The organism is Kitasatospora sp. NEAU-CNBT7 (assembly GCF_057220535.1).
In genome coordinates this window covers 168,103-215,790 of the sequence record NZ_JBXQQB010000010.1, presented here as the reverse complement: position 1 = coordinate 215,790, position 47,688 = coordinate 168,103, and the positions used below count along the sequence as shown (strand labels likewise).

Here is a 47,688-nt window from a genome sequence, read left to right as displayed (position 1 = left end):
TGTTCGCGGAGTGAACAGAGGGGGCGGCTGGCGGTGGGGCGCCCCTGGCGGCCCCCCCCCCGCCGCACGCCGCACCCGCCCGGGCGGCGGCCGCTCAGGCCTTGCGCACCGGTACACGAGGGCTGGCGTTGGCGTAGGCGTCCCTCTCCTGAGCGTTCCATGCCGAGGCTCCGACCGGCAGGGAGCGTCATCGGCATGTGCGGTATTCCATGACGTTCCGCCCAGGTCGTGGGAGCCCGTGCCACAAGCATGGGCCGTCGATCAGACGTCAGGTTGACGACCTGGTTCGTCGGAGGCGGACATGGTGCGGGCCATATTTCCGCCCTGCCAGGTGTCGGAGTCGGCTGAAACACTTCGGGCGTGATCAACAAGACAGCCGCCAGTCACCACTCCGCCGACGAGCACCTGCCGCCCGCAGCCCAGGCCGAACTCACCGGCGTGGCATGGAGCGTGCTGCCGCACTTCTGCGCCGGCCTGCACAACGTGCCCGACACACCGGACATCCTCCGCGGACTGGTCGCCACCGATCGCACCCGCCGGGTACGGGCGGTCCGGGACCTGTACCGGCTGCTCCTCAACCAGGAGCGCCTGTTCCCGGCGACCGCCCCGGCGGCCCGCGTCATCGCCGCCCTCCTCAGCGATCCGCGCACTCTCGCCGAGGACCGCTGGGAACGGAGATCGGGTCGTCGGCCGCTGCGTGCGGAACTGCTGAACTGGCTGGCCTCGTTCGCCGACCTCACCCGCTTGGACGTCCAGGACGGTGTCGCCACACCCCAGGACCTGGCCGCCGCCCGGGCGGTGCGGCCGGTGCTCCACGACCGGGTTGCGGTCTTCTGCGAGGACGACGATTCGCAGGTGCGGGAGGCCGCCGTCGCGGCCGCTGTCCTTCTGCTCGCGGACCCCGCCCTCGCCGCGTCCGTCCCGCAGTACAGGCCTGCCGTTCGCGGCGTCCTGGCATCGAGTGCGGACTCGTACTACCGGTGGATCGCCCGGGAGCGGCTGGAGGCCTGGGGCGAGGACACCACGGACCTTGCCGCCGATGAGGTGGAACGCCGCGCGGCCGTTGGCCGGGCGCGCCTGCTGGCGGAGAACCCGTTCAATGAGAACTCGGTTCAGGCGGCCCGATGGCTGGCCGCGCAGCCGGAGGACACGGCAGCACTGGAGCCGCCCGGCCGTTGGCACCCGGCCTGGAAGGCGCCCGAGCGGGCGGCGCCGCCCGGCCCGGCACCCGAACCGCCCATGGCTGTCCGGGGCACCAGACCGAACCGCCGCCGGAGTCCATGGCCGATCGGCACGATGGAGAACCACGACGAGTGGACGTTCACCCCGTACATCGGGGTCGGCCCGCTGCACTTCGGCATGACCCTGGAAGAGATCGCCGCAACCCTCCGCGAAACGGGAACCGTCCTGTCCACCTACGACCCTGAGACGGGCAGGCACTCGCTCACCCTCGCCGAGTTCCCCCTCACCGGCGTCAGGGCCCTCTTCGGAAGCAACAACGGCCTGGCGTGCGTGGCCGTGGACGCACAGAACGGCCCCCAGGTGCGGCTGGAGGGCACTTCGCTGACCGGCTGCCTGCCTTCCCAGTTGGCGGACTGGCTCGGTCACCGACCGGCACGCGGCGACCTGATGTACAGCCCCGCCGGTGACCTGGTCGTCGCCGGCTACGGCCTCGCCATCCGCTCCCAGCGCACCGGCGACATCACGCTGACCCGACCGCTCTTCCTGATCCACGAATGGCTCGACCTCTGGCACGCCCTGCCCAGGGAGGAGTGGAACCTCCGGTAGAGCCGACTCGCTCTCGCTGACATCCGGGCACCCGAGGAGCAAACCTGACAACCACCGCGGAAGGTTCAGCATCAGGCTGAGCACTCCGGCGCGCCTCGAGGCAGGCAGCCCAGTTGGTTGGCGCGCGGCGCCGCGGAATGCGGCGTTCCGCGACGTACGACGTACTGGATGAGGCCCGGGCGCGGGGCCGGCTGCTGCACGGCCTGGCGGCCGTGACCGTCGAACCTGCCTGATGTCTGCCACCTGCGCCGAGGCCACCGAGGGAATGGGCCCGAGGCGCTGCACCCCAGTTGCCACAGCCCCACCCCACCCCGGCGTGGCGCCCGTCCAGGACCGCTGACACCAGGCCCACCGCCCTGGGCGGAGGCCACGCGAATTCGTATGACAGGTGCGGGCCGGCTCCGCGAGCATGGGCCGATGACCACGGAACCCGACCTTCTGACGCTGAGCATCGTCTGCCCACCGCCCGACGCGGGCGGCGTGGAGACCCGCCCGATCGTCAACGGCCGGGATTTCCTGGCCGAGGTGGTCCCCGGTGGGGTGGGAGGCTCCCGGTACGTGGGAGTGGGCCCCCGGTATCTGCTGGCCCCCGACGGGCCGTTGCATGCGACGGCGATGCCCCACGAAGTTCGGCTCGCCGGCTCCGGGTGCGGCATCGAGGAGTGCTGTGGCGCCCTGTACATGACGGTCAGGCGCGACGGGGACCAGGTGGTCTGGGCGGGCTGGCGCGACCCGGCCAATCAGGACTTCGACCTGCCGGAGCTGCGGTTCACCGCAGGCCGGTACGAGGCCGAGGTCCTGCGCGCCGGAGAGGACCGCAGTTGGGAGTGGCCGGCCGGGGCGGTTGCGCGGCTGCTCGAGGCGGGGCTGAGGGGACGTGGGGACTGGCTCGTCCGCTGGGAGTGCGAGGTGGAAGGCGTCTGGGCCTCGCGCAAGGAACCCGGTCGAATCCACGTCGTCCTGAGGCATCCGCCTCGCCCGGACGACACGGGTCTGCCCTGGCTCCAGTTCGGGCTGACTTTCCCGATCTCCGCCGAGGCCCCAAAGGAGCAGGCCGAGCGCCTCGAAGCGCGGCTGATCTCAGGCGATCCCCGTGCCATCGCCGAGGTCTGGGGCGGTTCGCACGATGCCGGGAAACTGGGCTACCCGTGGCCGCCGGTCGATCCGCAACTCCTGTGAGCGGCAGGGAACCTCGACCCACCCGGCCCGTCCGGAGCTTCTGGGAATATCCGGCGGCCGGCCGCGGTGATTCCCGGGCCTGGCGGGCCGAACCGGTGGCGGGCGAGCGGGCGAGCCTGCCGGTACCGCGCGCCGGAGCGGTCCGTGCCTGCGCCGTTCGGTGGGCAGATCAAGGCACGCCCGGCCGCGTGGCCGTCCCCGGGCGTTAAGTAAGGTATGCCTTGGCTTGCCAAGGGTGGACCGCGGCGGCCGTGACCGGCTGCCCGGGACCGCCGTGACCAGGAGCCACCGCCCGGGAGTGACATGGCCGATGTCCGCGCTCTGACCGTCCTGCTGGTCTCGCTGGGAACCGCGGGCGCCGCCCTGAGCGGCTGTTCGAGCTCGAGCGGCGACCCGGACCGCAGCGGCACGGTCCAGGTCGAGGCCACGGACAGCGCCTGCACCGTCTCCAGCACCACCCTCCCGGCCGGGAAAGTGACCCTCCAGGTGCACAACACCGGCTCCAAGGTCACCGAGGTGTACATCTACGCCCCTGGCGACCGCATCGTCACCGAGCGGGAGAACATCGGCCCCGGCACCAAGGCGGAGATCACCGCCGACATCAAACCCGGCGCGTACGAGATCGCCTGCAAGCCCGGCATGACCGGTGACGGCATCCGCCAGAAGATCACCGTGACCGGCACCGTGACCGGCACCGGCACCGGTGGCACGGCCGCCGCCGCGACCGATCCCCGGCTGGACGCCGCCGTCGCCTCCTACCGCGCCTACGTCCAGCAGCAGGCCGACGCGACGATCCCGGTGGCCGAGCAGTTCGCCGCCGCCGTCCAGGCCGGCGACCTGGTGAAGGCCAAGGCGCTGTTCGCCCCGTCCCGGGTCGGCTGGGAGCGGACCGAACCGGTCGCCGAGAGCTTCGGCGACATCGATCCGAAGACCGACACCCGCGAGGACGGACTCGAGCCCGGCCAGCAGTGGACCGGCTGGCACCGGATCGAGAAATCGCTCTGGACCGACGGCACCATCACCGACGAGGACCGCAGGCTCGCCGCCCAGCTGGTCACCGACCTCAAGGACTGGCAGGTCCGGGTCGGCAGCGCCGAGATCACCGCGACCAGCATGGCCAACGGTGCCAAGGAGCTGCTGGACGAGGTCGCCACCGGCAAGGTCACCGGCGAGGAGGACCGCTACAGCCACACCGACCTGTCCGACTTCAACGCCAACGTCGAAGGCGCCGAACAGGCGTACCGGCTGCTCAGGCCGGTCGCCGCCGAGAAGGACCCGCAGCTGGTGCAGACCCTGGACACCGAGTTCGCCGACCTCGAGGCGCTGCTCGCCACGTACAGGCAGCCCGACGGCAGCTACACCCCGTACGACCAGGTGCCCGAGGCCGAACGCAAGGCGTTCTCGGACGCCGTCAACGCGCTCGCCGAGCCGCTCTCCCGGCTGGCCGCGGCCGTCGCGCCGGCGCAGCCGACCCAGCAGTGATCCCGTGGCGGCCACCGACCCTGAACCCGGTGACACGAACGCCGCCCCCCGGCCCGAGGAACCGCAGCCGCCCGGAGCCGCCGCACCCGGCACCCCCACCGACCGCACATCCCAGGAGGCTGCGTGTTCGCGAACTACCTGATCGGCCTGCGCGAGGGACTCGAAGCCAGCCTCATCGTATGCATCCTGATCGCCTACCTGGTCAAGACCGACCGCCGTGACCGGCTCCCCGCAGTCTGGGCGGGAGTCGGCGCGGCCGTGGTGCTCAGCATGGGCTTCGGCGCCCTGCTGCAGTACGGGTCGAGCCAACTGAGCTTCGAGGCGCAGGAGGCGCTCGGCGGCACCCTGTCGATCATCGCGGTCGCGCTGGTGACCTGGATGGTGTTCTGGATGCGCCGAACCGCCCGCCACCTCAAGTCCGATCTGCAGGGGAAGGTCGACTCCGCCGCCGCGCTCGGCACCCTCGCACTCGCCGTCACCGCCTTCCTCGCCGTCGGCCGCGAGGGACTGGAGACGGCACTCTTCATCTGGACCGCCGTCCAGGCCACCCAGGACGGCAGCCGCCCGCTGGTCGGGGCCGCCCTCGGCCTGCTCACCGCCGTCGCGCTCGGCTGGCTGTTCTACCGCGGCGCCCTGCGCATCAACCTCGCCACGTTCTTCACCTGGACCGGCGCCCTGCTCATCGTCGTCGCCGCGGGCGTGCTCGCCTACGGCGTCCACGACCTCCAGGAGGCCGGCTGGCTGGGCGGCCTGGACAACCTCGCCTTCGACATCTCCGGCACGATCCCCAAGGACAGCTGGTACGGCACCCTGCTGAAGGGCGTGTTCAACTTCCAGCCGGACCCGACCGTCCTCCAACTCGTCGTCTGGGTCGCCTACCTGGTCCCCGTCCTGTTCCTGTTCCTGCGCCGCCCCCGGCCCGCCCCCGCCGCCCGGCCGGCGGGCGTCACCGGCGGAGCCGACCACCGCGAGCACTGAACAGGCGCGCCGCCGCCGCCCGCTGCGGTGGCAGCGCCCGGCCGGGTGGGCTGGAATGAGAAGGGTCCGCCGGACCGGTACCGTGCCGCGCCCGGCCCGAGCCACCGGAACGGAGAGCCACCGTGCAGGGCGACGCCGAGGTCATCGAATTCCTCAACGAGCAGCTCACCGCCGAACTCACCGCCATCAACCAGTACTTCCTGCACGCCAAGATGCAGGAGCACTACGGCTGGCCGAAGCTGGCCGCCCACACCAGGGCCGAGTCCTTCGACGAGATGCGGCACGCCGAGATCCTCACCGACCGGATCCTGCTCCTCGACGGACTGCCCAACTACCAGCGGCTGTTCCACCTCACCATCGGCCAGACCGTCAAGGAGATGCTGGAGGCCGACCGCGTCGTCGAGGCCGAGGCCGTCGACCGGCTGCGCCGCGGCATCGTGGTGATGCGGGCCAAGAACGACGTCACGTCGGCCAACCTCTTCGAGTCGATCCTCGCCGACGAGGAGGAGCACATCGACTACCTGGACACCCAGCTGCAGCTGCTCGCCTCGCTCGGCGAACCGCTCTACACCGCGCAGCTGGTCGAGCAGCCCTCCTGAGGCAGCCACCCCCGGTGGCGGTCAGGTGCCCAGCGGGATGCGCAGCGCGACCGTGCCGCGCAGGTCCAGCCAGGCCGCCCGCGGTCCGCGGACCAGCCGCAGGACCACCTGTCCGCAGCCGGGACACCGGCCGACCAGGCCCGGCGCGTGCGCGTACACCCGCAGTCCCGCCAGCGGCCCCGACGCGCCGCAGCCCGTGCAGCGGGTCAGTGCGGTGGTGAGGTCGACCGTGAACAGCTCCGAGAGCGGGCCCGCGAGGGCGTTGCCGTCCTGGTACGAGGGGGCGCCGGCGTCGGCGGTCATGTCAGCCTCCGGTGGGTCCGAAGCGTTCGGTGCGGATCCGGGCCGGGTCGTGGCCCAGCGTGACCAGCTGGTCCGCGACGCTCTCGACGAAGCCGGTCGGGCCGCAGACGTAGCACTCGGGGAAGAAGTCCGGCGGCCAGCCCCAGGTCCGCAGGTCGGCGGCGCCGATCCGGCCGGGCGGCCGGGGCCAGCCGTCGGGGGCGGACCGGGTGTACAGGAACGTGGTGTCCAACCCCGGGTCGCCGCGGCGCAGTTCGCCCAGGTACCAGCGGTCCTCGGGGGCGCGGACCGAGTAGATCAGCCGGAACGGGCTGCGGCCGCCCGCCGCCCGCCGGGCACGGATCATCGCCATCAGCGGGGCGACACCCGATCCGCCGGCCACCAGCAGGACCGGGGTGTCCTGCTCCGGGCGCCACACGAACCAGCCGCCGACCGGCCCGCGCAGCTCCAGCAGATCGCCGACCGCCACCTGCCCGGCCAGGTAGGGGGAGACCTCGCCGTCGGCGACGGCCTGGACGGTCAGCTCGATCCGCGAGCCGTCCGCGGCGGAGGTCAGCGAGTAACTGCGCTCGGTGCTGTAGCCGTCCTCGGCGGTGAGCCGGACGTCGACGTGCTGCCCGGCGAGGTGGCCGGGCCAGCCGGGTACGTCCAGGGCGATCGAGACCGCCGCCGCGGTCTCGCGGCGCCGCTCGAGCACCGTGGCGACCCGCCAGCGCAGCCGTTCGCCTAGTCGCCCTGGTACCGCTGCTCGCGCCATGGGTCTCCGTAGTCGTGGTAGCCGACGCTCTCCCAGAACCCCGGCTCGCTGCGCGCCGTCAGCTCGATGCCGCGCACCCACTTCGCGGACTTCCACAGGTACAGGTGCGGGACGAGCAGCCGGGCCGGGCCGCCGTGCTCGGCCGGCAGGTCGGCGCCCTCGTAACGGTGCGCGATCCAGGCCCGGCCGTTCAGCAGGTCGGCGAGCGGCAGGTTGGTGGTGTAGCCGCCGTAGGCGCTGACCAAGGCGTAGTCCGAGCTGCTCGGGACCGCGCCCAGCAGGACGTCCAGGGAGACGCCCTCCCAGGAGGTCCCGAACTTGGACCAGCGCGTCACGCAGTGCAGGTCGACGGTGAACCGCTCGGCCGGCAGGGAGAGCAGGTCGCCCCAGGTCCAGCGGTACCGGTCGCCGGTCTCCGTGGTGACGGTGAACTCCCAGTCCTCGCGCGCGACCCTCGGCGTCGGCCCGGCGGACAGCACCGGGAAGTCGCGGGTCTCGTACTGGCCCGGCGGCAGCCGGTGGCCCGTGGTGCGCGGGCGGCCCCGGAAGCCCGGGGAGATCACGGTCATGGCCCCACCCTTCCTGTCGGGGCGACCGGACGGTCCAGCTGCCATTGTCACCCCGGGCCACCCCCGGGCGCCTCACCGGAGCGCCGGGGCGACGGACCCGCGCCGCCGAGCCGGGGGCCGTCGGAGTGACGGCACGTCATGTCGTGACGGAGTGTCGTCAAACTCGTGCTTAGCGTGAACGCATGACCGATGAACCTCCCCTCGGCGCCGCAGGCGGACCGAGCATCCCCGGAGCGCCCCGGCGAGGCGGCCTGACCGCGCTCTTCGTCCTGGTCGTGGCCCTGCTGACCACGCTCGCGGTCGTCACCCCGGCCGCGGCCGCGCGCCGGGTGGCCGGCACGGTGACCGTGCAGTTCGACAACAAGAGCGACCGCGACGTCACGGCCGCCAGCGCCAACGTGCCCGAGGGCTGCGTGATCCCGTACGTGCCGTCCGTGATCGCGGCCGGCACCACGGCCAGCTGGACCGTGGCACCGTGCAACTCCGCGTACGGCGCCAAGGCGACGGTCAACCTCTTCGTCCAGGGCGAGGGCAACGCGCAGCTCCAGATCGGCTGGGACGTCCCGTTCACCGGCCCCAACAGCTTCACCGAGTCGGCGCCGACCGGCTACGTCATCAGCCACAGCGGCGGTGCGGACCAGAACACCCCGGTCCGGTTCTCCTTCGACTGCAACTCCACCACCTGCGACGGCATCCCCGACGACTGGAAGCGCAACGGGGTCACCCTCAACCCCGGCGACGGCAGCCCGAACAAGTTCATCGACCTCAAGGCGATGGGCGCCGACGTCAACCGGCCCGACATCTTCATCCAGCTGGACTGGATGGCCGACGACAAGCACAGCCACGCGATCAGCCCCGCCGCGATCAAGCAGGTGGTGGACGCCTTCAAGAACGCCCCCTACCGCAAGCGCCAGACCGGCACCGGCATCAACCTGCACATCGACGCCGGGCCCGACAGCATCATGGACTTCGCCACCAACACGACCTGGGGCACCCTCAGCCGCGCCAAGAAGCTCACCGAGACGGCCAATCTCGGCACCAAGGTCGACGGCATGTACCAGTGGAACGCGTTCACCGCGCTGAAGAACGCCACCGGCGGCTTCCGCAGCACCGCGCGGGCGCCGATCTTCCACTACGCGATCTCGGCGCACAACCTGGAGGCAGGATCCGGGTCCAGCGGGATCTCCGCAGGCACCCCCGGCAGCGACTTCATCGTCAGCCTGGGCAGCTTCACCGACCAGACCGGCACGGTGGCCGAGCAGGCCGGCACCCTGATGCACGAACTAGGCCACAACCTGGGCCTGCGGCACAGCGGTGACACCGACCTGCCCAACCACGAGCCGCAGTACTTCAGCGTGATGAACTACACCTACCAGTTCGGCCTGACGGTGGGCACCACCAGCGGTCTGGTCGACTACTCCCGCCAGAACCTGTTCCTGAACGAGACCACGCTGGACGAGCGCGTCTACCCGCCGACCACCCCGCTCTACGACGTCAGCCACTACTGCCCCGGCGTCGACGGGACGGTCGGCAAGTTCGTCACCATCCCGTCGAGCAAGGGCGCCGTCGACTGGGACTGCAACGGCAAGGTCGGCAGCGAGACGGTCATGGTCGACGTCAACGGCGACAGCGACAGGACCCGGCTCCCCGGCCACGACGACTGGAGCGTGCTCCAGCTGCGCGGCGGCTCCGTCGGCCACCAGGGCGACAGCGCCGGCGTCCCCGCCCCGACCCTGGACAACGAGGCCGACCCCGACGACGAGGCCATGGACCTGCCGGTGGACACCACCGCACCGGTCACCACGGCCAGGATCCGCCCCTCGCACGGCCACAAGGACGCGGGCGGCCGCGACGACGAGCAACTGGTCGTCCTCACCGCGACCGACGACATCTCCGGGGTGGCGCTGACCGAGTACAACCTCGACGGCGCGGGCTGGACCACCTACACCGGTCCGATCCCCGTCCGCGGCGAGGGCGAGCACCAGCTGCTCTACCGCTCGGTCGACCGCGCCCAGAACCAGGAGGCAGACCAGGCCCTGGCCCTGCGGATCGACCGCGGTTCCCCGTGGCACCCGGAGCCGGGCACCGAAGGCTGAACCACCTTCCCCATCATCCACCGCCCCCGGGCCCACCCTCGGCCCGGGGGCCGCTACGCTGCGTCGACGGGCCCGATCCGCCCGCGGACCGAGCGAGCGGAGGTGACGGACCGGTGGTTCATCAGTGCCCGCAGTGCGGAGCCGGCCTGACGGGCTTTCGGGTGAAACGGCGGCACAACGCCCGGGGCACGGCGGCGACCGGACCGCGGGAGCGGCCCGAGCTGTGGTGGGAGTGCGGCGGCTGCCGGTGGCTCGGCGTGCAGGAAGCGCCGGACGACCCGCTGAGGCCGCTACGGCGACTGCCCGGAACCGAGGGCACCTGCGACTTCTGCGGCTGGGAGGACTCCGTCGCCGTCGGCGAGCCCGCGCGCCGGGCCGACGGCCTGCTGGTGCAGTGGATCGTCTGCCTGACCTGCGGATTCAGCGGCTCCCTGCGGCTGCGTGAGAGCTGACCGGCCCGTTCGGCGGGCCACGCCCCGGGGGGTCCGGCTCACAGATCCATGGCGGAGACCCAGACCACCGGATGCGCCGGATCGGTCGTGCCGTCCACCGCCAGGGACCGCGCACCGGCCGCCCCCGCGGAGCCGCTACGGTCCCCGCTGTAGACCATGGCCGGGCCGACCGGCGGGGTCAGGCCGCACGGGCCCTCGGCGGGCCGAACCGCCGCCCCCGATGCGTAGCCGCCCCAGCCACCCGTGGACACCGTCGTCGCGGCGCTCGGTGGTTCGAAATCGCCGGCCGAGAGGAACGTGGCGAGATCCGCCGGCGTGGTGGTGAACCGCAGCTTCAGGCTGAAGTCGCCCTGCAGACCGCCCGCGTCGGCGGTGAAGACGAGGCCCGTGGCGGCGGGCGGCACCGCCAGCCCGAAGTGCGCCGTCGCTTCGGCGAGGGAGAGGTTGTTGCCGCCGGTCTGCGCGCACACCCGGGAATCGGCCGCCGCCACGTGGTTGTCCGGCCCTGCGAACGCCGAGTCGAGCGCCAGCTCCCCGCCCCAGCCGAGCAGTCCGAGTGCCACGGCGGCACCCACCGCGGCCACCAGGCACCCCGGTCTCTTCATCCTTCGGCTCCCCCCGCGAGCGGCCACAGGAGCGTGATCCTAAGGGATCGAGACCGTCGCGGGAGCGCGAGCGTCACGGGCACCCGGTTTCGGCGGATGCCCGGGGGAGCGTGCTCCCGTCCGATCGGCTCCGGACGGCCGTCGGCGGCGATCACCGCCGGGTCAGCGGCGGGTGGCCCGCAGCAGCTCGATCCGCCAGCGGGCCGCGCCCTGCTCGGGCCGCTCCTTCACCCGGGCGGTGAGACCGTCGGCGAAGAGCCGGACCGTCCGCGGACCGACCGCCACCGGCCCCGCGAACAGTGACGGGCCGAACGCGGCCAGGAACGAGGCCGACACCTCGCGGGCGTACGCGTCGAGATCGCCGTCGGCGGTGTACCGCGCCCACATCGGGTCCTCCAGCACCACGAACTCCGCCTCCTCCAGCCGGAAGCGCTCGGCGAGCGGGCCGTCGCGCAGCGGGCCGAGGTACTCGGCGGCGGTCCTGTTCCAGGTCGGGACGGTCATGGCCGCCAGCCCGCCGGCCGTCAGCCCGCCGTGGCCGACCAGCTCGTCGAGCTGCTCGAGTGCCAGGTCGAACAGGCCCTCCGCGCCGCTCAGTCCGTCGTCGGTGGCGGCCCCGCCCACCACGACCAGCTGCCCGCCCGGTACCAGCTCGGCCGCCCGGTGCCCGAGGAAGTCCGCCCAGTCGGCGGCCGACTGCCCGCGCAGCGCCTCGCGGGCCGCCCCCGTCGCCCGGGGGCCGTAGACGTGCCCGTCGACCGGCAGCGGAAGCCGGGAGAGCCAGTGCACCGCGATCGAGGACCAGGCGAGATGCAGCTCACCCGGCGGGAACAGCGGCTCGTAGAAGGATCGGGCCTGCGCGCAGCCGAACACGCCCGGGCCGCCCAGATAGGAGGACGGCCCGGACAGGGTGGCGAACAGCGCACCGAAGTCGTTCCCGGGAATGTCGGTGTGGGTGACCCAGACCGGGGTTCCGGGACGGCGGGCCCGGACGGCCGCCACCGTGCGCGCCATCGGCTCCATCGCGTTGGTCCCCGCGGCGCAGCCCAGGTCCGCGACGCGGAACGCCCGCCCGTCGTCCGGCACCGGCACGGCCCGCAACGCCCGGTCCAGCATCCCGGCGGCCGCCGCCAACCCCGCGTGCTGCGCGGCGGAGTGGCTGCCGTACCCGCTCCCCATCACCCCGGACCTGGACCCGGGCCCGGACCGGCTTGCGGCCATCGACCGAACCTCCTGTGTACGGCGGGTCTGCCACGCTAGCCCGCACCAGGGGCACGGTCCGGCGGCGACACGCCCGCGAGGACGGGGACGGGGGCGGGGAGCGGCGGGTGAGGCCGGGCACGCCGAAGGACCGTCCCTGCCTGGTGAGGCGGGAACGGTCCTGGGCCGGCGAGCGCGATCACCTGGGCCCGGTGGGGCCGGTGGCGCGGAGGGCCGGGTGAGCCGTCACGACGTCGGGTGTCGTCGGGTGGCGGCGGTCACACCTGTGGGGCCACGTGGTCGGCTTAGTACCAGTGGTGGGTCTGCCAGAACGCCCACGCGGCGTTCGGGCTGCCGTAACGCTCGTTCATGTAGTTCAGACCCCACTTGATCTGGGTCGCGGGGTTGGTCTTCCAGTCGGCGCCGGCCGAGGCCATCTTGGAGCCCGGCAGGGCCTGGACCAGGCCGTACGCGCCGGAGGACGCGTTGGTGGCGGTCACGTTCCAGCTGCTCTCGTGCGAGACGATCTGGTTGAACGAGGCCAGCTGGTTGGCCGGAACGATCTGGGCGGCGATGGCCTGGACCGAGCCCGGCGAGTAGGTGGGGGTGGCGGCGGACGCCATCGCGGGGGCGACGGCGGTGCCGAGCGCGGCGATACCGGCGGCGGAGACGAGAACGGCGGCCGAGGTACGCACACGGGTGGAGAACTTACGCATAAAGGTTTTGCCTCAATCGGTTGGCTACGCTCCCGTCCGCTGCGCCTCTCGGCCGGATACCGGCCTGGGCGGGACGGGGCGTGGGGCACCTCATGGAGCGAGGGCCTGAACGGGCGCCGCAGCCTGACAGGTTGCTGCGGCGTCTGACGACTCCGCCATTGTTAGCGGGCGTCGGGACCGTCGCCAAGACCCCTTGATACGACGCCCGGTCGTAGTAAACCTCGGTTTTCGACCGGCTTCGGGGGGTCGGCTTGGACGCCTTCGCGGGGATCTAAACCTCTAAAAACGGTGCATTTCGGACAGATTTCCGAGGCTGGACGGCCCTCGATCCCGGTTCCGCCCGCAGATCGGCACCGATCGGCATGATCCGCGGCGGACGCGCCCGCGGGCCGCGCCCGGCGGTCCGGACGATCAACTATCGATGGTCGTAGACCCGGGAGGCCGTGTGAGCACCCTCACCGCCCGGGCGCCCCGGACCGGTCGGCGCGTGCGGATTCCGCTACGCACCGCAGGCGTCCGCATGCGCACGAAGCCTGTGGCGCAGCGCACTTGAGCCCGGTCGGGCCCGTTGGGGTGCCCGCGGGGTCAGGAGGCGGCCAGGGCGGCGACGACCATCACCAGCAGCAGCCCCAGGACGAACAGCCAGCGCCGCCCGCTCGACGGCCACCGCATGGCGCCGGGGTCGCGGCGGCGCCCGGCATCCGGCACCTGCTGGCTACTGTCCCAGCCGAGGCCGCCGCCGGAGTCGCCGCCGCCGCTGTAGTCGGTGTCGTTCATGATCGCGGGTCCTTCGATCGAGAGGGGCCGCCAAGCCTGCCACGCCCACCGGGCGGCGGGAGAGGCGGGGCCCGCCGGGCGGTCGGCGCCCTCCGGAGTCCGGGGTCTGCCGCCGGTGTGAGGTGGACCGGGCGCCCGCGCGGGGCGCGCAGGCCCGTGCCCGCGGTGGAGACGCCGTCCGGCGGCCGACCGCACCGCGGGGCGCAACGTCCGGGCCTCCCGCCACCTCGCCACCACCTCGCCACCACCTCGGCGAAGGCTCGAGTGGTGCCGGTGGGCGGAGCGCAATCGTCCGTCCGCAGCGGCAACCGGCCACGGGGCGGGGCCGACTCCTTGCGGCCGGCAGTCGCCGCCGGCACCGGACCGCATCGCGCCGTCCCCGGAACGCTCGGGCCGTTCGGCGCGGGACGCCGGGCGGGCCGCGGCTCAGACGATCAGGACCCGGCGCCCGCGGGTGTGGCCGGCCCGGCTGTCGGTGTGCGCCGCCGCTGCCTCGGCGAGCGGGTACGACTTCTCGACCGGGATGTGGAGCCGGCCCCGGGAGATGAGGTCGACGGCCTCGGCGAGGGCGTTCGGCACGCTCCCGGCCACGCCGGAGAACCGGACGCCCAGCTGCGGCGCCCCGAGGTCGGCGATGGAGACCACCTTGCGCGGGTCCCCGGTCAGCTCGACGAGTTCGCGGACCACGCCCGCACCCGCCAGATCGAGGGCCGCGTCGACCCGGCCCAGGCGCCGCACCCGTCCGACCCAGCCTTCGCCGTAGGTCGTGGCGAGGGCGCCCAGGCCGCGCAGGTAGTCCTGGTTCGCGGCCCCGGCCGTGCCAATCACCGTGATGCCGCGTTCGCGGGCGATCTGCAGCACCGCCGACCCGACGCCGCCGGACGCACCGCTGACCAGCAGCGTCTGCCCGGGCCGCACGCCGACCTCGCGGATGACGCGCAGCGCGGTCTCCACCACGGACGGGTACCCGGCCGCCTCCTCGAAGGTCAGTCCCGCGGGCATGCGGGCCCAGGCCGAGAGCACGGCGAATTCGGCGTAGGTGTCGGCGCCTTCGCCGAACACGCGGTCGCCGACCTCGACCCCCTCGACGCCCTCGCCGATCTCGTCGACCACCCCGGCGGCGTCCAGTCCGACCCCGGCGGGCAGCTCGACCGGGTGGGCGCCCAGCACCTGCCCCTCACGGATCCTCCAGTCGACGGGGTTGACCCCCGCCGCCCGTACGGCGATTCGTATCCGGCCGGGGCCCGCGTGGGGCTCCTCGGCCTCGACCAGGCGCAGGACCTCGGGACCGCCGAACTCGGCGAAGCTGATTTTCCTCATGCGGCCGACGGTAGCCCTAACGGTTAGGAATTCACAACAGTGAGGAGTTAGTAACGGTTAGGGATTCATAACTGATAGTGTCACGGCATGACCGAGCCACCCGGACGCCGCGAGCGCAAGAAGGCCGAGACCCGCCGGAAGATCGCCGACACCGCGCTGCGGCTCTTCCTGGAGCACGGGTACGACGCCGTGGGCATCCGCGACGTGGCCGCCGAGGCAGACGTGGCCGTCACCACCGTCTTCGCCCACTTCGCCTCGAAGGAGGCCCTGGTGTTCGAACGCGACCAGGACTTCGAGCAGCGCCTCACCCGGGCGGTGACCGACCGGCCCGCGCACGACCCGCTCGTCCCGGCGCTGCACCGCGAGGTCCGGGCGCTGGTGCGGCACTGCACGGCGGAGGACAGCGTCCCCGTCCGGCGCATGATCGAGGGATCGTCCGCCCTGCGGGAGTACGAGGAGTCGATGGGCCTGCGTCACGCGCAGGCGCTCGCGGCGGCGCTGGCCGCCGATCCCCGCCTGGCCCGGAGTGCGACGGCCTGCCGGGCGACCGCCAGGTTCGCCATCGACGCCTACGCCCTGGCCTGCCATGCGGACGATCCCGGGGCCACCGTGGACGAGGTCTTCCGGATGATCGACGCGGCCTGGGAAGCCACCGCGCCCTGAGCCGGGAACGCCCACCCGGCGCGGCCGCCGCCGGGGCCGGGTCCCACGCCCGCTCGACCGTCGCCGCCCACTTCGCCTCTGTACGGGCTGTGTCGGAACAGCCGTCGGCACCTGAACTCGCTGGCGGGTCCGGAAGAGCGACGGCTACGCCGCGGCACCGATCGGGACGGTGGACGTCCTCGGTTGGGAGTGCCGCCCGGCGGTCCGCGCCCGCGAGTGGTTCACCCCGATCCAGGACCTGGTGCACGAGGGGGACTTGCTCGAGCCGATCTGCCACCGGCTGCGGAGCCCGACCGTTTCCGGCGCAGGTCCGAGCAGGTGCCTGAGAGGCGAATGCGGGGCTGGTCAGACCACCGAAGGGCGCTTGGGATCCACGGGGTCGATCCCGTGTTCGTCGAAGAGTTGCTCAAGCGCCTCATGGCCGTGTTCGCGGCGGAATGCGATCTCGTCCGCCGTCACCGGGAGAGTCCAGAGGATGCGGGCATGGCCGGTCGGCAGAGGGCAGCGTTCGAGGTCCGGCCCATGAAGGTAGGGGAGACTGATGAGTAGGTGGTCGCACAAGGACCCGGGGATCCACGGCTCGCCGATGGGCATGCTGTGCTCCAGGTCGAGACGGTGTCCAGCGTGGTAGTAGGCGATCTTCGCGAGAAGGTCGACGAAGCTCTCGTCGCCTGCCGGAGCGGTCAGGGCGAACTCCAGGCCGTGCTCGTGCTTCTGTCCTGCGGACCAGCAGCCGGCGGTGAGGTACGTCCAGCAATTGCCACGCGGACCCGGGCTCGCCGCGATGATGCGCAGGCCGGGAACGGCCTCCCGGCGGCCAGGTCCGAGATCGTAGTCGTGAGCCTGGATCTCGTGTCCGGCGAAGAAGCTGCGGACGTGCGACTCGACGGCCGCGATGGCCTGCTTCCTGCGCTTGGCTTCGAACATGGCGGCGATGATCTCACATGGCCGGAAGGCCGATTGCAGAGAGCGGCGCAAGATGAGTGACGGGCCCGTTCTCCGGTACGCGGCTGAGAAGCCACAGGGGATGGACCGGCCCCTGCCGTCAGGTCGTCCCGGGCCCGAACCGGCGCTTGTACGCCGACGGAGTGATGCCCGTCCCGCGGCGCATGAGCGACCGCAGGTTGGCCGCCGTACCCAGCCCGCTCCGGCGTGCGACGACCTCGAAGCGTGACTCGCCCCGCTCGATCAACTGGCATGCCAGGGCGAGCCGTTCTCCCGTGAGCCAGGTCAGGGGGGTCGTCCCCAGCTGCGCCCGGAAGCGGCGGTGCAGGGTCGCCGGGCTGACCGCCGCTCGCGCCGCGAGGTCGGGGACCGTGAGCGGTGAGTCGAGCCGTTCCTGGGCCCAGGCCAGGACCGGGGCCAGGGACTCATCGGGGAGGTCGGGCATCGGGCGCTCCACGAACTGCCGCTGTCCGCCGTCGCGGTGGGCCGCGAAGACGAGTCGCCGGCTGACGGAGTTGGCGACCTCGGCGCCGTGGTCGCGGCGGACCACGTGCAGCCCGAGGTCGAGTGCGGCCGCGCTACCCGCGGCAGTGAGGATGTCGCCGTCGTCCACGAACAGCACATCCGATTCGAGGTGGACAGCGGGGAACCGGGCACGGAAGGCATCCGCCCACTGCCAGTGGGCGGTGGCCCGGCGCCCGTCGAGGACGCCGGCCTCGGCCAGGGTGAAGGCGCCGCTGCAGAAGCCGATCAGCCGCGCACCGCGGGCGTGCGCCCGTCGGATGGTGTCGAGCACGGCGGGCCGGCGGGGCACGTCGACGTCGGGGCGATTGGGGACGATCAAGGTGTCCGCGGTATCGCACGCCTCCAGACCGGCGACTCCCGTGAGCGTGAAGAACCCGTCCCGCATCGCCGTGCGGGGCTCGGGGGAGCAGAGAGTGAAGTCGTAGAGGTCGCGGCCGATCTCCGGCCTGCGGAGGCCGAAGACCTCGGTCGCGCAGCCGAGCTCGAACGGATTCGAGTTCTCGTCCACGATCACGACCACCCGGTGGACGCCCGCTGCAGGAGCCTGGTGCGAGGATTCTTGCGCCATCTGCTATTCCTAGCACTCACACAGGCCCGGCGGAACAGCCCAGGATGGGCTCATGAGCAGCCAACCCATCTCCCTCCGCCAGGCGCTGGCCTCCTTCGACGCGCTGTGGAGCCCCCGCATCGTCACGCGCGTCAACGACTACGACGTCCGGATCGCCAAGGTCCAGGGCGAACACCTCTGGCACGCCCACGACGACACCGACGAGTTCTTCCTGGTGCTCGAGGGTGAACTGCACATCGCCTTGCGCGAGCCCGAGGGGGAGCGCACGGTCCGACTGTCCCAGGGGGCGGCCTTCACCGTCCCTGCGGGGACGGAGCACAGGCCGTCCGCGCCGTCCGGCGCCGCGATCCTCATGTTCGAGCCGACCGGGACGCCGACGGTCGGCGACCGCCACGACGACATCCCCGACCACGTGGACGCGACCACCGGACACATCCTCGACGCGTGAGCGGCCGGACAGCGGCCCGGGACCGCCGGCGGGTCATCCGGGACGCGGCTGCTGTGTGTGCCAGGTGTCACCGCTCGACCATTGCATCGTGGTCCGGTCAGCGCACACTTCCGGCGGTTCGGCGATCGGATCGCGTGCAGGTCACAGTGCCATGCGTACCTCGGCCGCCGACGGGTCAGTGGCGGACCCGTAACGTAGAACGACGTGTGCCGGCCTGAGCGGGAGTGCGCGCAGCGTGGCTTCCATGACGGCGAAGAGTGCGTCGGCGTCCGGCCCGTAGGCGTAGAGGACCGCCTCGCCGCCCCCGAACTCGTGCCCGTCGAATTCGCCGACGTCGGCCCGTTCAATGATCTCGGACAGCAGGTGCTGGGTCTCGCGTACTGCCAACCGCTCACGCTCCGCGCCGAAGCCGTCCTGAGCAAACCGATATCGTGCGATGACAGCCTGCTCGGCACCGCCACCTGCTGTCTCCCCATCCGCATCAGCCATGCCGAAACGATGTCACCAAGGACTGACGGCACCGGTCGGCCACGGTGACGACCGACGGGCACGCCATGGATGCAGGCAGCGCTATGGCGTCGGGATGCCGTCCGGCGCTGTGTCAATTGCCACCTGCGGTGGGCGAAGGAGTGCGCCGCGTACCGCAGGGCGGCTCACTGGATTCCGTCCGGACCTGGAGTGCGACACGGTGTGCGCGGGACGCGGTGGCTGCCGGTGCCGGGTGGGACGGTGGTTGTCGGTGGGGCGGGATATGGTCCGCTCGCAAGGTTCCGCGCATCGAGGTCATCAACGGGGAGATCTTTCATGAGCAGCACCGGACGCAGCGCGCACGAGGGGTTCACGGCCGAGGAGCGGGCCGCGATGAAGGACCACGCCAAGGAGCTGAAGGCGGCCGCCCGCCGTGGTTCGCAGGCCGAGAAGGCGGCGGAGGCGGCGCGGGACGTGGTCGCCAAGATCGCGGAGATGCAGGACCCGGACCGGATCATGGCCGAGCGCGTGCACGCCGTCATCTCGGCCGCCGCCCCGGCCCTCGCCCCGAAGCTCTGGTACGGGATGCCCGCCTACGCGCTGGACGGCAAGGTGGTCTGCTTCTTCCAGAGCGCGGAGAAGTTCAAGTCCCGTTACGCGACGCTCGGGTTCAGCGACCAGGCGAAGCTGGACGACGGCCCGATGTGGGCGGCGGCTTTCGCCCTGACCGAGGTGACGCCCGAGGTGGAGGCGCGGATCACCGCGCTCGTGAAGCAGGCGGTGAGCTGAGGCCGCGCGCGGTGGCCGGGTCGTCCGGGCCCGCGTGCGGCGGCAGCCGTACGCGCGTCCGGTCGCCCCGGCGCGCCCCGGTCGCGGCCGGCGATTCCCGTCAGGGGGTCGCCGTGGGACCGCCCGGCGGTGCCGCGTTCCGCGACCCGGCCGTCCCCTGATCCCGCCGTCGCGCTCCGGCGGGAGGGCAGCCCTCCAGGTCGGTCGGGTGACGGTGGTGTTTCGGTCAATGACGCGGAATTTTGGCGTACGCCCAAACAGCAGAGCCCCTTGACGTGTTTCGATCACTCTTGGTTGTGATGTGGTTGCTCTTGGTCCGTTCGTGGCCGTCGGGTCTGCCCCGGCATCCGGCGGCCCCACCCTCGAACCCTGGAGTGACGTTGAACCCGATCCTGTTCGTCTATGCCAAGGGCGGCCCGCCGCTCGAGTACGCGCTGCCGAAGATCGCCGCCCGGGCGCAGGTGCACGTGCTGGCCCTCGCACCGCTGCCGCACCGCTCCGCGGAGACCTGGCGCCCGCACTGCGCCTCCGTCACCGAGCACGAGCCGCTCGACGGCGCCGAACTGGTCGACCTGATCTGCGCGCACGCCCGCCGGGTCGAAGCGAAGGCGGTCCTGACCCTGTCGGAGTACGCGGTGGTGGCCGTCGCCCACGCGGCGGGCCGGCTCGGTCTGGCCGGAGCCGGGGAACGCGTCGAAGCCGCCCGGGACAAGCGCCTGATGCGCCGGGTCTGGCAGGACGCCGGCGTCCCGGTGCCCGGCTTCGCCGAGATCAACGACAGCGCCGACATCGCCGCCGCGTTCGAACGGCTCACCCCGCCGCTGCTGCTCAAGGCCGCCTGGAGCGCCGGTTCCACGGCCCACGTCCGGGTGGACGACCGCGACCAGGCCGAACGCGCCTGGCAGCTCGGCCGCACCGTGATGGCCGACTCCGCCGAACTCGGCTACGCCGAACTGCACCGCGCCGAAGCCGGGGTGAGCGACTTCCTGCTCGAGGAGATCGTCACCGGCAGCGCCCCCGACTGGTTCCCGGAGCGGGGCTGGGGCGACTACGTCAGCGTCGAGGGGATCGTCGCCGACGGCGTGTACCACCCGCTGTGCGTCACCGGCCGGATGCCGACCGTCCCGCCGTTCACCGAACGTGCCGGGCTCGCCCCCGCCGCTCTGCCCGAGCCGCTGCAGCGCCGGGTCGAGGAGGTCTCCCGGGCCGCCGTCGACGCCCTCGGCCTGGACACCTGCGCCACCCACACCGAGATCAAGCTCGGCTCCGACGGGTCGATGTGGGTGATCGAGACCGCCGCCCGGTTCGGCGGCGTGCTGACGACCCGCCAGGCGGAGACCGTCTTCGGCCTCGACATGATCGGCATGCTGGTACGCCAACTGCTCGGCGAACCCGTCGAGTACCCGCCCGCGATGCTCACCACCGGTACGGGAGCGGCCGCCTCGCTGGCGATCCTGCCGGTCGACGCCGACGGCCGCCCGTGGACCGAACTGCCCTGCTGGGACTTCGACGCCGTCGACTGGCCCGCCCTGCTCGGGCCGGGCTCCACCGTCGAGCCGGTCCGCGAGCACAGCCTCAAGCCGGGCAGCGCGATGCCGCCCTACGAGGAGGCGGGCGGCGCCAACGCCATGGCCGCGCTGCTGTTCGTGACCGCCGACTCCGCGCAGGCGCTGCTGGCCGACTGCGAACGCATCGTCGCCGCGCTGCCGCAGGCCCTCAACGCGCCGCACACCGACGGAGCCGCCCGATGAGCACCCGCAGCAACACCACCCACCCCGCGCCGTCCACGGACCTCCGCCCGGCCGGCACCGACCCCCGCCCGGCCGCCGGACGGAAGGCGCCGCACGGCGCGGTCGTCGACGCCCGGCTGACCCTCCCGCTCTTCGAGCAGCTCTCCGGCGTGCTCGGCGGCCACCCGTACGTGAAGGTGGTGGTCGACCGGCACGAGGGCGCCTGGCACATCCTCGACAGCGCCGTCCACTCGTTCCACGTCAACTACATCGCCACCGAGATCCACGGCCTGACGCTGGCCGAACTCGACCGGGACCTGGACGGGTTCAACCACAGCGTCTACCAGGACCCGCAGCGCCGGTTCCTGCTCGGCGTGCTCTCGCTGCACGTCGACACCGGGCAGCACGAGCACCCGCAGCCGTTCCTGGTGCTGGAGACCACCGAGGCCGACACCATGGGCGTCGACCTGCTCACGGAGTTCTACACCTTCGTCCGGGACCGGCTGGACCCGGCGCTGACGCTGCGGCTGAAGCCGGCCAACCACAGCCAGCAGAACGCCCTGGCCGAAGTCCCCGAGTCCGCTCTGCCGCGCACCCGCGGCGAGGAGCTGTACGCCGCCGCTCCGTTCGTCCCGCTCTCGCTCGGCTCGGCGCACGGCCGGCTGCGGGTGTTCGCCGACCCGGCCGCGTACCGGGCCGCCCGCTCCGAGCTGACCTGGCACGACATCGTCGCGATGCCGGTCGTCCCGGACGACATCCCGCGGCTGGCCGGACTCATCAACGCCCGGCCCACCACCCCGCTGTCGCACACCAACATGCTCGCCGCCGGCTGGGGGATACCCAACGCGATCGTCCGCGACGTACTCACCCGGATCGCCGACGACGGCCTCGACGGCGCCTGGATCCGCTACCGGGTCACCGCCGAGGGCGCCACCATCGAGCGGGCCGAGCAGCCGGCCGACCTCACCGAACCCACCTGGCACACCCAGCGGATCCGGCTCGACGCCCCGCAGGTCGACGACGTCCCGATCGTGCCGCTGTCCGAACTGCGCGCGGGCGACAGCCGCCGCTACGGCACCAAGGCCGCCAACCTCGGAGAGCTCCACCACGTGCTCCGCCACGGATCCGCCCGGCTGACCGGCTACTACGCCGTACCCCGGCCCCCGCGCGCCGACCTGATGGGCCACCTCGCCGCCCGCCTCGACGCCCCGGACGGCACCTCCCCGGCCGAGGCCGCCGCCGCCTTCCTCGCCCGGCACGTCAGCGCACCCGACGGGGTCGCGCTGCCGTTCGCCTTCCAGCAGCGGTTCCTGGACTCCTCCCGGGCGGTGCAGCAGAGCATCGGCAAGCTCAAGATGGCCCTCGAACTGGGCGCGATGGACGCGGTGGACGCCGTCTGCGTCCAGCTGCAGCACCTGGTCCTGGCCACCCCGGTGCCCGAGGACCTGGTCCGCGCCCTCGACGCCCAGCTGGTCGAACACCTGGCGGGCGCCGGCCGGCTGGCCGTGCGCTCCTCCTCCAACGCCGAGGACCTGCCGGGCTTCTCCGCTGCCGGAATCTACGAGTCCCACACCAAGGTCACCGACCTGCCCGGCCTGCTCGACGCGGTCCGCGGCGTCTGGGCCTCCCTGCTGTCGCCGCGCAGCGTCCGGCTGCGCCACCAGGCGGGCATCGCGCTGGACGACACCTTCATGGGCGTCATCGTCCAGCGGTACGAACCCTCCCCGCTCGGCGGGGTGATGGTCACCTGCAACCCCACCAACCGCGCCGACTTCCGCAACGTCTACCTCAACTGCGTGCTCGGCTCCACCGCGGCCGTGGTCGACGGCACCACCCCGCCCATGCAGTACCTGTACAACACCGTGGAGGGCGGCGGACGCACCGTCTCGCTCGGCGCGGCCGAGACCGACCTCGACCCCGCGACCCGGGAACAGCTCGGCCGCCTCGCCCTGGCCGGCCGCCTGCTGCAGTCCCACTTCGCCACCGACTACACCTTCGCCGCGCCGCTCGACATCGAGTGGCTGCTGGCCCCCGGCGGCCGGCTGCACCTGCTCCAGCTCAGGCCCTACAACGCCTGACCCCGGCCGGCACCGCCGCCACCCGCGAGACCCCCGAAGCCCCGACCCCCCGAAGGCCGTACGCCGTGTCCCTGCTCACGCGCGCCCGCCGGCGCGCCCCCCTGTCCGCCTCCGACCCCGCCCCCGGCCCCGGCGCTGCGCCCGGTCCCGTGCCCGCGCCCGTCCGGCGGGTGATCCGCCTGAACAACGGCTTCCAGCTGCTGTTCAACCTGCTCTGGTGGATGCCCGTCTTCTACGAGTACCAGCGCCAGGCCGGCCTGACGGACGGCCAGATCTTCGGCATCCAGAGCATCTACTACGTGGCGTTCTGCCTGCTGGAGATCCCCACCGGCCTGATCGCCGACCGGATCGGGCAGCGCCGCTGCCTGCAGCTCGGCGCGGCCGTGATGACCGCCGCCAACCTGGTCCCGGTCGCCCGGCCCACGGCGGCGGGATTCCTGCTGCACTTCCTGGCCATCGCCGCCGCCCGCTCACTGGTCTCCGGCGCGGCCAGCGCCTACCTGTACGAGTACCTGCATGCCGAGGGCGCCGGCGACCGCTACGTCCAGGCGGAAGGCACCGCCCGCTCCCTCGGACTGTGGGCGAAGATCGCCTGCTGGCCGCTGGTCGGCCTGCTGATGCACCTCCAGCACGCCGCCCCCTACCTGCTCACGGCCGCCTGCACCCTCGGCTCGCTGGCCTGCGCCACCGCCCTCCCCGCCCTGGCGCCGGGCCGGGACGGCCGCCGGCCCGCCGCCGAACGGGTCGGACTGCTGGCCTCGGCCGGCCGGGCGCTCGCCGTGCTGCGGACCTCGCGGGCACTCGGACCGCTGATGGTCCAGGGCGTGGCGATCTTCACGCTGGCCAGGATCTGCCAGGTCAACCTCTTCCAGCCGCTGCTGCTCGCCAAGGCCGTCCCGGTCGCCGACCACGGCGCGGTGCTGTCCGTGATGACCGTCGCGGAGGCGGTCGGCTCGGCCAGGCCCGGCTGGGTGCGCTCCCGGCTCTCGGACACCGTGGCCGTCACCGTCCTGAGCCTGGTGATGGCCCTCTCGCTGGCGGCGACCAGCATGGCGGGCGCGGTGGCGACGGTCGGCTGGCTGTGCGTGTTCGCGGCGGCCACCGGACTGGCCTACCCCGTGCAGCGCAACCTGATCAACGCGGCGATCCCGCCGACGCCGTACCGCACCACCCTGCTCTCGCTCGAATCGATCATCGACCGGGGCGTGTGCGCGCTGGTCGCGCTGGCGGTCGGCGTCTACCTGTCGGCCGGACGGCTGGACGCCCTGCTGGTCCACGCCGCGATCGGCACCTGCCTGCTCCTGGCCCTGGTCGCCCTCGCGCTGCGCCTGGTGCGCCGGGACCGGCCCGTGGAGTGAAGGGCCGTCAGACGCTTCGTGGTGTCGGCGGTGCCGGTCAGCGGCCGGGGGGCGGGCCCGCGGCCGGGCGGGGCGGCCAGGCGTTGGCATCCAGGATCCCCAGCGTGTAGGCGCGGGCCACCATGGCCGGACGGGAGGGGGCGTCCAGCACCGAGCGGAGCCGGCGCAGGTGGTAGTCCAGGGCCTGCCGGGACAGGCCCAGCCCCTCCGCTATGCCGCTGTTCGGCCGGCCCCCGGCGAGCAGCAGCAGGACCCGCAGCTGGAGCGGGGTGATCCGGGGCGGCTCGGCGAACTCCGTTCCCAGCGGCGTCAGGACGGCCAGGACCCGCACCGGCGCCCCGCGGTGCCGCACCACCGCCAGGTCGGTGCGCAGCAGCCGGGTGGCGCCACCGGCGACCCGGACCCGCAGCACGTCCGCGGCCCGGGAGATCCGGCCCTGGACCAGTTCGGTCCAGCGCCGCCGCAGTACGGCCGGGACGGCGCTGCCCCTGAGGTGCGCCGTCACCGGGGTGCCCTCGAGGTCGGCGCGTCCGACGCCCAGCAGGCCCGCGGCGCCGCCGCTGGCCCGCTCCACCCGGCCGTCGAGGCCGACGGTGACCACGGCCAGCCCCGAGCGCTCCCGCAGGGCGTGCAACTCCTCGTGGACGGCGGCCTTCTCGTCCAGCGCCCGGTCCCGCTCGGTGACGTCGACATAGACCCCGCCGACGCACGGTTCGTCCCGGCCGTCCAGCGCGAACCGGTGGCCGACCGCCCGGCCCGGCCTGCCGTCCGGGTGCCGGAACGCCAGCAGGTGGCGCACCGGGCGGCGGGTGCTCAGCACCTCGCGGTCCAGCGCGCGGAAGCCCGCCGCGTCGGCCGGCGGGTCGACCTCCTCGACGGAGCGGCCGACCACGGCGGCCGGTTCCAGGCCGTAGAGGTGCGCGTAGGCGGCGTTGACCCACAGGTACCGGCCGTCGCCGTTGCGGATGAAGGCCATCGCCGGTGTGTAGGCGGCGAGTTCGGCGAACCACCGGGCCGCCTCCGGGGCGAGGGCCCGGTCCGGCGGGTCCGGTTCCGTTCCGCGGCCGGGTCCCGGCCGTCGTTCCGTGTCCATTCCGGGTCTCCCTCGCGCCGCACGGTCGGCCGTTCCCGGTCGGACCGGCCCCTGTGATGATCATGAAGGACGCCGGTGGCCGCCCGGGCCGGCCACGGTAGGGATTCGGCCGCCCGGCCCGTCCCCGGCCGTCCCACCCGCCCCTGCCGGCGCCGGCCGCCACCGCCTGACGATGCGTCAGAACCGTTCCCCTTCCGCACCTGCGGAACCCCGGACAGGTCCCCGCGGCCGAACGGCGGCGACCGCCGCTCCGCGCGCCCGATGGGCCGGACCGGGCACGATTGGCGGAAACCAGCCGCTGCCGACCGCCGGTGGTGCGAGCCGGGCCCGCACGCCGTCGGGTGCCCGCGTCGGGGCCGGGTAACCGACCGGTGCGCGGCCGGTCCGTACCGGCGGACGGCATCGGGCCCGGGCGGAGGTGTGGTCGACGGCACGCTGCGGGCAAGGTTCGCCCGGGCGGGCCCGGGTACATACGCAACCGAAGCGCACGGGGGCGCGCCGGAGTCGGCGGCCGCGCGGGGGACGGGGTCCGGAACGGCCATGGCGGTGGTGATCCTTCTGGTGCTGCTCGCCGCGGGTGCGGGCCTGATCCTCTCCGGATTCGACAGACTGCAGACGGACGTGCCCACCTGCTACGGCCGGCCGATGGTCCCGGGCGACGTCTGTGTCGCCAAGGTGACGGGACCGGTCACCGAAGGGATGCCCGTCCCTCAGGACACCACCTACCAGGAGCAGTTGGACAGCCTGACCAGCGGAGGACGGACCTCCATCGGGCTCGGCCTGGTACTGCTGGTGATCTGCATCGCGATCGGGCTCGCCATGGCGGTCGACCCGGACGGCGGGCGGCAGCGGTGAGTCGTCGACCGCCCACCGCGCTGCGCCCGGCCCGCGGATCCGCCCGCCGGCCGGGCCGGGCGCCTCACGGGATCGTGATGACGACCTTGCCGCGGATGTGGGTCCCGGCGAAGTCGGCGACGGCCCGGGCGGCGTCGGCGAACGGGTACCGCGCACCGATCTCCACCCGGAGCCGGCCGTCCGCGGCGCGCGCCGCGAGGTCGTCGAGATCGCCGGGCTCGGGGACGAAGGATCCGATGTAGATGGGGGTGACGTCGCGGTCCAGGGTCTGCGGCCCGAAGAGCGGCGAGACCAGCCGGCCGCCCGGGCGTGCGGCCCGGGCGCTGCCGACCAGCCCCTCGCCGTTGTTGACCAGGTCGACCACCAGGTCGACCCCGCCGGGCACCAGCTCCAGGGCGGTCGCCACCACGTCGGCCGTCCGGTAGTCGACGGTGTGGGCCGCACCGAGCCCCCGGACGTAGTCGGCGTCCTGACCGCCCGCCGTGGCGATCACCCGGGCGCCGAGCGCCGCCGCGAGCTGGACGGCGTACAGGCCGATCCCGCCGGTGGCCCCGATCACCAGCACCGTCTGCCCCGGGGCCAGGCCCGCCGCCCGGAGCAGGCAGACCGCCGTCATCCCCGACTCGGGCAGGGCCGCCGCCCGTTCGGCGTCCAGACCCGCGGGCCGGTGGGCGAGCCGGGGCCCGGGCGCCGCCACCGTGTACTCGGCCACCGACCCGGCCTGCCCGGTGAACGCGAGGACGCGGTCACCCGGCGCGTACCCGGTGACGCCCGGTCCCACCTCGTCGACGACCCCGGCCGCGTCCATGCCGACGACCAGGGGGTGCTGCACGGGATAGACCTCCTTCAGCGCACCCGTGATCAGCGCGAGGTCGAGGGGATTGAGCGCGGCGGCCTCGACGCGCACCACCACCTCGCCCGGCCCGGCGGCCGGTTTCGGCCGCTCGGTGACGGCGATCCGGTCGAGCGGCTGGTACCCGGCGGCGACGAGGGCTTTCACGGTGACCTCCTGTGGGCGTGCGGGGAAGCGGTCCGCCCGGCGGCGGCCCGGGGCCGTCACCCTGCGGATCGGCGGGCGGGCGCGGTGCCGGCGGAGCGACGGCCATCCGTTTCTACGCCGTCCGCCGGGCCGGGCCCGGGAGGCTGACCGTCCGTCCGCCGGACGCGACACGGACGGCGGCGCCGGACGTCCGGCGTGCCGTCCCGTCAGGCGCGGGTCAGGGCGGGGTCAGCGGTCGCGGGCAGAGTGGTGCACGTGAACGGCGCCGGGGAGTGAAGCCGGGGCCGGGCGCAGCTGGGAGAGGTGCCCGGAGTGGTTGATCGGGGACCAGGGCCTTCGGGCCCGGATCGGGTGCCTTCGGGCGCCCACGCAGGTTCGAATCCTGCCCTCTCCGCCCCTGTCAGGCCCTGCCCCGCGGTCCGGCCCTCGCCGCCCCTGCCCGTCCGGCGGCCGGGCCGCCGCCGCGCCCGGTCCGCGCGCCGGGCCGCGTACCCTCGTCCCCGTGGCAGCCTCACCCCTCCGACGCGTCGCCGTCCTCGTGCTCGAGGGCGCGAAACCGCTGGACATCGGCATTCCCGCGCAGGTGTTCACGACCCGCGCGAGCATGCCGTACGAGGTGCGGGTGTGCGGCGCGGCCCCCGGGCCGGTGGCCGGCGGCGACGGCCTGTCGTACCACGTCGCCCACGGCCTGGAGGCACTGGAGTGGGCCGACCTCGTCTTCGTACCCGGCTACCGGTTCCCGGACCGCGAGGACCCGCCGCAGGCCGTCCTCGACGCGCTGATCGCCGCCCACCGGCGCGGCGCCCGGCTCGCCGCCATCTCGACGGGCGCCTTCGCGCTCGCCGCCACCGGCCTGCTCGACGGCCGCCGCGCCACCACCCACTGGCACTACGCGCGGGCCCTCGCGGCGAAGCGCCCGCTGGTCCGGGTCGACGAGAACGTGCTGTTCGTCGACGAGGGCAGCGTGCTCACCTCCGCCGGGGCCGCCTCCGGCATCGACCTGTGCCTGCACATCCTGCGCGGCGACCTCGGCGTGGCCGCCTCGAACCACGCGGCCCGGCGCCTGGTCGCCGCCCCCTACCGCAGCGGCGGACAGGCCCAGTACGTGCCGCGCAGCGTGCCCGAACCGCTGGGCGAGCGGTTCGCCGCCACCCGGGAGTGGGCGCTGCACCGGCTCGCCGAGCCGCTCACCCTGGAGGCACTGGCACGGCACGCGGCGGTGTCGCCGCGCACGTTCTCGCGGCGCTTCGTCGAGGACACCGGGTACACGCCGATGCAGTGGGTGATGCGCGCCCGGATCGACCTCGCCCGCGAACTGCTGGAGCGCTCGGAGCGCAGCGTCGAGCAGATCGCCGCCGACGTCGGTCTCGGCACCGGCACCAACCTGCGGCTGCACTTCCAGCGCATCCTCGACACCACCCCGAGCGAGTACCGGCGCACCTTCGCCCGCGGCGAGTAGCGGCGCACCCGCGCCGGGCCCGAGTGGCGGCGCACCTCCGGCGGGCCCGAGTGGCGGCGCACCTGCGCCCGGGTGGCTGCCGTACGGGTGCCGGCCGGCGCGTGGCGAGATCCTTTCGGACCATGGCGATCACACCGCTGTCACCGGCCGTCGCCGCGGGCGACCCTGGTGGCGAACCCGAAAGGACGCCACCCATGACTCGCATCGCCATCAACGGATTCGGCCGCATCGGACGCAACGTGCTGCGCGCGCTGCTGGAGCGCGACAGCGACCTCGAGGTCGTCGCCGTCAACGACCTGACCGCGCCCGCCACCCTCGCGAGGCTGCTCGCGTACGACACGACCTCGGGCCGGCTCGGCCGCCCGGTCACGGTCGACGGTGACGTGCTGGTCGTCGACGGCCGCCGGATCACCGTGCTCGCCGAGCGGGAGCCCGCGCAGCTGCCCTGGGCCGAGCTGGGCGTCGACATCGTGCTGGAGGCGACCGGCCGCTTCACCTCGGCCAAGGACGCGCGCGCCCACCTCGACGCGGGCGCCAAGCGGGTCCTGGTCAGCGCGCCCTCGGACGGCGCCGACGTCACGCTCGCGTACGGAGTGAACACCGACGCGTACGACCCGGCGCTGCACACCATCGTCTCCAACGCGTCCTGCACCACCAACGCGCTGGCGCCCCTGGCCGCGGTGCTGGACGACCTCGCCGGGATCGAGCACGGCTTCATGACCACCGTGCACGCCTACACGCAGGAGCAGAACCTCCAGGACGGACCGCACCGCGACGCCCGCCGTGCCCGCGCCGCCGCCGTCAACATCGTCCCGACCACCACGGGCGCGGCCAAGGCGATCGGCCTGGTCCTGCCGGGGCTCGACGGCAAGCTGTCCGGCGACTCGATCCGGGTGCCGGTGCCGGTCGGCTCGATCGTCGAGCTCAACACCACCGTCGCCCGCGAGGTGACCCGCGAGGAGGTGCTGGCCGCCTACCGCGCCGCCGCCGAGGGCCCGCTCGCCGGGGTGCTGGAGTACTCGGACGACCCGCTGGTGTCCTCCGACATCACCGGCAACCCGGCCTCCTCGATCTTCGACTCGGAGCTCACCCGGGTCGACGGCCGCCACGTCAAGGTGGTCGCCTGGTACGACAACGAGTGGGGCTTCTCCAACCGGGTGATCGACACCCTCGAGCTCCTCGCCGCAGGCTGACCCGCAGCGGGAACCGGGGCCGCCCGCCCCCAGGTACGGGATCCCGGGGCGGGCGGCCCGGTGCCGGCGCGGTGGCCCGTCCCTGGCCCGCCGGACCCCGGTACGCCGGGCAGCCCGGCCGGATCCGCGGGGGAGAGACACTGTCAAGTGCGCCTGCCCGAACGCCACTTGCAGCCCCTCCTCACTCCCCGGCCGCCATCCGGGCGATCCAGTCGCGTTTCACCGCGCGCCAGGACTCGTCGTCGTGGCCGAGCCGCCAGTAGCCGGAGATCGAGACCCGCTCCCGCGGGACTCCGCGTTCCAGCAGCAGGTGGCGCCGCAGGTCCCTGACGAAGCCCGCTTCTCCGTGGACGAAGGCGCAGACCGCGCCGGCCGGGAAGTCCAGCGCGCGCACGGCCGCGACCAGCGCCGTACCCACCTGGCGGTCACCCCGGTGGAGCCACGTGACGCCGATACCGTCGGGGGTCACGACCTCCTGCTCGTCCTCCGGGCCGCCCACCTCGACGAGGGCGTGGACCGGCGCACCGGCCGGCATGCGTTCCAGCGCCGAGGCGATGGCGGGCAGGGCGCTGGCGTCCCCAGCCAGCAGGTGCCAGTCCGCGGCGGGGTCGGGGCGGTAGCTGCCGCCCGGGCCGGCGAACCACACGGTCTCGCCCGGCCGGACCGCGGCCGCCCAGGGCCCCGCCACCCCCGCGTCGCCGTGGACCACGAAGTCCACGGCCAGCTCGCACAGTTCGGCATCCCACGACCGCACCGTGTAGATCCGCGGGACGGGCCACTGCTCAGGGGGAAGCTCGTCCTGGATCCGCCGCAGATCGAAGGGGCGCGGATACTCGACTCCCTCCCGCGGGAACAGCAGCTTGATGAACGGGTCGGCGTACCTCCCGGAGTCGAAGGCCGCCACCCCCTGGCCCCCGATCACGACCCGGACCATGTGCCGGGAGACCCACTCCGTGCGGATCACCTCCGCCTCGAAGGCCGGTGTCTGCCGCCCCTGGCGTCCGGTCACCGCTGCTTCTCCGAGGACATCTCGCCGACAGCCGGCATCGCCACGCGGGGGCGACCCGCGCTGCCGGCCGTGAGCTGTTCCGTGCCGGGCCGGGGCGATCCCGGGTGGCTGTGGTCGCTCCGCCGGTGCCGGACCGCCGGGACGGCGAAGGCCGCGGCGGTGGCCAGCACGGCGGCGGCGGTCAGGAACCAGAACGTGGCGGTGTAGCCGGCGTCCTGGGGGAACGGGTGGGCGGCCGTGACCCCGGAGGACAGGATGCTGGCCGTCACCGCGCTGCCGATCGCGCCGCCGATGGTACGGATGTTGGCGTTCATGCCGCTGGCCACGCCGGTCTGGGCCGCGGGGACGGCTTCGACGACGATGGCGGACATGGCGGAGAAGGCCAGGCCGAGGCCGACACCGAGCAGCGCGGACGCGGTGTAGATCTGCCATGCGCGGTCGTGGGCCGCGGCCAGGAGGGCGAACGGGGCGACGGTGACCAGGCTGCCGGCGATCAGCACGCGCTTGGAGCCGAAGCGGGCGGCCAGCGGCCCGGCCAGTACGCCGAGGAAAAACATGCCGCCGGTCAGCGGCAGCATGTAGATCCCGGACCGGGTCACACTCGCGCTGAAGCCGTAGCCGGCGAGGTGCGCGGGCGTCTGGACCAGCTGCGGCAGGAAGGTCATCGTGGTGTACATCCCGACGCCGAACAGCAGGGCGACCAGGTTGGCGGTCCACACCGCCGGGACGCGCATCATCCGCATGTCGATCAGTGGGGCGTCCGAGCGCAGCTCGACCACGACCCAGCAGACCGCGGAGACCACGGCGACCGCGGACAGGCCCAGGATCCGGGTCGAGCCCCACCCCCACCTCGCCCCCTCGCCGGCGGCCAGCAGCAGGGCCATCAGCCAGATCGAGAGCAGCAGCGCGGCGCCCCAGCTGATCCGTCCCGGGGTGCGCACCGGCGACTCGGGGACGAACAGGTAGGTCGCGACGGCGGCGAGTGCCGTGAGGATCGTCGGTGCCCAGAAGAGCCAGTGGTAGTCCAGGTGGTCGACGATCGGCCCGGCCAGGATCAGCCCGAGTCCGACGCCGACGGCGGACAGCGCCGCCGTGATGCCGACGGCGCCGCGGACCTTCTCGGCCGGGAACTCGTCGCGGATGATGCCGAACGCCAGTGGCACGACGGCACCGCCCGCGCCCTGGACGACCCGTGCGACGATCATCGGGCCGACGGAGTGCGAGAGGCCGGCCATCGCGGACCCGGCGGTCAGCGCCGTCAGGGTGACGAGCAGCATCCGTTCCTTGCCGGCCTTGTCGCCGATCCGGCCCAGGATCGGGGTGGCCACCGAGGCGGAGAGCAGGTAGGCGGTCATCAGCCAGGTCGCGGTGGACTGGGTGGTGTGCAGGTGCTGCGTCAGGGTCGGCAGGACCGGGACCACCAGCGACTGCAGCAGTGAGTACGCGCCGACGCCGAGCAGCAGGACGGCGAAGGTCAGGTTGTGGTGCGGGCGGGGGCTTTCTCCGTGCATGGGGTGGACTCCAGGAAGGACGGGGCGATGCTCCGCAGGGACGTCGAGGCGTGGCTGCGGGGCGTACGGCGGTGATCGTCGGGGACGGCGGATCCCGGTCAGGGCTCGGGCAGTCGGTCGGCCGGTCGGCCTGAACGGGATCCGCCGGTGAACTCCCGTACCGTCAGCGGGCGCTGCCGATGTTGCGGTCGCTGTCGGCGCCCTGGAGCATCAGGGTGGTCTCCTCGATGCGGCGGAAGCGGCCGTCGGGGGCGAACTCGCCGAAGAGGTAGACCTCCACGCGCACGGAGGAGCCGTCGGTCTTGTCGACGTCGATGATGTGCCGGTCGGCGTACAGGTCGCCCTGCACGAGCTCCTCCAGCACCTGGATCCTGCCGCCCGCGACGATGCCGCGCAGGTGGGCGATGTGCGCCGTGAACTCGCTCCGGTCGGCCCAAGTGCCGTCGGTGCGCTGGCGGTAGTCCGGGGCGAAGTGCCGGTCGACGGCCTCCGACAGCTCCAGCTCCGGCGTGAAGAGCAGGTCGGTCATGGCGGAGGTGACGTCGGTGCGGAAAGCGGTGCTGGTCATGGCGGTCCTCACAGAGAAGAGTCGGGAACACGGGTCCCCGGATCCGAGAATTGCGTGCGTCGAGCACGCATGTGAAGACTACTACAGACTGCGTGCGCCGCGCACGCTAATCTCCTGGGGCGCGCCGAACGGTGCACCACCCGACCGAGGGCCGCGAAGCCCACCCCGGCCAAAGGCGTCGCCTGTCACAGCAGTTGGTCGAATGTCTGGCCGGCCCTTCCCACGGCCCCGGGGAGGTGCGCTACCGGCGGACCGCCGAGATCAGTCCGCCGGGCCGCTCCTCGCGCTGCGGCGGGGTGCTGATGGGGCGGCCGTACGCGGCACCGCACTCGCGCAGGGTGTGGCTGTCGGCCTCCCAGCCGTGCCCGGCCAGCCAGCCCACCGGGTCGTCGGGCATCTCCGAAACCCACATGGACGCCGCCGATCCCGGCACGGCATCCGCGCCGAAGCGCTCGATCACGCCGCGCGAACCCAACGTCAGACCCATCCGACTGCCCGCCGCCGACTGCCCGCCGATCCGGGCCAGCAGCAACTCCACCGCGTCCTCGGGCAGATAGATCAGCAGCCCTTCGGCGATCCACACGGTCGGCACGGCCGGGTCGTGCCCTGCCGCGGCCAGCGCGCCCGGCCAGTCCTCCCGCAGATCCACCGCCACGGTGATCCGCTCGCAGCGTGCGACGGCACGCTCCCGGCGCAGCACCGAAGCCTTGAACTCCAGTGGTGCGGCGGTGTCGACCTCGAACAATCGGGTGCCTTCGGGCCAGTCCAATCGGAAGGCCCGGCTGTCCATGCCGGCGCCGAGCAGCACGACCTGCCGCACGCCGGACGCGGAGGCCTGCTGCAACAGGTCGTCGAGGAACTTCGTCCTGATGACGATGGAGTACGACACGGCCAGCCGGCGGCGTCGCGCGGCCTCGTCATCAGGCCGCGGCGGCGAACCGGGCCACAGGCCGCCGGCGGCGGCGAAGGCCTTCGCCAGGGGGTCGCGGAACAGCGCGTCCTCCCGCTCGGTCTCCAGCGCCCGCACCCTGGCCACCCCCACCGCAGTGGCCCACACTCCCGACGGCTGCACCCGCTCCTGCTCATCAGTCACCGCGCCAGCCTAGACGGGCGACCCTGACGCTGCGGCAGCTCGCGCCGTTGTTCGGGTGCGTCAGGGCCCACCGGCTGCACCGGCAGGGACGGGTGTCATCCGGTCGTCGGTCCCTCACCGCGGACCGAACGCCAGACATGCGTGGCCCAGGCCAGGTCGTCCGGTCCGTCCCACATGCAGACGACCCCGGCCGCGACGCCGCTGCGGTGGACCGTGAAGCCGTACAGCTCGTACTGGGTGCGGCCGTCCCGTTCGGCGGCGGTCCAGAAGGCGTGCCGGATCCCGTCCGGGATGTCCTCGGTGATCTGCTGCTCCGGCGGCACCAGAGGCGCGCCGGTCAGCAGCCCGGCGAGGAACTCCCCGGGGCTGCGACCGATCCGGTCCGCGAACACCTCGGCGTGCACGGTGCGGCCGGGTGCCACGAAACGCTGCGCGCCGTCGACCGCGCGGGCGGAGAAGCCGGGGGTGCGCTCAACGGACCAGTACTCGTTCAGACGGGTCCGGACGGGTACCGGCAGGGGATGGGCCAGGCAGCAGAGCACGTGGTCGCGATCCCACGTGGTGGTGAGGACGTCCTGGAGCAACTCGTCGGCGCTGGCGTCGACGTACGGGATCTCGTCGCGGTTGCGTACGACAACGGTGGCCGGGGCGCCACGGAGGCCGTCTCCCCAAGGCTCGATCGCGTTGGCCATGGTGCCCTGGAGGACGAGGTCCTGGTAGGCCGGGTCCTCCCAGATCCGGTGGGCGCGGTCCAGGTCGTCGTCACTGATCCGCAGCCAGGTGCCCAGCACGAGTTCGGTCCCACCGCTGAGCCGGACCGGCAGCAGGCAGCGGATGAAACTTCCCACGCCGTCGACCCGCAGCAAGGCCCCGACCCCGACTTCGTGCCTGGCCTCCTCGGCGACGTCGAGCGCGTCGTCGGGCAGGCCGAACCGGGCGTCGATCCGCTTCTCGTCGGCCACCGGGGTGCCGCAGCACGAGCAGGTAGGGGTGGGGTTCGCAATCACGGGGTGCAGCGTAGATGACGCCGACGACACCCGGCCCGCCGGGGGTGACGGGGCCTGCAACCGGGGCCTGCAACCGGGGCCGGGCGCGGCCGACCGGCGGATTTCGACCCAGCAGGGATCAACTGCGGGGCAGTCCGGCAGTCCGGCGGGCCCGCCGGGCGGACGGCGGAACGGGCGCGGAGCCCCGGCGGGCGCCGCTCAGTGGATGCCCGAGTCGGGGTTCGACTCGTCCCAGGCGCGGCGGGCGTGGGCGATGGCGCCGCGGTGCTCGGACGACCAGTCGGCGAGGGCCCGCACCAGGTGGGTCAGGCTGTGGCCCATCGGGGTCAGGGCGTACTCGACCTGCGGCGGGACCGTCGGGTGGACGGTCCTGGTGAGCAGCCCGTCACGTTCCAGCCGCCGTACGGTCAGCGTCAGCATCCGCTGCGAGATGCCCGGGACGGCGCGCTGCAGCTGGCGGAAGCGGCGCATGCCCTGCGCCAGTTCGACGACCACCAGGACCGACCACTTGTCGCCGATGCGGTCGAGGACGTCGCGGATGCCGCAGTCCTCGTGCTCCTCGCCGCAACTGACGACGGGCCCGGTGGTTACCTCCGTGTGCCCCGCTGACATGGAAGTGCCTCCTTACGCGGTGCGGCGGCCGGGCCGCAGGATGATCACGGTTACCGAAGAGAACCTACCCCTGCGGGAGAGACCGATGATCCTCGTCACCGGCGCCACCGGCGCCCTGGGCACCCTGATCGCCGAGCGGCTGGCCGCCGCCGAGGACCGGACCGACGGCCCGGCCGGCAGCTCCGCCGACGCACCCGCCGAGATCGTGCTCGGCACCCGGGACCCCGAGCGGGTCCGGGTACAGCTGCCCGTCCGGCGCATCGACTTCGACGCCCCCGACACCCTCACCGAAGGCTTCGCGGGCGTCGACGTGCTGCTGCTCATCTCCGCCGGCTACGGCGAGGACGACACCGTCATCGCCCGCCACGGTGCGGCCGTCGACGCGGCCGAGAAGGCGGGCGTACGGCACATCGTCTACACCAGCCTGAGCGCGGACGGCGACCACCTGCCCTACGCCCTCGCGCACCGCTGGACCGAGCGCCGGCTGCGCGAGGGAACGGCGCAGTGGACGATCCTGCGCAACGGCCTCTACGCGGAACTGCTGGGCGGGCTCGCCGCCCCCGACGCGGACGGCAGGCTGACCGTCCCGCTGGGGGAGGGCCGCCTGGCCGCCGTCGCCCGCGCGGACCTCGCCGAGGCCGCGGCCCGGGTGGTCCTGCGGGCGGAGGAGCACGCGGGGCGGACGTACGAGCTCGTCGGCGAGCAGGCCATCGGCGGCGCCGACCTGGCGGCGGCCCGCGGCCCGCACGTCAGTTACCGGCCCGAGACGCTCGCCGAGGCCCGCCGCCGGCTGACCGCCTTCGGCGTCGACCCGTTCCAGGTGCCGATGCTGGTGGGCACCTACTCCGCCATCGCCGCAGGCTTCCTGGACCGCACCGGCACCGACCTGCGCCACCTGCTCGGCCGGGCGCCCCGGCCGGCGCTCGACGTCATCGCGGCGCTCGCCCGGTAACGCGGGCGGGCAGCCGACGGGGGAGCGAGGGACCGGGCCCTTCCGTGCCGGACCTGTCAGGGACCCCTGCCCGGAAGGACCCGGACCGCCAACCTAGCGCCCACGGCGGAACGCGCTCCCGCGGCCACGCCGGGGAAGGCCGGATCCCTTGATGCGGCGTCACGTCGGGTGCGGCGGTTCAGCCGTCCTCGTCGGTCGGCCGCCCGCCGGTCACCGGGGGTCGGCCGTGAAGGGCCCCTGCTCGACGAAGCGGCGCAGGTGGACGGCGAAGGCGCGGGCCTCGTCCTCCGGCCAGGACGCGAGGGAGTCCTCGATACTGGCCGCCAGCCGTTGCCTGGTGGCCGAGATGGTGGCGAGGCCCTCCGGGGTGAGGGCCAGCAGCGTGGCGCGGCCGTCGGCCGGGTCCGGCTGGCGCTGGAGCAGGGCGGCCTGTTCCAGGCGGTCGGCGCGCCGGGTCACGGTCGTCCGGTCGAGCCCGACCTCGCGGCCGAGGTCGGCGGCGCTGCACGGGCCGGTCCGGGCCAGCCCGCTGAGGATGGGGTAGGTGAGTTCGTCGACCGCCTCGCCCAGCCCCTCGGTGAGATGGGCGTAGAGGCGGGCGCGGGTGCTCCGCCGCAGGAGCAGCCCCAGCGCGTCGGCGATGTCCTGTCCGGTCGTGGTCGTCATGGACCAAGGCTAGCGTGCGCTGGGCACGCTTCTGCGGTCCGGCGGCGGTCTGTCGTTCCCGCTGCGCCCTCGGGGCGCCGGCGCTGCTGTCACATCCCGGGTGCGGGATCCGTCGTAGGGGTGCAGGCACAGCAGCCCACTGATGAGGAGACCACGATGAACGCCACCACCACCGTTACCGACGGCACCGGGACCGGGGCGCCGGTGTCGAGGATGTCTGACCCCTCGGAGCTGGTCCCGGAGCTGAAGGAGGTGGGCGCCTCGCTGTACCGGGCGGTGGGGAACCGGTCGGTGCCGCGGACGACGATCGGGCTGGTCCAGCTGAGGGCGGGGCAGATCGTCGGGTCGACGTACCTGACGGCGATGCACTCCGGCCTGCTGCGCAAGGCGGGGGAGAGCGCGGAGCGGATCGACGCGGTGGCGACGTGGCGGGACGCGCCGTACTTCACGGAGCCCGAGCGGGTGGCGCTGGCCCTGGTGGAGGCGGTGCTGACCGCGAATCCGTCCGGTGAGCGGGTGCCGGACGAGCTCTACGCGCGGGCGGCCGCCTGCTACGAGCCGAAGGCGCTGGCGACGCTGGCCCTCGTGATCGGGCAGGTGAACTTCTTCGTCCCGCTCGCCCTGATCGGCAAGCCGGTCCCGGGCGTCGGCCCCTCGGAGCAGTGGACCTGACCGCCGCACCCCACCGCCGGCCCCGACCGACCCCGCAACTCCCGTCGGCAACTCCCGCCGAGGGCTGCGGGGTTCGGGCCTGTCCGCCTGGTCGCGGAGCAGTCCCGGAGTGGTCGCGGAGTGGTCAGCGGGTGGTCAGGACGGGGTCAGCGGCCCGGTGCATCGTTAGGCACGTGAACGGCCTCCGGATGGTGAGGGTCACCGGGGGCCGTGAACAGGGAGAGGTGCCCGGAGCGGTTGATCGGGGACCAGGGCCTTCGGGTCCGGATCGGGTGCCTTCGGGCGCCCACGCAGGTTCGAATCCTGCCCTCTCCGCGCCAGGGTGGCCGTGGCCGCCGCGGTCCGACCGTGTTCCGGCCTCACCCCCCCCGGGCCGTGAGCGGGTCCACCGCTGCGGGCGACGGCCCGGTGGCCCGTCCCTCCGGGGTCGGAAACGGACGGCGCCTCCCGTCTCCCCCTCGGGAGGGGGGAGAGGGGAGGCGCCGGGTGTGGATCAGCCGCAGTGCGAGTTGTACTCGTACGCGCCGACGCCGTTGATCTCGCCGCCCCAGTCGACGCAGGAGTGCGCCGCGCTCACGTACACGGGGCCGGCGTAGGTGCCGAAGTTGCCCGTGTCGGCCGTCCACGGGGCGCCGGCGAGGGAGACCTTCGCCGACATCGGGAGCTTGGCGCCCGGGTTGTCGCGGACGGTGACCACACAGTTCTTGCCGGTGGAGCTGCTGTAGGTCAGGTAGACGGTACCCAGGCCCGGCAGGGACTGGGCGTCGATCACACCGTAGCTCGAGCCGCACGCGCCGTTGTAGGCCGCGGCGTTGGCCACCGACGGCATCATCGTCACGCCGGCGGCAGCGAGCGCCAGGACACCGGCGCCGGTGGCAGTGCGCTTGAAGATCTGCTTCACGATTCCACTCCAATTCATCAGACAGGAACGGTTACGCGGTGCTTTGGCCGGTCCGCGAAGCGGGTCGGCCGCGATCACGCATTGCCATAGTGTTCGAACGAAGTATCGCGGCCGTCTCGCCGGTGTAGCGCGGTGGAGATACGGGTTTTCGGGGGCTCGATCAAGCCAACTTGGCTTGTTTCAAAGGGCGGAGGCGATTCATCGGCAATCGGGTCGGATGCCGGATTTCGCACCGTCGCCGCAGTGGCCGGGCATGTGTGTTCGATTGTGTGGCGACCGGGACGGGGGCTCAGCACTGCCACAGGAAGACGGCCCGGTCACAGGGTCCGCAGGCGAAGGCGAACGCCTCTCCGCTGCCGAAGTTGATGGCGGTCGAGGCGCTCGGACCCTCTTCCAGCTGTGCGACCAGGGCCATCGACTCCGCGCAGCCCGCGCAGGTCGGCGTCTCGTCATACTGCAACCACGCAGGGCGGCCGCCGAGTTGGCCGAGGATCTGTCGCGTGCCGTCTCCGGACCCGCGTACGTCATCAGCATCGTCGTCATGCCACCGGACCCTGGGACGCCGCTCCGACACGGCCTCCCGGGGTACAGGGAGGCCGTCCGGCAGGTCAGCGCGCCTGGGCGAGGTCCAGCAGGCGGCGCATGACCGCCACCGGCAGGGCCGGATTGCCTGCGGCGGCCGAGGCCTGGGCCGGCAGGGTGAGCCGCCGGAACAGTTCGTCGGCGGGCATTCTGGGGTCGAGGACCGCCCAGAACCCCACCTCGGGGTCGTCGGCAAGCCGCAGCAGCAGCTCCGGCCCGGCCTCCGGGTCGTCCAACGCGGCGTGCCGCAGGCGCGGGTTGGGGTCGTCGGCGAACCGGGCCAACCCGGGCCGGGCGAAGTTGCGGTGGCGGCGGTACCCCGACCAGTACCGGTCCTGCACCGTGGCGTACAGCTCCACCAACAGCTCGTGCGGCGCGTCCTCGCACCGCTCGGCCAGCGTGCGCCGCACCCACTCGTCCTCGTCCGCCGCCAGCAGGGCCACCACGTCGGGCGGCAGCTGGGGCTGAGCCGCGAGCACCCGCCGCAGCCCGACGTGCGCCGACCCCGCGATCCGGCGGGCCGCATCCGGATCGGTCGCCTGCCGTGCGATCCAGGATGGCGGAGACCAGAAGTGCCGCGACACCGTGCACGGGATCACCGTACGCTGACCTTCCGTCAGCTCCTCCCGCATCGACACCGCGAGCCGGACGTCGTTCTCGGGATCCGCCGCAAGCAGCAGCGCCAGTGCAGTCGGCACCTCGGGGTCGGCGGCGGCCTTCAGGCGGACAGCCAGGTCCGGGTGCGCCACCCGCTGCTCCGCGGTCAGCACCGGCGCCGGCTCCTGCGCCGCGACCGGCAGCTCCCCGCCGCGGCTGACGATCCGCCGGATCCTTGGTTCCGGGTCCTCTGCCAGGATCTCCAGCACCCCGGCAGGGAGCCGGCGCTTGTAGTCGAAGAGCAGCGCCGCATACGCGAACCGGACCCGGGGCTCCGGATCCCGCGCGAGCCGGGCCAGGACGTCGACATCCGCCGTCGCGTTCACCGCCGCGTCCAGTCGGTGCTGGACCTGCGGCGAAGCCACCAGCAACTCCGTCGCCGCGGCGTCCAAGGTCCTGTTCTGGAGCCAGGAGCTCAGCACCGGCAGCTCATCGAACTGCAGCAGCCGGGCCAGCAGGTCCACCGGCAACACCTGGTTGCCCGCCAGCCCCCGTAGCCAGCCGTCCACCACAGCGCCATCCGCAGCTGCCCGCTGCAGCGCCTCGTCCAGTCCGTCGAGTCCGTCCATTGGTCCATTCTCGCTGGTCCCGAAGGCCCTGGTCCGATGCCAGCAGATCATCTGATCGCTGGTCGGTAGGCGTCATCGACTGACGCCCCCGCGGGTGAGGATCCAGCCCCGTTGCCGGACAGAACACCGAAGCGGGGAGGTCGGTGGCGAAGGTACTCACAACCGGGTGCGGAAGTGAACCGCCGACGGCCCTGCGGGTAGCGGCCTGCTCAGCCGAGCTGACCCGTCGGCCGCACGGTGATGTGGTTGATGTCGACGCCCGCAGGTTGGCTGAGGGCGAAGACGATGGTGCTCGCGATCTGCTCGGGGGTCAGCGCCGTCTCGGGGCTGCCGCCGCGCTCGTCCCAGAACGGGGTGTCCACCACTCCGGGGGCGACGACGGTCACGCCGACCCCGTCCTGGCCGACCAGCAGGCGGGTGTTCTCGGCCAGTGCGTGTACGGCCCACTTGGTGACCGAGTACAGGTTGCCGGGCGTGTGGCGTACTCCCGCGACCGAGCCCATCAGCACGATCCGGCCCTTGGACTCCCTGAGCTGCGGCAGGGTCTCCCGCACCAGCAGCGCCGGGCCCAGGACGTTGGTCAGGACCATGGCCCGCATGTCCTCGGGGGCGTGGCTCTCCAGATTCCCGGGCAGTGAGAACCCGGCGTTGGCGATGACGTTGTCCAGCCGGCCCCAGGTGTCCACGACGCGGCGCACGGCGGCGGCGACGTCGCGCTCGTCGCTGGTGTCCCCGGCGATCGTCAGCAGCTGGTCGCCAGCTCCGGCCGTGGCGGCGAAGGCGGCCAGCTTCTCCGCGTCCCGCCCGGTGACAGCCACCCGGTGGCCCTCCTTGAGCAGGGCCCGGGCGGTGGCGGCACCGATGCCGGTCGAGCCCCCGGTGATCAGCGTGACGGGTCCCATCGGACGGCCTCCTCGGCGGTACGGCCGGGGCACGGTCTGACCGACCGTCCCCCAAACGCCTGCACTATAGCCCCGACTCTCCGCCCAGGCCTGCTCCACCGCCCCCCTCCACCGGGGACGCCGCCAGGTCGCTCACTTTCAGCACCTTCGGGCACGAACTCGCCGTCCCTCAGAACCCCAAAGCTTGCTCGACCTCCACGGCTCACGACCCACGTTGACCGGGGCGCCCGGACCTAGGCGCTGAGGAGTTCGAAGACAGCCTCGGCGGCTGTGGCAGAGTCAGGCGCGTCGATGGAGGAGTACTCGTCGTACACAACGAACGGCGGCTGACCTCCTGGACGGCACTCCAGCCTGAGCGGGTCGGGGTTGGTCGCCATGCGGATGGAGAACCAGTCATCATCGTCCGCTTCGTGCTGCTTCACGTTGCGCTCGACCACCAGGTTCGGCACCCGCTCGCGGACGAGGCGGAAGACGTCGTCCACCGGGCCTCCCGTGGCATGCCCTGCGGTCCATGCGAGCGTACTCATGCTGTGGATCATGCCAGAAACGACAGTTTCGGAGTCATCGCTGCGACGATTCACTCGTACGGGGGTTCGGCGGATGCCGGAGCGGCCTCCACGTGCTCCTGAACTCGGCTACGAGGTACCGGAATCGACGTGAGGGCCGTGTTGCGGCGAGTGTGACGAGGAACGACTCTCGACGGGAGGCGTTCGGGCCTGGGACCGGCTCCACCCACGGCTCACCCGGCCCGGGGCCGCCGGGAGTTCAGGAACCTCCACGCGCAGACCCCGACGCCAGCGCGGGCACTCAAACCCTCCCGACCCGGGCCAGGACGCCCACACGGTGCGAAAAGCACCCCGTCCGGCAACCCGCCACCACGTGGGCCCGGACGAGGCGACGGTACTTGCCGTGGTCGTAGCCGCGGTCTCCATGCACGATGTCCGGACGGCGTCCGGGGCGGCCTTGCTTGCCACGTACTGACGGCGCAGCTCCGAGCAGTGGGATGAGCTGGGTGACGTTGTTGCGGTTGCCGCCTGTCAAGGTGACGGCGAGGAGAATGCCGGTGGCGTCGGTGATCAGGCGGTGCTTGCTGCCGGTTCTACCTCGATCAACGAGGCTTCGCCCCGTCTTGGGCCCGGCCCTTTGAGGGCTCGGATGTGGAAACCGTCGACCACCCAGGCGTCCCCTACCCCAGCGGAGCAGCCCTCACCGGAGATCCGCGTCCAGCGCCCGGGCCCGCGCCCACTGCTCCTCGAACTCCTGCGCGCTGATCAGCCAGCCGGCCACCGCCGGGTCGAAGAGATCGACGAGCGGGGGGTTGAACGGCCAGTCATCGGGACCGCTGCGGACGGCGGTCCCGTCCTCGGCCAGTTCCACCTGGCGGCTGCGGCGCCCGTCGGGCCCCACCTCAATCAGGCAGAGCACCGAGTCCTCGTCGTCCTCGTCCCAGCGGCGCCGCAGGTGCACGACGGTCCGGTCCGCGAGCGCGCCGAACCCCGGCTGCGCGCGGTGCGCATCGCGCTCGGCCCGCAGCCCGTCCAGGCCCGGCGGCATCTGCGGCGCGTCGATGTCGACCTCGTCCAGACCCCACCCCTCGCAGCGGGCCACCGTCTCCGGGTCGCTGACGACCTCGGTCCAGGCGAAGGTCTCGAGGATCTCCCGTACGGACCGCGCGCGCACCCACCACCAGCTGCCGCCCATGCCGTAGTCGTGCAGGACGAGGAAGCGGTGCTTGGCCGGAGTGTCGGTGCTGGTCATGGAGGAAGAGCCTAGCGAGCGACCCGGCCCCCGCCCCGCAGGGGTCCCGCCGCCGCCTCGGGAGCGAGGCCTACAGGCGGACGGTCAGCCGCACCGACACCTCGTCGTCGGTCGCGAGCCCCAGCGGCTTGCGCACGGCGTTCTTGACCGGCAGCAGATAGCCGCCGTCCTTCGGGAACAGCGACGTGGCGAAGGCGGTCCCGCCGATCCGGGCGTCGACGGGGATGACGCCCCAGCCGTAGCTGGCCATCGCCGCCACCTCCCGGATCTCCGCGGACTGCTCCTGCGGCACGGCGACGAAGTAGTACGGCGAAGGCCCACGCCACTCGAACACGTGGCCGGTGAAGGTGAGTTCCATGGGGGTCGGCGAGTCCGATCATCAACGTGGCGCCCGAACGCCGTTCACCCTACCCGCGGAGCCTTCAGCCGGGACGGGGAACGGCGGCCGACCCGGCGGACCCGCCCGCGCGGGCGCCGCCACGGGGCGTCGAGAAATCGGGCTGCGGACAGGCGGCGTGGACGGGCAGCATGGCGGGATGCCCGATCTGCTGTGGGACGACGTGAGGAACTTCTTCGACCCCGACCTGATGGGTTCTCTGCCGGATGTGTGCGTCGCAGGCACCTCGGTCGAGGACTGGCAGGCGGTGTTCGATCTGGTCCGGTCGAGTGGCTGGGCGTGGGAGTACTCGGAGGGCCGCGCCGCCGGCCCGCTGCCGCCCGCGGTCGAGGTGCTGTCGCGTACGGTGGGTGCCGAGACGGTCAATCTGTGCGTCCGTCCCGTCCCGGACGTGCTGGTGATCTTCCGTCCGATGTCGGCCGAGGAGATCGACTTCGATGTCGACCTGCGCGAGCTGCAGGGCCAGGCAGGAGTGGACGTCCTGTGCGGGTTTCTCGCCGCGGTGGGCCGCAGGCTGGACAAGCCGGTGGTTATGGCGGCCGAGGGCGACCACGGGAACCCGGTGCTCGGGTTCGATCCCGCTGCCGACCGCGTGGTGCTCATGGCGGACCCGCGATTGAGCTGAACGCTTCGACCGGCCGGCGCCTGCTTTCCCGAGCGCACAGAACGAGCCGCGCTCGGCGGGCCGTCCGACTCGACGCCGTTACGTGCCCGGCCGCACCCACGGAGCGAACCGCTGGTCAGGAGCCACGTCCTCGCGCCAGTACCGCAAGACGGTCCCCTGCACGATGTCCAGGAGATCTGCGGCGATCAGGCACGAGACGGGCTCCGATCCACCCGCGTCCGCTTCGAAAGCAACGACCACGAGGGGAATGTCACCGAGCCGGTCGGTGAGCGTCGCAAGTTCCTCGGACGTGGGTGCGCGGAACTGAGGATCGTGGAAGCTGGTCGGGCAGCTGACGAACTCGGGGGCCGTGAACACCAGCTCCAGCGCGTGGTGATAGGTCAGGTCATGACCGGCTGCGAGCCGGAACCGGCCACGGTCCCAGGCGACCACGTCCCAGTCCCACCAGGACCCTTCCGGGAGCTCGATCACGCCATGGACCTGCTCGACACCCACCTTTTAGCCCCTTACAGTCCGAACGGACCCCGAGGCTACCGGGCGCGCGGAGCCCGGGCTCGACGGGTTGGCTCCCCACGGTGTCCTGATGCGTCGAAGGACGTTGCCCGGTCGTCGTCGTCGTCGTCGTCGTCGTCGCCGCCCGGCCCGGCCACCGGTTACGGCGGCCCGGGTGCCGGCTGCGCCGCCGTGGTGGCGGCGCGGGCGAAGGCGAGGACCACCGGGTCCGCGTTGGCGGAGGGCCAGGCGAGGACGATGCGGCTCGGGGGGTGGCCGGTCAGCGGGACGAACGCGATGCCGTCGGTGGGGTGGCGTTGGGTGGCGGCGGCGGGCAGGATGCCGACGGCGCCTTGCCAGAGCACGGCGTGCAGGCACTCCGCCACGGAACGGACCACCGGGCCCGGCATGGTGGTGCCGACCCCCGCCGACCAGTAGGCGCGCCAGGCGGGGTCGGCCTCCTCGGGCAGGCGGATCCAGGAACGGCCGCGCAGGTCCCCGACGGTGACGGTACTGCGGGCCGCCAGCGGGTCGTCCGCCGCGACGGCGGCCACCAGCGGCTCCTCGGTGAGCTGACGAATAGTCAGCCCTGTGGTGTCGAAAGGCAGTCTGGTCAGCGCGAGGTCGACCCGGCCGGAGCGCAGACCGGCTGTCGGGTCGTCGATCCCGCTCTCGCTCAGCCGCACCTCGGTGTCCGGATGCGTCCGCCGGAACGCGGCGACGATCCGCGGGCCGAAGTCCAGCCCCGCGCCCGCGACCGTGCCCACCACGACCGTACGCCGCCGCCCGGCCTGCCGGACCCGCTCCCCGGCGAGCTCGGCCGCCGCCAGCAGCCGCCTGGCCTCCACCAGCAGCACCGAACCAGCGTCGGTCAGCCGCACACCGCGCGCCGAGCGCTCGAACAGCAGGCAGCCCAGTTCGTCCTCCAGCTCGCGGATCCGCTGGCTCAGCGGCGGCTGGGACATGTGCAGGCGCGCCGCGGCGCGGCCGAAGTGCTGCTCCTCGGCGACGGCGACGAAGTAGCGCAGGCGGCGGTGGTCCACGTCGGGCACGATACCGGGACGCTCTCGACCCCAGTGAAACGGTCTTGGACCGGCCCGGGCCGGTGCTGGTGAGCTTGGTCCACCGAGCCCGCCGAGCAGCACAGCCGACGGGCGGGCGGAACCGATCCCCTTGGAGCGCACGTGTCGCACGACCACCACCACCCCTACTCCGACCCCGCGGACCTGGGCCGGGCCCGCGAGGTCGGCGCGCTCGCGCCGGAGGAGTTCGCGGCCTGGCGCTCCTTCCAGGCGGCGGTGGACCGCGGGGACGGCGCGCTGCCGCGCCGGACCCGGGAGCTGCTGTCGATCGCCGTCGCGCTCACCACGCAGTGCTCCTACTGCCTGGACGTCCACACCGCCCAGGCACGCCGGCACGGTGTCACCGCGCAGGAGCTCGCCGAGGTGGTCTTCGTGGCGGCCGCGGTCCGCGCCGGGGGCTCGCTCGCGCACGGCCTCCAGATGATGAAGCTGTACGAGGGGCACGCCGCCGCCGGGACGCCGACGGTCCAGGAGTCGTCCGGCCGCTCGTAGGACTGTTGCCCGGCCGGGTCGTTGGCCCTGCCACGAGGTGGGGATGGTCGGGGGTGATCCGTCGGAGGTGGAGCGGGAACGGTTGCGGCCGTTCCCGCCCCGTCGGCCACGGTCGGTGCGGGCGGCGGCGCGACCGCCGCAGGTGACCGACTGGCCGACCGGACGCGGTTCGCGCCGGTGCCGGTGCCGGAGACGCTCCAGTTCTCCGGCCCGGTTCGGGCAGGCTCCGGAAGAAGCCGGACGGCGCCGCGGCGGACCAGGGCCACCGCAACGGTCCGTGCGCAGCGACCGACGGCCGGCCGGAGGGCTGCTAGACGGTGAGCGCGTTCCAGGCCCGCATCGGGGTGTGCAGCAGGTGGTCGAGGCGGGCTGCCGCGCCCGGGGTCTCTTCGGTGAGCAGTCCGGCGGCCAGCAGGCGGCCGGCGGACTCGGTGCCCAGGTAGAGGGTGCTGAGCTCGCTCACGCCGAGGGTGAGGTCGGCGGGCAACTCGGTGGGGGTGCAGCGTCCGGCGCCGTCCGGGGCCGTCTCCAGCAGCCAGCTGCCACCGGTCCAGCCGTGCGGGTCGGTCACGGCCAGCACCACCCGGCCGGGCCCGGCGTAGCGGCGGGCGGCGAAGGCGGCGGGCAGGTCGAGCAGCCGCAGCCAGGTGAAGTCCGTCTGGGAGACGTGCGGAGTGGCCGCGCGCGGGTTGGCCAGCAGCAGTGGCAGCGGATCGTCCGGGCCGATGTCCTCGACCTCCATGCGCTGCACCCAGTCGACCGAGAAGAGCAGCCGCCACAGGGCGTTGGCGGTCGGCCGGTCGAGGGCCAGGAAGTCCATCACCTTGAGGGTGCAGTCGGGTGCCATGCCGATCCATTTGTCGTCCACGCGGTAGACGGCCAGACCGGTGACGACCCCGGCCGCATCGCGGTGGACGGCGAAGAACGGCTCCTTCCAGCCACGCGCGGGAAGCACCACCTCGCCCGTGTCCATCGCCCAGTTGGCGGCGGGCCGGCTCAGTGCGCCGGGCTGGGTGAGCCGCCAGCGGTCGTACAAGTCGGGGCCGAGCTTGCGGACCTCCTCCGGAGTGGCGAAGTCGATCCGTCCGCCGACCGGGGTGGGCAGCCCGGGCCGCAGGCCCCCCGACCTCGGTACGTCGACCGTCAGC

At 73.1% G+C, this 47,688-nt stretch carries 50 protein-coding genes, 2 tRNA genes and 1 pseudogene (1 of these 53 only partly in view); 22 read left to right on the top strand and 31 right to left on the bottom strand.

The genetic code is table 11. From position 1 onward, the window contains the following. Positions 1–360: 360 nt before the first annotated feature. The 5 genes from AC2TEW_RS16485 to bfr all read left to right on the top strand — a co-directional run bounded on the left by AC2TEW_RS16485 (position 361) and on the right by bfr (position 6,026). The gene (locus AC2TEW_RS16485) at positions 361–1,788 is read left to right on the top strand and encodes a hypothetical protein (RefSeq protein WP_484624093.1); all 1,428 of its coding nucleotides are present in this window, start codon (positions 361–363) and stop codon (positions 1,786–1,788) included. A gap of 417 nt (positions 1,789–2,205) precedes the next feature. Next, entirely contained in the window at positions 2,206–2,967 is a 762-nt protein-coding gene (locus AC2TEW_RS16480) for a hypothetical protein (RefSeq protein ID WP_484624092.1), read from the top strand. 303 nt (positions 2,968–3,270) lie between these two features. Beyond that, a complete protein-coding gene (gene efeO / locus AC2TEW_RS16475) occupies positions 3,271–4,449 on the top strand; it encodes an iron uptake system protein EfeO (protein WP_484624091.1) in 1,179 nt (392 codons plus the stop codon). A gap of 123 nt (positions 4,450–4,572) precedes the next feature. Then, complete coding sequence (gene efeU / locus AC2TEW_RS16470; protein WP_484624090.1) at positions 4,573–5,427, top strand: iron uptake transporter permease EfeU; 855 nt, start codon at positions 4,573–4,575, stop codon at positions 5,425–5,427. Positions 5,428–5,549: 122 nt separating this feature from the next. Beyond that, a complete protein-coding gene (gene bfr, locus AC2TEW_RS16465) occupies positions 5,550–6,026 on the top strand; it encodes a bacterioferritin (RefSeq protein ID WP_484624089.1) in 477 nt (158 codons plus the stop codon). A gap of 21 nt (positions 6,027–6,047) precedes the next feature. Here bfr and AC2TEW_RS16460 read toward each other — a convergent pair whose 3' ends face one another. Genes AC2TEW_RS16460 through AC2TEW_RS16450 form a run of 3 tightly spaced genes read right to left on the bottom strand, consistent with a single transcriptional unit; the run spans position 6,048 to position 7,655 of the window. Next, complete coding sequence (locus tag AC2TEW_RS16460; protein WP_484624088.1) at positions 6,048–6,329, bottom strand: DUF6510 family protein; 282 nt, start codon at positions 6,327–6,329, stop codon at positions 6,048–6,050. Between the two features lies 1 nt (position 6,330). Further along, complete coding sequence (locus AC2TEW_RS16455; RefSeq protein ID WP_484624087.1) at positions 6,331–7,086, bottom strand: ferredoxin reductase; 756 nt, start codon at positions 7,084–7,086, stop codon at positions 6,331–6,333. Next, positions 7,056–7,655 carry a sulfite oxidase-like oxidoreductase gene (locus AC2TEW_RS16450; RefSeq protein ID WP_484624086.1) on the bottom strand — a complete coding sequence of 200 codons (600 nt, stop codon included), beginning with the start codon at positions 7,653–7,655 and terminating at the stop codon, positions 7,056–7,058. Before AC2TEW_RS16450 ends, AC2TEW_RS16455 begins: the two co-directional genes overlap by 31 nt. Before the next feature lie 182 nt (positions 7,656–7,837). Here AC2TEW_RS16450 and AC2TEW_RS16445 point away from each other — a divergent pair, with 182 nt between their 5' ends. After that, positions 7,838–9,751 carry an OmpL47-type beta-barrel domain-containing protein gene (locus AC2TEW_RS16445; protein ID WP_484624085.1) on the top strand — a complete coding sequence of 638 codons (1,914 nt, stop codon included), beginning with the start codon at positions 7,838–7,840 and terminating at the stop codon, positions 9,749–9,751. Positions 9,752–10,008: 257 nt separating this feature from the next. Beyond that, positions 10,009–10,203 (top strand): hypothetical protein, encoded by a 195-nt coding sequence (locus AC2TEW_RS16440; protein WP_484624084.1) that lies wholly within the window; start codon positions 10,009–10,011, stop codon positions 10,201–10,203. Between the two features lie 38 nt (positions 10,204–10,241). Here AC2TEW_RS16440 and AC2TEW_RS16435 read toward each other — a convergent pair whose 3' ends face one another. From AC2TEW_RS16435 to AC2TEW_RS16415, 5 genes are all read right to left on the bottom strand, one after another. Further along, positions 10,242–10,808, bottom strand: coding sequence for a hypothetical protein (locus tag AC2TEW_RS16435; RefSeq protein ID WP_484624083.1), 567 nt, complete (start codon positions 10,806–10,808; stop codon positions 10,242–10,244). A gap of 162 nt (positions 10,809–10,970) precedes the next feature. Beyond that, entirely contained in the window at positions 10,971–12,029 is a 1,059-nt protein-coding gene (locus AC2TEW_RS16430) for a class I SAM-dependent methyltransferase (protein ID WP_484624082.1), read from the bottom strand. A 284-nt stretch (positions 12,030–12,313) separates the two neighbouring features. After that, positions 12,314–12,724: an aggregation-promoting factor C-terminal-like domain-containing protein gene (locus AC2TEW_RS16425; protein WP_484624081.1), complete on the bottom strand. Its 411-nt coding sequence runs from the start codon at positions 12,722–12,724 to the stop codon at positions 12,314–12,316. Positions 12,725–13,309: 585 nt separating this feature from the next. After that, positions 13,310–13,501, bottom strand: coding sequence for a hypothetical protein (locus tag AC2TEW_RS16420; protein ID WP_484624080.1), 192 nt, complete (start codon positions 13,499–13,501; stop codon positions 13,310–13,312). Positions 13,502–13,927: 426 nt separating this feature from the next. Next, positions 13,928–14,821, bottom strand: a complete 894-nt coding sequence (locus AC2TEW_RS16415; RefSeq protein WP_484624079.1) for an NADP-dependent oxidoreductase — start codon at positions 14,819–14,821, stop codon at positions 13,928–13,930. A gap of 87 nt (positions 14,822–14,908) precedes the next feature. Here AC2TEW_RS16415 and AC2TEW_RS16410 point away from each other — a divergent pair, with 87 nt between their 5' ends. Then, the gene (locus tag AC2TEW_RS16410) at positions 14,909–15,484 is read left to right on the top strand and encodes a TetR/AcrR family transcriptional regulator (RefSeq protein WP_484624078.1); all 576 of its coding nucleotides are present in this window, start codon (positions 14,909–14,911) and stop codon (positions 15,482–15,484) included. 345 nt (positions 15,485–15,829) lie between these two features. Here the strand turns inward: AC2TEW_RS16410 and AC2TEW_RS16405 are convergent, their stop codons facing one another. Together AC2TEW_RS16405 and AC2TEW_RS16400 are read right to left on the bottom strand one after the other, a co-directional pair. Continuing rightward, the gene (locus AC2TEW_RS16405) at positions 15,830–16,411 is read right to left on the bottom strand and encodes a suppressor of fused domain protein (RefSeq protein ID WP_484624077.1); all 582 of its coding nucleotides are present in this window, start codon (positions 16,409–16,411) and stop codon (positions 15,830–15,832) included. A gap of 118 nt (positions 16,412–16,529) precedes the next feature. Next, entirely contained in the window at positions 16,530–17,522 is a 993-nt protein-coding gene (locus AC2TEW_RS16400) for a GlxA family transcriptional regulator (RefSeq protein WP_484624076.1), read from the bottom strand. Positions 17,523–17,574: 52 nt separating this feature from the next. Between AC2TEW_RS16400 and AC2TEW_RS16395 the strand changes: the two genes are divergently transcribed. Continuing rightward, positions 17,575–17,970, top strand: a complete 396-nt coding sequence (locus AC2TEW_RS16395) for a cupin domain-containing protein (protein ID WP_484624075.1) — start codon at positions 17,575–17,577, stop codon at positions 17,968–17,970. Positions 17,971–18,111: 141 nt separating this feature from the next. Here AC2TEW_RS16395 and AC2TEW_RS16390 read toward each other — a convergent pair whose 3' ends face one another. Beyond that, on the bottom strand, positions 18,112–18,459 hold the full coding sequence (locus AC2TEW_RS16390) for a hypothetical protein (protein WP_484624074.1): 348 nt from the start codon (positions 18,457–18,459) through the stop codon (positions 18,112–18,114). Positions 18,460–18,774: 315 nt separating this feature from the next. On the opposite strand from AC2TEW_RS16390, the gene AC2TEW_RS16385 reads away from it, so the two are divergent. The 4 genes from AC2TEW_RS16385 to AC2TEW_RS16370 all read left to right on the top strand — a co-directional run bounded on the left by AC2TEW_RS16385 (position 18,775) and on the right by AC2TEW_RS16370 (position 24,393). Further along, positions 18,775–19,227 carry an iron chaperone gene (locus AC2TEW_RS16385; RefSeq protein WP_484624073.1) on the top strand — a complete coding sequence of 151 codons (453 nt, stop codon included), beginning with the start codon at positions 18,775–18,777 and terminating at the stop codon, positions 19,225–19,227. A 380-nt stretch (positions 19,228–19,607) separates the two neighbouring features. Next, on the top strand, positions 19,608–20,978 hold the full coding sequence (locus AC2TEW_RS16380; protein ID WP_484624072.1) for an ATP-grasp domain-containing protein: 1,371 nt from the start codon (positions 19,608–19,610) through the stop codon (positions 20,976–20,978). Continuing rightward, complete coding sequence (locus AC2TEW_RS16375; protein WP_484624071.1) at positions 20,975–23,035, top strand: PEP/pyruvate-binding domain-containing protein; 2,061 nt, start codon at positions 20,975–20,977, stop codon at positions 23,033–23,035. The genes AC2TEW_RS16380 and AC2TEW_RS16375 overlap by 4 nt, the downstream gene beginning before the upstream one ends. 65 nt (positions 23,036–23,100) lie before the next feature. After that, positions 23,101–24,393, top strand: coding sequence for an MFS transporter (locus AC2TEW_RS16370; protein ID WP_484624070.1), 1,293 nt, complete (start codon positions 23,101–23,103; stop codon positions 24,391–24,393). A 37-nt stretch (positions 24,394–24,430) separates the two neighbouring features. On the opposite strand, the gene AC2TEW_RS16365 is transcribed toward AC2TEW_RS16370, so the two are convergent. Beyond that, positions 24,431–25,486 carry a PAS domain-containing protein gene (locus AC2TEW_RS16365; RefSeq protein ID WP_484624069.1) on the bottom strand — a complete coding sequence of 352 codons (1,056 nt, stop codon included), beginning with the start codon at positions 25,484–25,486 and terminating at the stop codon, positions 24,431–24,433. A 540-nt stretch (positions 25,487–26,026) separates the two neighbouring features. On the opposite strand from AC2TEW_RS16365, the gene AC2TEW_RS16360 reads away from it, so the two are divergent. Continuing rightward, positions 26,027–26,341: a hypothetical protein gene (locus AC2TEW_RS16360; protein ID WP_484624068.1), complete on the top strand. Its 315-nt coding sequence runs from the start codon at positions 26,027–26,029 to the stop codon at positions 26,339–26,341. Positions 26,342–26,405: 64 nt separating this feature from the next. Here AC2TEW_RS16360 and AC2TEW_RS16355 read toward each other — a convergent pair whose 3' ends face one another. Then, on the bottom strand, positions 26,406–27,341 hold the full coding sequence (locus AC2TEW_RS16355) for an NADP-dependent oxidoreductase (protein ID WP_484624067.1): 936 nt from the start codon (positions 27,339–27,341) through the stop codon (positions 26,406–26,408). Positions 27,342–27,638: 297 nt separating this feature from the next. Between AC2TEW_RS16355 and AC2TEW_RS16350 the strand changes: the two genes are divergently transcribed. From AC2TEW_RS16350 to gap, 3 genes are all read left to right on the top strand, one after another. After that, positions 27,639–27,735 (top strand) — tRNA-OTHER (locus tag AC2TEW_RS16350). A 108-nt stretch (positions 27,736–27,843) separates the two neighbouring features. Then, positions 27,844–28,800, top strand: a complete 957-nt coding sequence (locus AC2TEW_RS16345; protein WP_484624066.1) for a GlxA family transcriptional regulator — start codon at positions 27,844–27,846, stop codon at positions 28,798–28,800. Positions 28,801–28,994: 194 nt separating this feature from the next. After that, on the top strand, positions 28,995–29,993 hold the full coding sequence (gap, locus tag AC2TEW_RS16340; RefSeq protein ID WP_484624065.1) for a type I glyceraldehyde-3-phosphate dehydrogenase: 999 nt from the start codon (positions 28,995–28,997) through the stop codon (positions 29,991–29,993). Positions 29,994–30,174: 181 nt separating this feature from the next. On the opposite strand, the gene AC2TEW_RS16335 is transcribed toward gap, so the two are convergent. The 6 genes from AC2TEW_RS16335 to AC2TEW_RS16310 all read right to left on the bottom strand — a co-directional run bounded on the left by AC2TEW_RS16335 (position 30,175) and on the right by AC2TEW_RS16310 (position 35,793). Beyond that, positions 30,175–31,002 (bottom strand): siderophore-interacting protein, encoded by an 828-nt coding sequence (locus AC2TEW_RS16335; RefSeq protein ID WP_484624064.1) that lies wholly within the window; start codon positions 31,000–31,002, stop codon positions 30,175–30,177. After that, on the bottom strand, positions 30,999–32,513 hold the full coding sequence (locus tag AC2TEW_RS16330) for an MFS transporter (protein ID WP_484624063.1): 1,515 nt from the start codon (positions 32,511–32,513) through the stop codon (positions 30,999–31,001). The genes AC2TEW_RS16335 and AC2TEW_RS16330 overlap by 4 nt, the downstream gene beginning before the upstream one ends. A 163-nt stretch (positions 32,514–32,676) precedes the next feature. Further along, the gene (locus AC2TEW_RS16325) at positions 32,677–33,081 is read right to left on the bottom strand and encodes a nuclear transport factor 2 family protein (RefSeq protein ID WP_484624062.1); all 405 of its coding nucleotides are present in this window, start codon (positions 33,079–33,081) and stop codon (positions 32,677–32,679) included. A gap of 241 nt (positions 33,082–33,322) precedes the next feature. Next, positions 33,323–34,138, bottom strand: coding sequence for a class I SAM-dependent methyltransferase (locus AC2TEW_RS16320; protein WP_484624117.1), 816 nt, complete (start codon positions 34,136–34,138; stop codon positions 33,323–33,325). A 131-nt stretch (positions 34,139–34,269) separates the two neighbouring features. Then, positions 34,270–35,181: a DUF2199 domain-containing protein gene (locus tag AC2TEW_RS16315; protein WP_484624061.1), complete on the bottom strand. Its 912-nt coding sequence runs from the start codon at positions 35,179–35,181 to the stop codon at positions 34,270–34,272. Between the two features lie 198 nt (positions 35,182–35,379). Further along, positions 35,380–35,793, bottom strand: coding sequence for a winged helix-turn-helix transcriptional regulator (locus AC2TEW_RS16310; protein WP_484624060.1), 414 nt, complete (start codon positions 35,791–35,793; stop codon positions 35,380–35,382). A gap of 85 nt (positions 35,794–35,878) precedes the next feature. On the opposite strand from AC2TEW_RS16310, the gene AC2TEW_RS16305 reads away from it, so the two are divergent. After that, complete coding sequence (locus AC2TEW_RS16305) at positions 35,879–36,745, top strand: NAD(P)H-binding protein (protein WP_484624059.1); 867 nt, start codon at positions 35,879–35,881, stop codon at positions 36,743–36,745. 210 nt (positions 36,746–36,955) lie between these two features. Here AC2TEW_RS16305 and AC2TEW_RS16300 read toward each other — a convergent pair whose 3' ends face one another. Then, on the bottom strand, positions 36,956–37,411 hold the full coding sequence (locus AC2TEW_RS16300; RefSeq protein WP_484624058.1) for a MarR family winged helix-turn-helix transcriptional regulator: 456 nt from the start codon (positions 37,409–37,411) through the stop codon (positions 36,956–36,958). Positions 37,412–37,624: 213 nt separating this feature from the next. Here AC2TEW_RS16300 and AC2TEW_RS16295 point away from each other — a divergent pair, with 213 nt between their 5' ends. Then, positions 37,625–38,083, top strand: coding sequence for a carboxymuconolactone decarboxylase family protein (locus AC2TEW_RS16295; protein ID WP_484624057.1), 459 nt, complete (start codon positions 37,625–37,627; stop codon positions 38,081–38,083). A 218-nt stretch (positions 38,084–38,301) separates the two neighbouring features. After that, positions 38,302–38,398, top strand: a tRNA-OTHER gene (locus tag AC2TEW_RS16290). A 178-nt stretch (positions 38,399–38,576) separates the two neighbouring features. Here the strand turns inward: AC2TEW_RS16290 and AC2TEW_RS16285 are convergent. The 8 genes and pseudogenes from AC2TEW_RS16285 to AC2TEW_RS16250 all read right to left on the bottom strand — a co-directional run bounded on the left by AC2TEW_RS16285 (position 38,577) and on the right by AC2TEW_RS16250 (position 43,810). Further along, entirely contained in the window at positions 38,577–38,984 is a 408-nt protein-coding gene (locus tag AC2TEW_RS16285) for a spore-associated protein A (RefSeq protein ID WP_484624056.1), read from the bottom strand. Positions 38,985–39,273: 289 nt separating this feature from the next. After that, on the bottom strand, positions 39,274–39,444 hold the full coding sequence (locus AC2TEW_RS16280; RefSeq protein ID WP_484624055.1) for a hypothetical protein: 171 nt from the start codon (positions 39,442–39,444) through the stop codon (positions 39,274–39,276). A gap of 148 nt (positions 39,445–39,592) precedes the next feature. Beyond that, the gene (locus tag AC2TEW_RS16275; RefSeq protein ID WP_484624054.1) at positions 39,593–40,792 is read right to left on the bottom strand and encodes a hypothetical protein; all 1,200 of its coding nucleotides are present in this window, start codon (positions 40,790–40,792) and stop codon (positions 39,593–39,595) included. 209 nt (positions 40,793–41,001) lie between these two features. Beyond that, positions 41,002–41,694: an SDR family oxidoreductase gene (locus AC2TEW_RS16270; protein WP_484624053.1), complete on the bottom strand. Its 693-nt coding sequence runs from the start codon at positions 41,692–41,694 to the stop codon at positions 41,002–41,004. Positions 41,695–41,927: 233 nt separating this feature from the next. After that, positions 41,928–42,221, bottom strand: coding sequence for a hypothetical protein (locus tag AC2TEW_RS16265; protein ID WP_484624052.1), 294 nt, complete (start codon positions 42,219–42,221; stop codon positions 41,928–41,930). Positions 42,222–42,576: 355 nt separating this feature from the next. Then, positions 42,577–42,878 (bottom strand): annotated as a pseudogene (locus AC2TEW_RS16260) (transposase); the annotation flags it as partial. 22 nt (positions 42,879–42,900) lie between these two features. Next, a complete protein-coding gene (locus tag AC2TEW_RS16255) occupies positions 42,901–43,452 on the bottom strand; it encodes a hypothetical protein (RefSeq protein WP_484624051.1) in 552 nt (183 codons plus the stop codon). Between the two features lie 70 nt (positions 43,453–43,522). Continuing rightward, a complete protein-coding gene (locus AC2TEW_RS16250; RefSeq protein ID WP_484624050.1) occupies positions 43,523–43,810 on the bottom strand; it encodes a DUF1905 domain-containing protein in 288 nt (95 codons plus the stop codon). Between the two features lie 178 nt (positions 43,811–43,988). Here AC2TEW_RS16250 and AC2TEW_RS16245 point away from each other — a divergent pair, with 178 nt between their 5' ends. Next, a complete protein-coding gene (locus AC2TEW_RS16245) occupies positions 43,989–44,474 on the top strand; it encodes a hypothetical protein (RefSeq protein WP_484624049.1) in 486 nt (161 codons plus the stop codon). Between the two features lie 78 nt (positions 44,475–44,552). Here the strand turns inward: AC2TEW_RS16245 and AC2TEW_RS16240 are convergent, their stop codons facing one another. Both AC2TEW_RS16240 and AC2TEW_RS16235 read right to left on the bottom strand, forming a co-directional pair. Further along, entirely contained in the window at positions 44,553–44,969 is a 417-nt protein-coding gene (locus AC2TEW_RS16240) for a hypothetical protein (RefSeq protein WP_484624048.1), read from the bottom strand. A gap of 158 nt (positions 44,970–45,127) precedes the next feature. Then, a complete protein-coding gene (locus AC2TEW_RS16235) occupies positions 45,128–46,009 on the bottom strand; it encodes a LysR family transcriptional regulator (protein WP_484624047.1) in 882 nt (293 codons plus the stop codon). A 141-nt stretch (positions 46,010–46,150) separates the two neighbouring features. Here AC2TEW_RS16235 and AC2TEW_RS16230 point away from each other — a divergent pair, with 141 nt between their 5' ends. After that, positions 46,151–46,540, top strand: a complete 390-nt coding sequence (locus AC2TEW_RS16230; RefSeq protein ID WP_484624046.1) for a carboxymuconolactone decarboxylase family protein — start codon at positions 46,151–46,153, stop codon at positions 46,538–46,540. Positions 46,541–46,850: 310 nt separating this feature from the next. Here AC2TEW_RS16230 and AC2TEW_RS16225 read toward each other — a convergent pair whose 3' ends face one another. Further along, positions 46,851–47,688, bottom strand: the 3' portion of a protein-coding gene (locus AC2TEW_RS16225) for a GNAT family N-acetyltransferase (protein ID WP_484624045.1). 443 nt of this gene lie beyond the right edge of the window; the window shows 838 of its 1,281 coding nt (coding positions 444–1,281); its start codon lies beyond the right edge, outside the window — the gene reads right to left on this strand; the stop codon is at positions 46,851–46,853.

Excerpts from the sequence above, each read along its gene's own strand:
- AC2TEW_RS16480 (WP_484624092.1), top strand. The coding sequence starts at position 2,206 with ATGACCACGGAACCCGACCTTCTGACGCTGAGCATCGTCTGCCCACCG.
- efeO (WP_484624091.1), top strand. The coding sequence starts at position 3,271 with ATGGCCGATGTCCGCGCTCTGACCGTCCTGCTGGTCTCGCTGGGAACC.
- AC2TEW_RS16460 (WP_484624088.1), bottom strand. The coding sequence starts at position 6,329 with ATGACCGCCGACGCCGGCGCCCCCTCGTACCAGGACGGCAACGCCCTC.
- AC2TEW_RS16455 (WP_484624087.1), bottom strand. The coding sequence starts at position 7,086 with ATGGCGCGAGCAGCGGTACCAGGGCGACTAGGCGAACGGCTGCGCTGG.
- AC2TEW_RS16450 (WP_484624086.1), bottom strand. The coding sequence starts at position 7,655 with ATGACCGTGATCTCCCCGGGCTTCCGGGGCCGCCCGCGCACCACGGGC.
- AC2TEW_RS16445 (WP_484624085.1), top strand. The coding sequence starts at position 7,838 with ATGACCGATGAACCTCCCCTCGGCGCCGCAGGCGGACCGAGCATCCCC.
- AC2TEW_RS16435 (WP_484624083.1), bottom strand. The coding sequence starts at position 10,808 with ATGAAGAGACCGGGGTGCCTGGTGGCCGCGGTGGGTGCCGCCGTGGCA.
- AC2TEW_RS16430 (WP_484624082.1), bottom strand. The coding sequence starts at position 12,029 with ATGGCCGCAAGCCGGTCCGGGCCCGGGTCCAGGTCCGGGGTGATGGGG.
- AC2TEW_RS16425 (WP_484624081.1), bottom strand. The coding sequence starts at position 12,724 with ATGCGTAAGTTCTCCACCCGTGTGCGTACCTCGGCCGCCGTTCTCGTC.
- AC2TEW_RS16420 (WP_484624080.1), bottom strand. The coding sequence starts at position 13,501 with ATGAACGACACCGACTACAGCGGCGGCGGCGACTCCGGCGGCGGCCTC.
- AC2TEW_RS16415 (WP_484624079.1), bottom strand. The coding sequence starts at position 14,821 with ATGAGGAAAATCAGCTTCGCCGAGTTCGGCGGTCCCGAGGTCCTGCGC.
- AC2TEW_RS16410 (WP_484624078.1), top strand. The coding sequence starts at position 14,909 with ATGACCGAGCCACCCGGACGCCGCGAGCGCAAGAAGGCCGAGACCCGC.
- AC2TEW_RS16405 (WP_484624077.1), bottom strand. The coding sequence starts at position 16,411 with ATGTTCGAAGCCAAGCGCAGGAAGCAGGCCATCGCGGCCGTCGAGTCG.
- AC2TEW_RS16400 (WP_484624076.1), bottom strand. The coding sequence starts at position 17,522 with ATGGCGCAAGAATCCTCGCACCAGGCTCCTGCAGCGGGCGTCCACCGG.
- AC2TEW_RS16395 (WP_484624075.1), top strand. The coding sequence starts at position 17,575 with ATGAGCAGCCAACCCATCTCCCTCCGCCAGGCGCTGGCCTCCTTCGAC.
- AC2TEW_RS16390 (WP_484624074.1), bottom strand. The coding sequence starts at position 18,459 with ATGGCTGATGCGGATGGGGAGACAGCAGGTGGCGGTGCCGAGCAGGCT.
- AC2TEW_RS16385 (WP_484624073.1), top strand. The coding sequence starts at position 18,775 with ATGAGCAGCACCGGACGCAGCGCGCACGAGGGGTTCACGGCCGAGGAG.
- AC2TEW_RS16375 (WP_484624071.1), top strand. The coding sequence starts at position 20,975 with ATGAGCACCCGCAGCAACACCACCCACCCCGCGCCGTCCACGGACCTC.
- AC2TEW_RS16365 (WP_484624069.1), bottom strand. The coding sequence starts at position 25,486 with ATGGACACGGAACGACGGCCGGGACCCGGCCGCGGAACGGAACCGGAC.
- AC2TEW_RS16360 (WP_484624068.1), top strand. The coding sequence starts at position 26,027 with ATGGCGGTGGTGATCCTTCTGGTGCTGCTCGCCGCGGGTGCGGGCCTG.
- gap (WP_484624065.1), top strand. The coding sequence starts at position 28,995 with ATGACTCGCATCGCCATCAACGGATTCGGCCGCATCGGACGCAACGTG.
- AC2TEW_RS16330 (WP_484624063.1), bottom strand. The coding sequence starts at position 32,513 with ATGCACGGAGAAAGCCCCCGCCCGCACCACAACCTGACCTTCGCCGTC.
- AC2TEW_RS16325 (WP_484624062.1), bottom strand. The coding sequence starts at position 33,081 with ATGACCAGCACCGCTTTCCGCACCGACGTCACCTCCGCCATGACCGAC.
- AC2TEW_RS16310 (WP_484624060.1), bottom strand. The coding sequence starts at position 35,793 with ATGTCAGCGGGGCACACGGAGGTAACCACCGGGCCCGTCGTCAGTTGC.
- AC2TEW_RS16305 (WP_484624059.1), top strand. The coding sequence starts at position 35,879 with ATGATCCTCGTCACCGGCGCCACCGGCGCCCTGGGCACCCTGATCGCC.
- AC2TEW_RS16300 (WP_484624058.1), bottom strand. The coding sequence starts at position 37,411 with ATGACGACCACGACCGGACAGGACATCGCCGACGCGCTGGGGCTGCTC.
- AC2TEW_RS16295 (WP_484624057.1), top strand. The coding sequence starts at position 37,625 with ATGTCTGACCCCTCGGAGCTGGTCCCGGAGCTGAAGGAGGTGGGCGCC.
- AC2TEW_RS16275 (WP_484624054.1), bottom strand. The coding sequence starts at position 40,792 with ATGGACGGACTCGACGGACTGGACGAGGCGCTGCAGCGGGCAGCTGCG.
- AC2TEW_RS16270 (WP_484624053.1), bottom strand. The coding sequence starts at position 41,694 with ATGGGACCCGTCACGCTGATCACCGGGGGCTCGACCGGCATCGGTGCC.
- AC2TEW_RS16265 (WP_484624052.1), bottom strand. The coding sequence starts at position 42,221 with ATGAGTACGCTCGCATGGACCGCAGGGCATGCCACGGGAGGCCCGGTG.
- AC2TEW_RS16255 (WP_484624051.1), bottom strand. The coding sequence starts at position 43,452 with ATGACCAGCACCGACACTCCGGCCAAGCACCGCTTCCTCGTCCTGCAC.
- AC2TEW_RS16250 (WP_484624050.1), bottom strand. The coding sequence starts at position 43,810 with ATGGAACTCACCTTCACCGGCCACGTGTTCGAGTGGCGTGGGCCTTCG.
- AC2TEW_RS16245 (WP_484624049.1), top strand. The coding sequence starts at position 43,989 with ATGCCCGATCTGCTGTGGGACGACGTGAGGAACTTCTTCGACCCCGAC.